Raw genomic sequence first — 57,671 nt, forward strand, 5'->3', positions numbered from 1 at the left:
CCGTCTCGGAAAAACGAGGGATAGACCCGCTCTGATCACTCACCCCAGATGCCAACGGCCGGCCATTGACCTCCAGATCCAGGGCCACGCCGTTGTAGTCAATCGCCGTTTCATTGGGGTTTTGCACCCGCAGCTTCACGGCAAAGCGTACTTCCAGATCCTGGCTTTGCAGCGGTTCGATGCCCACCACGTTGATGTTCACCGGGTCGCGATTGGGGAACAGCGCGCACGCGCTCAGGGTCAGCAGCAGTAGCGATAGAACCATGAGCTTGCGCATATAACAGTGCTCCTATTTCGTGACGTCCGGGTCCTGCATCACCTTGAGGGTAGAGGACTCCGGATCAAATTCATCTTCTTCCAGCTCTATGAACTCTTCCGGCAGGAAAATGTTCAGCAGGATTGCACAGAATGCGCCCACGGTGATCGGCGATTCGAAGATATTGTGCAGCGCCTTGGGCAGCTCGCGCAGCACTTCCGGCACGGCGGCAACGCCCAGGCCCATGCCCAGCGAGATCGCCACGATCAACACATTGCGTCGGTGCAACCCGGCTTCGGCAAGGATCTTGATACCCGCCACCGCCACGGTGCCGAACATGATCAGGGTCGCGCCGCCCAATACCGGCTTGGGCATCAATTGCAGCACCGCGCCGATCATCGGGAACAGCCCCAGCAGCACCAGCAGGCCGGCGATAAAGTACGCCACGTAGCGGCTCGCCACGCCCGTGAGCTGGATCACGCCGTTGTTCTGGGCGAAGGTCACCATCGGCAGGCTGTTGAAGGTGGCCGCCATCGCCGAGTTGAGGCCATCGGCCAACAGGCCAGACTTGATGCGCTTGATATACAACGGGCCCTTGACCGGTTGTTGGGAAATCATCGAATTGGCGGTCAGGTCGCCCGCCGCTTCCAGGGGCGAAATCAGGAAGATCACCGCGACCGGGATAAACGCCACCCAGTCGAACGAGAACCCGTACTTGAAGGGTACCGGCACGCTGATCAACGGCACCTGTGGCAGTGCCGCCAGGTCCACACGGCCCATCAGCCAGGCCACCACGAAGCCCAGGGTCAGGCCGATCACGATGGACCCCAGGCGCAGGAACGGGTTGTTAAAACGGTTGAGCACCACGATGGTCAGCAGTACCAGCGCTGCGAGGCCCATATTGCTGGCGGCGCCGAGGTCGCTGGCGCCAAAGCCGCCGGCCATGTCGGTCACCGCGACTTTGATCAGTGACAACCCCATCAAGGTAATGATGGTGCCGGTGACCACCGGGGTGATCAGCTTGCGCAGCTTGCCGATGAACTGGCTCAGCACCACTTCGATAAATGCCGCGAAAAAGCAGATGCCGAAGATCGTCGAGAGGATCTCATCCGTACCGCCGCCCCGGGCCTTGACCATAAAACCCGCGCTGAGAATCACACTGATAAAGGAAAAACTGGTGCCCTGCAGGCACAATAAACCCGAGCCAATCGGGCCGAATTTGCGTGCCTGCACAAAGGTGCCGAGCCCCGACACAAACAGCGCCATGCTCACCAAGTAGGGCACTTCGCTTTCCAGGCCCAGCACGCCACCGACGATCAACGTGGGCGTAATGATGCCGACAAAGCTGGCCAGCACATGCTGCAACGCGGCAAAAATCGCCGCGGTGAAGTGTGGGCGATCATCCAAGCCGTAGATCAGGTCGGATTTATAGCGCGGGCGGGGGGCTTGAGCGTCAGACAAAATGCGGGCTCGGGTCAGAAAATGGAGGCGCAGGATGCCAGAAACTGACAGTCGTCAGAAGTGTAAAAAAATATTTATAGAGTTACGAAGGTGCGATTACCGGCGTTATTGCCGTTTCGGTCGCTTGCGCATTGCTCACCGTGCGGCTCGCCGCTCACCCGAAGCATCGTCACGCCGCTGCCTTCCGAAGCGTCCGGGCAGTCCAACCAGGCCGCGACCGGTTGATGGATATCGTCGGTGCGATCCAGACCATGGCCCAGGACGTGCAAAATACCGCCGTGATGATCGAAGCCCTGGCGACTCAGTCTGCAGCGGGTGCCAACCAGACCCGCGCGGCCAGCCATGAGCTGTCGCGCCTAGCGGTGGATTTGAATGGGATGGTGGCCAGATTCGTTATCTGATTTGGAATACGGTCAAAACTGTGGGAGCGGCGGTGCGACGATTCGACTTGCTCGCACCGCCGCTTCCACATTGGTTTTTGTGTGCCAGGGGTTACTGCTGCCAGGCAGTGGCATTCACCAGGTTCTTGGGCTTTTCCCCTGCCAGCGCCTGCAACAGATTATCCACCGCACACGTGGCCATCGCCTCCCGTGTCTCATGGGTCGCTGAGCCGATATGCGGCGTGGCCACCACATTGTTCAAGCGCAATAACGGCGAATCGTGATTCAGCGGCTCGTGCTCGAACACATCCAACCCTGCCGCCCGAATCGTGCGCTGTTGCAACGCGTCGATCAGCGCCGCCTCATCCACCACTTTGCCCCGCGAGATATTGATAAAGATCGTCTCCGCGCCCATCAGTGCAAACGCCTCGGCGCCAATCAATTTCTCGGTTTCAGCGGTGAGCGGTAAGGTCAGGCAGACAAAGTCGGCCTGTTGCAGCAAGTCGTTCAAGCTGCGGTACTGCGCGCCGAAGCGTGCGTCCACCGCCGGCTTGGGCGAGTGGCTGTGGTAGATCACCGGCATGCCAAAACCAAAATGCCCACGCTGGGCCAACGCTTCGCCGATGCGGCCCATGCCGATGATGCCCAGGGTCTTGCCATGCACGTCGCTGCCGAAATGCGCCGGGCCAATGTTTTTGTTCCACTGGCCGGCGCGCACCATATCGGCCAGTTCGACCACACGCCGGGCCGTCGCGAGGATCAGTGCAAAACCCGTGTCGGCGGTGGTTTCGGTGAGCACGTCCGGGGTGTTGCTGAGCAGAATGCCGCGCCTCGTCAGGTAATCGATATCGTAGTTGTCGACACCCACCGACACACTGGCGATCGCTTTCAACTGCGGCGCCAGATCGAGCAGTTTTGCATCCAGGCGCAGGCTGGCTCCCAGCAGGCCATGGGCGCCGGGCAGGGCGTCACGCAGCTTGGCCAGGCCAGCGTCATCCAGCGCTTCGATCAGCGTGACGTCGGCCTTTTCATGCAGGCGCGCCATCAGCGGCGCGGACAGTTTCTTGTACAACACGACAGACATTTTCATGAGGTCTTTACCTTCAACTCCAGGGTTGGCGCCGGCGAGCGGTCGCTGGCGCCGGGCTTGAGTAAAATCGTCAGCACCACCGCAAACATGAGCGCGCCGCTCATCAGCAGGTACGAGGCGCCGGGTGAACCGGTGCTGCTATTGAGGTAACCCACCAGGTACGAACCACCGAACGAACCGAGGGCGCCCATGCTGTTGATCAGTGCCATGGCGCCCCCGGCGACGTTGGCCGGCAGGATCTCCGGGACGATGGCGAAAAAAGGACCGTAGGGCGCATACATGCAGGCGCCGGCAATCACCAGCAAGGTGTACGACCACCAGAAGTGTTCGGCGCCCAGTGCGTAGGATGCGTAGAAAGCGATGGAAGCAATCAGCAGCGGCGGCCACACAAAACGCTTACGTTTTTGCAGTTTGTCCGACCCCCACGAGACTACGAGCATGCCGATCACCGCCGCCAGATACGGCAGCGCCGACAGCCAGCCGGCCTCGACCATGTCCATCTGCAAGCCGGCCTTGAGGATCGACGGCAGCCACAGCACAAAACCGTACACGCCGATGCTCCAGCAGAAAAATTGCAGCGCGAGGATGATCACCTTGGGCGAGCGAAAGGCTTCGGCGTAGTTCTTCACCGCCTTGATGCCAACCTGTTCAGCGGCCAGCGCGGTTTCCAGGTCCTGTTTCTCAGTATCGCTGAGCCACTTGGCATTCTTTGGACGCTCATCGGCCAGCTTCCACCAGATAAACGCCCATAGCACCGCCGGCAGACCCTCGATGATAAACATCCAGCGCCAGCTGAAATGCTGTACCAGGTAACCCGATACCACCGACATCCACAGCATGGTCACCGGGTTGCCCAGGATCAGGAAGGTGTTGGCGCGGGAACGTTCGGCACGCGTGAACCAGTGGCAGAGGTACACCAGCATGGCCGGCATCACCGCCGCTTCCACCACGCCCAGCATGAAACGGATCACGATCAGCATGTAGGCGTTGGACACCACGCCGGTCAGTGTAGCCAGGCCTCCCCACAGAATCAGGCTGACGAAAATCAGTTTTTTAACGCTGCGTTTTTGCGCGTAGATCGCGCCCGGCACCTGGAAGAAAAAGTAGCCGAGGAAAAACAGCGCACCCAGCAACGACGACATGCCCGGGGTGATCATCAGGTCTTCGGCCATGCCGGAGGCGGCGGCGAAGCCATAATTGGCGCGGTCCAGGTACGCCAGGCTGTAGGTGATAAACACGATAGGCATGATGTACCACCAACGGCGGGTGGCGAGTTTCACGGTTTCCATGGAGTTGCTCCTGAGCTTGTTGTAGTTGTGGCAACAGGTATTGGGTTACGCGACGGATCGGGTGGGTAACTCTGAACGGGTGGGCAAACCCTCCATGTCGCCACGGCTCTGCACGGCGCGGCTGCCTATCCAGTTACCGCGCCGAACCGCCTCGGGGAAGCTGAGGTTTTCCAGCAGGGCGCTGATCATGCCCACGGCAAAACCGTCACCGGCGCCGACCGTGTCCACGACCTTTTCCACCCGCACGGCGGCGACAAAGCCTTGGTCCATCTGGGTACGGTAGTAGGCGCCGTCCGGGCCGAGCTTGATTGCCACGGCTTCGGCGCCCTGGTCGAGGTAGAACGCGGCGATGTCGGCCGGGTCATCGAAACCGGTGAGCAAGCGGCCTTCACTCAACCCCGGCAGTACCCAGTCAGCAAGACCCGCAAGGGCGTTTATTTCGCGGATCATCGTGTGTTGGTTGGGCCACAGCGAAGGGCGCAGGTTGGGGTCGAACGACACGCTGCGCCCGGCCTTGCGCATTTGTGTCATCAACTCGATGGACAGCTCGCGCGTCGCCTCAGACAACGCCGGCGCAATACCGGTGGTATGCAGATGGCGGGCTTGCAGCAAGGCAGGACTGATGGCCGCGATGGACAGATGGCTGGCCGCTGAACCCTTGCGGAAGTACTCCACCTGCGGATCATCGCCGGCTTCTTCGCGCGACTTGAGCTGAAAACCCGTGGGGTGCAACGTGTCGACCGCCACATGCTGGCAATCGAGGCCTTCTTTCTTCAGGGTGTCGACCACAAAACGCCCGAGGGAATCATTGCCCACACGGCTCAGCCAGGCCACGTTGAAGCCCAGGCGCGACAGGCCAATGGCGACGTTGCTGTCGGCGCCCGCGATGCGTTTATGGAATTGGGCCACGTGTGCCAGGTCGCCGGTTTGCTCGGCGACAAACATCGCCATGGTTTCACCAAACGAGAGGATATCGATCTCAGACATGCGCATTCTCCGCACGAGGTTGGCCCAGCAGGGTGAGGGCGGCGACTTGCTGCGCGGTGATTTCGATCAAGTCATCACCTTTCAGCGGAAATTCCACGGCCCGGGTAATACCTGGAATCATGTGCTTGAGCAGTTGTTCCCACAGATGCAGGTCGGTGGCGCCAGGCGGCAGGGCGACCAACTTGCCATCGGCGCGACGGGCCACAGCCTTGCAGTGCAGATAATCCACATGCCGGCCCAGCAGGCGTGCGGCGGTAAGGGCGGATTGGTCCTGCCATTGCCAGTTGCCGATATCGAAGGTCATTTTCACCAGCAGGCCGAGGCGTTCCACCTCGCTGAAGAAACGCTGCATTGGCTCGATTCGGCCGCCGTGCAGGGTCTGGTCGTTCTCTACCAGCAGCTGGACCGGGTGGCGGGTGAGCAGGGCGTGCAGGCTTTCCAGGTCGTTAGTGTCGGTGAAGTAGCCGAGGGAGACTTTTAGCCAGCTTGAGCCAAAAGCCTGCGCTCGGTCCAGGGTGGCGGGGAGTTCGGCGTTCGGTTGCGCGCGGCCGGCGACCCAGAGTTCCAAGGGCGATGAGAACACTGACTCCAGCCGATGCTGCGCAGCCGCATGGGCCAGTTCGGCGGGCTGTTCGTGGGTTAAAAGCTCTTCACGCCACTCGATGCGCTGGGCGCCTGCGGCCGCCAGTACCTCGACAAAACTCGATTGGCCCTGTTGGCGCACCAGGTCGGCGCCGTAGCTGGAAAGGCTGATAGAGACGGGGTATTTGTGCATTGTTGTTTACCTCTGAAACCGGTTTCATTTTTGTATGCAAATCTTGAAATGAGAGTGGCGTAGCAGCTGTCGAGCCCCGGCGAGGCTGCGTCAGCGGTGTCTCTGATGTACCGCCGACGCAGCCTCGCTCGGGCTCGACAGTTGCTACGGGGTGGTTCCTGGTTGAGGCTGGGTTGAGCCGCGAATGATCAGCTCGGGAACAAAATCCACGGTGCGCGTCGGCTCGGTATCGCCGCGCAGGCGCTTGAGCAAACAGTCGAACGCCGTGGCGCCAATCGCCTCGGTCGGCTGGGCGAGGGCGGTGATGCCAGTGCCCACCAGTGGGTACCAGTCCAGATCATCCAGGGCGATCACGCCAACATCCTCGAACAGGTTGCAGCCCAGGCGCTTGAGCGCACGGGTACAGGTCAACGCGGCGACGCCGTTGGCGCAGAACAACGCTTTGGCGCCGGGTTTGGCCAGAAAGGTTTGCAGATGGGTTTCCAACTCGCTATCGAGCTCCAGCACCGCACCGGTCAACGCCGGACGGCTGGCAATGTGTGCGTTGAAACTCTCCAGGCGCTCCAACCGCGAACTGGTGCCATCGGTGGCTTCGCTCACCAATAGCACATTGCGGTAACCCTGTTGCTCCAGGTGTTCCACCGCCATACGCACCGCCGCCGGGTTGTCCAGCCCGACGAGGTCGCTGTGCAGCGGCTCGACCTTGCGGTCCACCAATACCAGCGGCATTTCCCGTTGCAGTTCCAGCAGTTGGTCGAGGTGATGACCGAGGGTGTTCACGATCAGCCCTTCGATGTTGTACGAACGCAGCGCGGCCAGGTGCTGGCGCTCCTGTTCGTCATCGCGGTCGGTATTGCACACCACCAGGCTGTAGCCGTGCTGGCGGCAAGCGGTTTCGACGCCGTGCATCACGGCAATGGAATAGGGGTTGCGGATATCGGCGACCAGCATGCCGATCAGGCGCGTGCGGCCACGCTTGAGACCACGGGCCATCTGGTTGGGGCGGTAGCCGAGGTGTTCGATGGCTTGCTCGATGCGCAGGGCAATGGCATCGGAGAGCAGGGCGCGGTCGTCGCCGATAAAACGCGACACGCTGGCCTTGGACACACCGGCGCGCTCGGCGACGTCGAGCATGGTAACGCGGCTGCGCTGGGCGGCGGAAAAAGGGGTCACTGTGTCAGGCCTTTCTTATTGGATGAGTGACAGGAGCTGAAACCGGTTTCAGAAAACACCAAGTGAAGGGGGGCGTCAAGCGATGGAGAAAAAATGTTGGGGACGTCGATGGAAGGGAAACGACGAATGGGCCGATGAACCTGTTAATTCTGACAGTAGTCAGGAAAGGACAACGGGCGCTTAATTGTGCTCAACCAATCAGCTTCTTACAGGGAGCGCACACCATGTCTGGAAAGGAAAACCCTGGCAACAATCTATCGAGGCGCAACGGTGTGTTGGCGCTGGATCCCTTTGCCGAGATTGTCGGTGTGCCGGTATCTGATCCGGAAGGCCTGATCGTTATCCCCTATCGCGAGATGCCTTTGGTTTGCTGGATCAAGAAATGGGTGCCAGGCCCCTCGCTGCTAAGGGACAACACGGTGGAGTTGATTTGGCGTGTTAACGGTGTCGAGGCGGTTGCGGATTCACGTGTGTTCAATAAAGCCGATTACTTAGCGGAACCTGACCCATTTTCGTTGTCCGTACCCCGCAATTTCATGCTGTATTTCGACGCTGTCATTGAGCTGCTGTATCGAGTGAAAGAGCCCGGCAGTCCCGATGTGAATTCCCCCTTCAGGACATTGAGGGTAGATCGAAACCCGCCGACCTTTCTGCTTCCTTCCGATGGCCCTAGATTTGTTGACCCAAGCATCGCCGCCACAGGCATAACCGAACAAGTGCTCGCTGACAATCCGTGCATAGAGATTGAGCTCCCCGCCTTTGTGGCCCGAGCCAAAGGTGACCAGATTTCTATTTATCTGTCGAAGGTGACACCGCCGTTCCCATTGATCCATACGGTTATCAAGACCCTCGATTTTACCGATGAACCTTTGATCATCTGTGTCGATCGAGACTATTTCCGAGCCCTGCCTAATGGCACGGTTTACATGACCGGCCGGGCCTATGATCGGTCAGGAAACTTCAGCCCTTTGACGGCCTCCACGAGCTTTCCCGTCAGCTTGATCCCGTCCCCTAGCGGCCTGCTGGCGCCGGTCATTCGACCCCCTGCCTACCTTGACTTATTACTCAAGAGAGACGATGCACGTGCAGGTATTGCCGCTCAGATACCCGCACCTCAATACCCCGGATTCATGGAGGACGATAAGGTAGTGATGGTCTGGAACGGGCAGCGCGTACTGCCACCGCTAGAAATCACCGGTTTTCCGTTTTCTGTAACGATTCCCTGGAGCATTTTGCGCCAACCCGGCCCCTTGGTCCGTGAGCAGGTACCTGTGCAATATGAGATACACCGGCCGGGAAGACCCACTCCATTCCTCTCGCCTATCGACTTTTTCTGGCAAGACTGGACCCTCGCGGGCCAAGACCATGCCGGTGCGCCGGCCAAGCTTAACCCTACGCTTGCAAAAGTTCAGGTCATCGGCAATGGGTCGGGGTTGATCAACGAGCTGGATCAGCGGGACCGGGTGTTGGGTGCCAGTGTCTGGGTGCGTTTGTACGTCGATCCCAAACCGGGTGAAGTACTTGCCCTCTATTATGGGAGCAGAGGGCCGCTCGCGTACTACACCGTGCAAACAGGCGATGCGCTCGATCAACTGGTTCGTTTTGTACCCGACATCTCGGGCACGGATATTGTTGCAGAGGGCAATCACTCCGCATTGCCGGTGTTCTATACCACCACCAATGGCGTGAATGAGCAGCAAGCGCCTGAAACCCCGGTGAATGTGCATGTCGATCCGTTGTTTGATCTTGACGCGCCGGTGATTGCCCATTCGCTGCACGGTGGGGCCCGAAATCTGACATGTGAGTCGCGCCCTGCCATTTGTCATGGCGTCCGCTGGACCGTACCTATCGACGCACGCATGCGGGTTGATGACGAAGTCAGATCGTTTTGGCAGGGCTACAAAACCATTAATTGGGAGCAACCGATCTTAGGTACAGAGTTTGAAGGGCGCGAGCCCATCACGCCTGAGCACTTGATCAATGGAATGTCGATTGTGGTCTTGCCATGGGACACCAAGATCGAGCCGATGCGCAGGTTCGCTTCGGCCACAGCAGAATATTACCTCTACCGGAACGGCGTGCTGATTGGTCATTCATCCATCGGGCGGGTGCGCATAGACCGAGTGTTCCCTAACTCCGAAGAGCCCTGCCAACCCGGTGATCACGGCTTTTGTGATGGCGCAGATGTGCAATGGCTTGAGGCACCGGAGCGCTCGCCTAGCGGACAACTGGGCAAACTCAATGAGTTGATTGATAAGTTGATAAAGCTCTTACAGGACGTTAAGAAGTTTAAGTAGTAGCGACGTGATGTGGTGCTGACGCTTGCTCGCGATCGGGTGTGGTCTGAAGGGCAGTGGTGCGGGTGTTTTAAGTAGTCAGGCATTCGCCGTGTCGTACGCTTTAAATAGGTTCGCCTCGTCACCGGGGCGAGTTATCGATACTCGTGTGTTCAACTATGGTGAGTAATTGACATGAAAAAGAAACTGGGTCCATTCGCGCAAATAAAAAATAAAAATACGATTACTGCTGTGCCTATTACACTTGCAGCAGCGGTGCCTCGAGGTTATGTTGATAACACTCTGTACCCGGGCTTATTGACACGGGAAGCGGTCGACGCTTCTAAGTTACTGCTTGATGTGCCCACATGGTTTCCTCCGTCCTCCGTTACTAATCCTTCTACGCGAGATGATCATATTGATGACATTGGGGATTTTCAAAGCGGGCGTTTTCGGTCGGAAGAACTCATTGCGGCGGGCCCTTATGTAGCGGAAATTCCCCAGAACCGGTTGACCCAGGGAACCCACACCTACAAGTATGCAGTGTTGAGGAATATACCGGGTGGTGGGATAAACAAGTCTGGCTCCGCGACAACAACCTTCATCGTCAATCGAATTGCACCCTTTGATTCAGCAGGTATTAGACCGTTCCCCTTGTTGTTGCCCGCAGGGCATTCCGGTCCTCTGACTAAAGCGTATTTTGATGCCAATGGTGGCGTGGCAAAACTTCGGATTCAAGATTACGACGCTCAGGGTGCGCATATAGGAGACAAGTGGGAGCTGTTGGACGGTCCCAATGGGTCAGTGGTTGCAACCGGTAATGTCTTCCCCGATGAAGTAGTGCTATTGACCGAGGCTCAGGCCGCGCTGTGGGAGGGCGCGAAAGACATTTATTACCAACTGCGGACTATTGAGGGTAATGTCAGTGGCGTCTCCCTCGGGCTGCCCGTGAGCATCGCGATTCGTCCCGCCCCGATTTTGAAATCTCCAGGTGTCAAGTTTGCCGTCAACTTAGTGGGCTCAGGCGACCATCTGCTCGACCTGGATGATACTGAAGCGGGGTCGGGAGCGCTGATCATCATCCCTAATTATGATACGGATCGTGTGCGGGACAATATATACATCAGGCTCACCACCGCCCATGGCACTCGCCAAGTCGGCCCGCTGCCAGTGGGGTCGACCGTATTGCCCGGGGAGTTCCCTGTCGACTATCCGGTACTCGAGTTTTTGTATGGCACCGCCAGTTTTGGGCCCATTGCAATGAGCGTCAGCTATGCGGCAGAACGCGGAGGGGTGTTCTATTGGATCGCTACGGCCGACGAAGTCACTGTTGAACTGGACTTGTCCGATGCGGGTCCCGTGAACCCAGACAGACCTACTCGGCCTAATAGGAATCTCCTACGTCCGATATTGACGGGGGCGGGGTCAGGCTTGACGAATCAACTGGATGGCCGTGACAAGGGACTGGACGCGCCCGTCAAGATTCCTTTGTGGACTGTTGCACCATTGCCTTCCGCCAGGGCGTTCACCATTCATCTGTATTACTCGGGTGAAAGGGTTGCCGTTATCCCGGTCGACAACTTGAACCTTCCGCCTTCCGGTGTCATTGATACGAGGGTGCCGTGGCCGAGCATTGCCAAATATGGCAATTCCCTGGCCGGCAACCCTCTTCCATTGCATTATGAACTTGTTACTACAGGCACCAGCAATAGAAATGTTTCACCCGCTCAAGGCATTGATGTCGCGGCAAACGTAATCTCCTTCGATGCACCGACTGTAGAGGGGGCGGCTGTAGCCGGCGGTGTCACGATCATTGCCTGTAACGCAGTCAAAAATGTAACTCAGACCGGTGGTTATGTGGAGGTTAATGTTCCGCCGAGCTCGAGTTTCGCTTTAGGTATGATTATCCCAGTGTCGTGGCAGGCACACAGCAATGATGCCGGTAACATGCCAATCGCTGCGGCTTCGGGAATTTTCAATCATACGATAACAACGACCAGCGAGATCGCGTTCGGTTTCAAAGTTCGCATCCAAACGGGAGCGATGTATATCAAGCCAATCTACGACTACATGACGGATATGGGGTCGGTACGCATCAAGTATTCGGTACCCATTGTGGGAACCACGCCTGTGGACTCTGCCGAAACGCTTGCGTTGGTAAGGACTTATCTTTCCGGCTCGACACCGACTTATTGCGACGGCTCTCTTTGGCCTTAGTGATGCTTGGCTTGAAGAGGAGCAGAGGTGCTCCTCTTCAAGCCCCATTAATACCCCTCCGTCATTGCGCATTACATCTCAGATAAATCCTACATATTCATTCTTCCTTTCTCTCTAGTCTGCGGCCCCTCAAGGCCTGCTCCTATCTCGCTTGGTGCCGGTCAATTCGTTCCCTATGGGAAGGTTCTTCACGGGTATACACGCAGAATGACTATCAACGCATGTTTCCAAAAACATCCATTGGCCATCGCGGTTCAGGCCCCTGCAATGGGTTTCCTGCTGTTTGGCGCTTCACTCGCCCAAGCAACCACGCACTTGATTGATGGTCATGAATACACGATCGGGTCGGGTCAATACCTCGACAGTTGGGTTATCGAAAATGACTCTCATCTGATCTCCAATGGTTCGACCTTGCGTCAGTCGCAGGTCGTTGGCGCACGGATGACCTTGAATGCAGGCACCCTGGCCCAGGACATTGAGGCCATCAATGGATCGAAAATCACCTTGAATGGCGCGACGGTCGAAGCGCGCAGTTCTTCGCCGTTTGCCCTGCAACTGATTGGCAGTGACGCGGATATCACCACCAGCACGGTCACCAATGCCGACGGGGCGGCTATTGTCGCAGGGCGCGATTTCTTGACGACTGACGGCTCGACCGTGAATGTTTTCGGCAGCACCGTCACGGGTTCGACGACGGGCGCAGTTGCGTCGGCGTACAGTCAATTGAATTTCACCTACTCAGATGTCACAGCAACCCGAGAGGATGGTGTGGGCGTCTACCTGGTGGGCGCGGACGCTACCGCCATTGGCAGCCGTATTGTCGGCGGCCAGAATGGCGTGGTGTTGGAGAAGGAATACTATATCAATAACCCAAGCAGCCTTGTACTGGACGGTACACATGCCGAGGGCCGAAACGGTGCTGCGTTGCTGGTCAAGGGGGATGAGCTGGGCGGTGGTCAAGTTGATATTCAGGTGCGCAATGGCTCGACCCTGACCGGCGGCAACGGCAATATCCTGGAAGTCACCGGCAATTCCGTTGCCAACATGAACGTCGACCACAGCGAGTTGTTCGGCGACATCGTGGTCGAAGAGGGTAGCACCGCTAAAGCGCAGCTCAACAACGGCGCCTGGCTGACCGGCCAGTTGAAAAACGTCGCCGAGCTGAGTGTGAACGACGCCTCCCATTGGGTGCTGGTGGGCGACAGCAATGTCACCGCCTTGAAAATGGGCGGCGGCGCCGTGCATTTCGGTGGGCCGGATGAGTTCTATCGGTTGGACGTGAAAAGCCTGGAAGGCAACGGTACGTTCATCATGAACACCGATTTTCTGACCCATCAGACCGACTTCCTCAACGTGGAAGGCAAGGCCAATGGCAATCATAGCCTGATGTTGGCCGCCAGCGGCTCGAACCTGGCTGACGGCCAGCCGATCAAGGTAGTCCACACCGAAGGCGGTGATGCGCAGTTCAGCCTGGCGAGCGGTACGGTTGACGTGGGTGCCTACGCTTATGGCTTGCAGCAGGACGGCACCGACTGGTTTCTCGACCCGAACCGTAAGGGCACCAGTACCAGTGCCCACTCGGTACTGGCCCTGTTCAACAGTGCGCCAACCGTGCTGTATGGCGAGATGAGCATCCTGCGTACGCGCATGGGCGAATTGCGCTTCAGTGAGGGTGCGGGCAACGGGATGTGGATGCGCAGCTACGGCAACAAATTCGACGTGGCGGCGAACAAGAACGGTGCGGGCTACACGCAAAACCAGAAGGGCTTCACCATTGGTGCCGATGCGCCATTATCGGGTGGCGACGGCCAGTGGATCGCGGGTGTGATGGCCGGTCACAGTGTCTCCGACCTCAGCCTGACCCGCGGCAGCAGCGGCGAAGTGAAGAGTTACTACGTAGGTGGTTACGCCACTTGGTTGGACGCCGAAAGCGGGCTGTACTTCGACGGTGTGGCCAAGCTCAACCGCCTGCACACGGAAAACGACGTGACCATGAGCGACGGCAAGAAAGCCAAGGGCAACTACGCGCAAAATGCCGTGGGTGCCTCGGCGGAGTTGGGCCGTCATATCAAGCTGGACAACGACTTCTATCTGGAACCCTACGGGCAGTTGTCGGCAACCATCACTCAGGCGCAGAGTTACGAGTTGACCAACGGCCTGCAAGCCAAGGGCGATCGTTCCAGCTCGGTGGTGGGCAAGCTTGGCGTGACCGCAGGCAAGAACATCCAGCTGGAAAGCGGCGGTGTGTTGCAGCCTTACTTGCGTACCGCAGTGGCCCATGAGTTCGACCAGAGCAACAAGGTGTTCATCAACGACCAGAGTTTCAACAACGACCTGTCGGGCTCGCGCATCGAGTTGGCGGCCGGTTTGGCGATGTCGGTATCGGAGAACGTCAAGTTGCATGCGGACATCGAAACCAGCCAGGGCAAGAAGATCGATCAGCCGTGGGGTGTCAACTTCGGCGTACGCTACGACTTTTAAGACAATCGCTCAATGAAACGGGGGAAGCTGCGGCTCCCCCTTTTTTTGCGTTCAGATCAGCACGCTTATCCAATGCATGGCAACGTGAACCTCGGGTAACGTCGCCAGCGACTGGCCGAGACCCCCGAGCCCACTATCAGCTCGATCCAATTGCGCGCGGCCATAAAACACCGAGGCGGAGTAGGTGGTTATTACCGCCCAGCGATCAATGGGCGTCTAGACGGTTTGTACAGCGTCACCCAAACAGCCCGGCGGCGATATTGATCGAAAAACCCAGGATCGCCGTGTTGAACACAAAGCCGATCACCGTCAGCCCGGTGAAGCCCAGTGCAGCAGGCGCTCAGAGGTGGCGAGGCCCTTGCGGCCGACCCGTTCGAAAGTGATGGTCGCCAGGCTGGCGATGGCGGCGATGCACACGGTGAACAGGGCCGAGCCGGCGTTTTCATCTTCGATCTCGGCGATGCGCTTGACGTCCTCGGCCTTGGCACGGCGGGTCAGCCACAGCATCAGCACCAGGTATGTCCAGCCCCCGGCGTTCCAGCCGATGAGGATTTTGCTGAGCCACGTATCGGCCGGCGCCAGGATGCCCACGGCAAGCCCGAACACGGCGGCGGCGGAGAGGCGAGGGTGGGTACGGGCGAGGAAGGGCATGGCGCTCACGAATCGGGGGAATTGAGAGCACCATAGGTTGCGCCGCTGCAAGCTTCAAGCTGTAAGCGGCAAGTTAGAAGCAAGTCTGCTCTTACTTGCCGCTTGAAGCTTAAATCTAGTCGCTGCGTTTATGCACCAGCTTCATCACCACCACAAAAAACACCGGCACAAACACCACCGCCAGTGTCGCGGTGATCATCCCGCCGATCACGCCCGTACCAATCGCCTGCTGACTGGCCGAGCTGGCACCTGTTGCAATCGCCAGCGGCACCACGCCGAGGATGAACGCCAGCGACGTCATGATGATCGGGCGCAAGCGCAACCGCGCGGCTTTCAACGTGGCGCTGATCAGGTCTTCACCCTGGTCATACAGGTCCTTGGCGAACTCGATGATCAGAATCGCGTTCTTCGCCGACAGGCCAATGATGGTGATCAAGCCGACCTTGAAGAACACATCGTTGGGCATGCCGCGCAAGCTCACCGCCAACACGGCACCGAGTACGCCCAACGGCACCACTAGCAATACCGAGGTCGGGATCGACCAGCTTTCATACAGCGCCGCCAGGCACAGGAACACAATCAGCAGCGACAGACCCAGCAGTATCGGTGCCTGGGAGCCGGACAGGCGTTCCTGCAACGACAAGCCGGTCCATTCCTGGCCCAGGCCGGCCGGCAGTTGGCTGACCAGGCGCTGGATTTCATCCATCGCCTCACCGGTACTGTGGCCCGGTGCCGCTTCGCCGGAAATCGCAATGGCCGGGTAGCCGTTGTAGCGCGTCAACTGCGCCGGGCCCTGGGTCCACTTGGCTTCGACAAAGGCCGACAGCGGCACCATCTTGCCGGCGTTGTTGCGCACGTGGATCTTCATCAGATCCGCCACCTGGCTGCGCTGGTCGCCTTCGGCCTGCACCACCACCCGTTGCATGCGGCCCTGGTTGGGGAAGTCATTGATATAAGCCGAGCCGATGGCCGAGGACAGCACGTTGCCCACGTCTGCAAAGGCCACGCCGAGTGCGTTGGCTTGCTTGCGGTCGACTGCCAGCTGCACTTGCGGTGCTTCGGCCAGGGCGCTTTCGCGCACGTTGGCCAGGATCGGGCTTTTCTCGGCGGCGGCCAGCAATTGCGTTCTCGCGGCCATCAACGCGGCATGGCCGACACCGCCCCGGTCTTGCAAGCGGAACTCGAAGCCGCTGGATGTGCCGAGGCCATCCACCGGCGGCGGCAGGACCGCATAGGCAATCGCGTCCTTGAGCTCGTTAAAGGCCATGTTGGCGCGGTCGGCAATCGACGCGGCAGAGTCATCGCTGCCGCGCTCCGACCAATCCTTGAGCGTGGTAAACGCCAGCGCGGCGTTCTGCCCGGAACCGGAGAAACTGAAGCCCATGATCATGGTGGTGTCGCCCACCCCAGGCTCCTCGGCGTTGTGCGCTTCGATCTGTTCGGCAACCTGCACCGTGCGGTTCTTGCTCGCGCCCGGTGGCAGTTGGATGTCAGTGATCGTGTAACCCTGGTCTTCCACCGGCAGGAACGAGGAGGGCAGGCGCGTGAACATCCACCCCAGGCCCACTAGCAGCACCAGGTAAATCAGCAGGTAACGGCCGCTGCGCTTGAGGGCATAGGCTACCCAGCCTTCGTAGCGGTCGGTGAGGCTTTCAAAACGCTGGTTGAACCAGCCGAAGAAACCGCCTTTGGCAGTGTGCTCATCCTTGGCGATCGGCTTGAGCAAGGTGGCGCACAAGGCCGGGGTCAAGGTCAGGGCGAGGAACGCCGAGAACAGGATCGATACCGCCATCGACAACGAGAACTGCTGGTAGATCACCCCCACCGAACCCGCCATAAAGGCCATCGGCAGGAACACCGCCACCAGCACCAGGGTGATGCCGATGATGGCGCCGGTGATCTGGCCCATGGCCTTGCGCGTCGCTTCCTTGGGTGACAACCCCTCAGTGGCCATGATCCGCTCGACGTTCTCCACCACCACAATCGCGTCGTCCACCAGGATACCGATGGCCAACACCATGCCGAACATGGTCAGCACGTTGATCGAAAACCCCAGCAACAACATGGTGGCGAAGGTGCCCATCAGCGCAATCGGCACCACCAGCGTCGGGATCAGGGTGTAGCGCACGTTCTGCAGGAACAAAAACATCACCGCGAACACCAGCGCCATCGCTTCGAGCAGGGTGTAGACCACTTTGGTGATCGAGACTTTGACGAACGGCGAGGTGTCGTACGGGATCTTGTACTCAACATTGGCCGGGAAGTAGCGCGACAGTTCGTCCATCTTTGCGCGCACCAGGGTTGCGGTGTTCAGCGCATTGGCGCCAGGTGCCAGCTGCACGCTGACCGCTGTCGACGGTTTGCCATTCAGGCGCGTGGAGAACTGGTATTCCTGGCTGCCGACTTCCACCCGCGCCACATCGCCGATGCGCACGGTGGAACCGTCGGGATTGGCCTTGAGCACAATATCGGCGAACTCGGCCGGCGTGGACAGCTGGCCCTTGACCAGGATCGCGGCAGTGATTTCCTGGGTGTTGGTGCCCGGCAAGTCACCGATGCTGCCCGCGGATACCTGGGCGTTTTGCGCGCTGATCGCGGCGTTCACATCGGCCGGGGTCAGGTTGAAACCGATCAGCTTCTGCGGGTCGATCCAGATCCGCATGGCACGTTCGGCGCCATACAGCTGGGCCTTGCCCACACCGTCGAGGCGCTTGAGTTCGTTCATCACGTTGCGCGCCAGGTAATCGCTGAGCGCTACATCATCGAGCTTGCCGTCGCTGGAGGTGAGGGTCACCAGCAACAGGAAGCCGGCCGAGACTTTCTCCACCTGCAAGCCTTGCTGGGTCACCGCTTGCGGCAGGCGTGGCTCGACCGCTTTCAGGCGGTTCTGCACATCCACCTGGGCCATTTCCGGGTTGGTGCCCGGCTGGAAGGTCGCGGTGATGGTCGCCGAACCCAAGCTGCTCTGGGACTCGAAATACAGCAGGTGATCGGCGCCGTTGAGCTCTTGCTCGATCAGGCTGACCACGCTCTCATCCAGGGTCTGGGCCGAAGCGCCGGGGTATACCGCGTAGATTTCGACTTTCGGCGGCGCGACGTTGGGGTACTGCGCCACCGGCAGTTGCGGGATTGCCAGCAAACCGGCAAGCAGGATAAACAGAGCGACCACCCAGGCGAAGATCGGGCGGTCAATAAAAAACTGCGGCATTGTCAATGATCCTTATTGGCCGGGAGCCTGGGCGAGGGGCGTCGGGCTGTCATCTACTTCGACTTTTTCACCGGGGCGCGCGTGTTGCAGGCCTTCGACGACGATGCGGTCACCGGGCTTGAGGCCACTGCTGACAATCCAGCGATCATTGATCACCGCGCCCAGCTCTACGGGCTGCTGGCTGACGGTCTGCTCGGCGTCCAACAGCAGCACCATCGGGATGCCAGCGCTGTCACGGGTAATGGCGCGTTGCGGCACGCTGATGCCTTGCTTGTCGATGGCTTGCTCCAGGCGCACCCGCACAAAGCTGCCGGGCAGCAGGTCGAGGTCCGGGTTGGGGAATTCACTGCGCAGGATGATCTGGCCGGTGCCAGGGTCGACGCTGATCTCGGCAAACAGCAATTTGCCCGGCAACGGGTAGAGGCTGCCGTCGTCCTCGATCAACGTGGCCTTGGCCTGGTCCTGGCCGACCTGCTTCAAGCTGCCGGCACGGAAGGCGCGGCGCAGGTCATTCAGCTCGCGGTTTGACTGGGTGAGGTCGGCGTGGATCGGGTCCAATTGCTGGATGATCGCCAGCGGTGTGGCCTCATTCTGGCCGACCAGGGCACCCTCGGTGACCAGCGCACGGCCGATACGCCCCGAAATTGGCGCGGTCACGGTGGCGTAGCCCAGGTTCAATTTGGCCCGCTCGACGGCCGCCTTGTTGGCGGCGACGTCGGCGTTCGTCTGGCGCACGGCGGCGCGAGCATTGTCGTAGTCCTGGCCGCTGATGGCGTTGCCTTCCACTAACTGGCTGTAGCGCTGCTCTTGCAAGCGCGCCTGGAAGGCATTCGCCTCGGCTTTGCTCAGGTTGGCCTGGGCGCTGTCGAGGTCGGCCTTGAAGGGCGCCGGGTCAATGCGAAACAGCACATCACCCTGTTTCACGTCACGACCTTCCTTGAACACCCGCTGCGTCACCACACCCGCGACCCGTGCGCGCACTTCAGCGATACGCGGCGCGGCAATGCGCCCGCTCAGTTCGCTGGTGATCGACAGGGGCTTGGCTTCAAGGGTTTCGATGCGCACTTTGGCCAGGGGCATTTGCGGCGCTTCGGTGGCGGAGTTGTCACACGCGCTAAGGGCAAGGGTGAGGGCCAGCAGGCAAAACGGCGCAAACAGATTCTTCGACATGCTCTTATCCCAATATTGACTGGCGCATCCTAAAGTCACCCGCGCCGTGGTGCTGTGAAGCTGTGTAGCGCGTCTGTGAAGAAATGTAAGGTGCGGCGCGTTGTGAGCGTTGGGCGTATATCCTTGCACAGCCCTACATACGCCGAAGATCCAATGTGGGAGCGAGCAAGCCCGCTCCCACATTGGATTTATGTACGACCAATAAATGTATTTTCTGGAAACACCTTCATGCCCAACATCCTCCTGGTGGAAGACGACGCCGCACTCTCCGAGCTGATTGCCAGCTACCTGGAGCGCAATGGCTACCACGTCAGCGTGCTCAGTCGTGGCGACCATGTGCGTGAGCGCGCACGCTTGAATCCGCCGGACCTGGTGATCCTCGATCTGATGCTGCCCGGCCTCGACGGCCTGCAAGTATGCCGCTTGCTGCGCGCCGACTCGGCGGGCTTGCCGATCCTGATGCTCACGGCGCGGGATGACAGCCACGATCAGGTGCTGGGCCTGGAAATGGGCGCCGACGACTACGTGACCAAACCCTGTGAACCGCGCGTGCTACTGGCCCGTGTCCGCACTTTACTGCGGCGCAGCAGCTTGTCCGAACCCCAGGCGGCCAACGACCAGGTCGTCATGGGCAACCTGTGCATCGACCTGTCGGAGCGCACCGTGACCTGGCGCGAGCAGGCGGTGGAGTTGTCCAGCGGCGAATACAACCTGCTGGTGGTGCTGGCCCGGCATGCCGGCGAGGTGCTCAGCCGCGACCAGATCTTGCAACGCCTGCGCGGTATCGAGTTCAACGGCACCGACCGTTCGGTGGACGTGGCCATTTCCAAGCTGCGCCGCAAGTTTGACGACAACGCCGGTGAAGCGCGCAAGATCAAGACGGTGTGGGGCAAAGGCTACCTGTTCAGCCGTTCCGAGTGGGAATGCTGATCGATGGTTCGCGTATTGTTTCGCCTCTATCTGATCACCATCGTCACCTACAGTGCGGCGATTTACCTGGTGCCCACGCTGGTGATCCAGCTGTTCGAGCACCGCTACGTGAATTACAACATCGAGCAGACCCGCGGCCAGCAAAAGCTGATTGTCAAACAATACCTGCGCGCACCTGTGGAGCGCTGGTCACAGGTCACCGACCAACTGGGCCGCGAATTCGCGCCACTCAACGTTCAATTGCTGCTGCGCCAGGACGCCAGCTACACCCCGGCTGAGGAACAGCTATTGGAACAGGGCAAGTCGGTAGTGCGCCTGGGCGAATGGGGCTGGATGGAGCAAATCAGCACTCCGATCAATGAGCAATTTGTGGTCAAGCTGACGATACCGCCTGACCCGATGGACATGAACGTGCTGTATTGGGCGATCAACGTGTTGATTGTTGCGGCGCTGCTGGCCTGCCTATTGGTGTGGCTGCGCCCGCACTGGCGCGACCTGGAACGCCTGAAAAGCACCGCCGGGCAATTGGGCCAGGGCAATATGGCGGAACGCACGCGCATTCCGGCCAGCTCCAGCATCGGCAGCCTGGCTTCGGTGTTCGACACCATGGCCGACGACATCGAACACCTGCTCAATCAGCAACGCGACCTGCTCAACGCCGTCTCCCATGAACTGCGCACGCCGCTCACGCGCCTGGACTTCGGCCTGGCCCTGGCGCTCTCCGAAGACTTGCCCGAGGCCAGCCGCGAACGCTTGCAAAGCCTGGTGGCGCATATCCGCGAGCTGGATGAACTGGTGCTGGAACTGCTGTCCTACAGCCGCCTGCAAAACCCGGCGCAATTGCCGGAGCGGGTGGAGGTGGTGCTCGACGAGTTTATCGACAGCGTGCTGGGCAGTGTCGATGACGAACTGGAAAACCCCGAGATCGTCATCGATGTAGCGCTCGACTGCGCCGTGGAGCGCTTCAGCCTCGACCCGCGCCTCACCGCCCGCGCGCTGCAGAACCTGCTGCGCAATGCCACGCGTTACTGCGACAAACGCATTCAGGTCGGCGTGAAGGTCTGCCCCAAGGGCTGTGAAATCTGGGTGGACGACGACGGCATCGGCATCCCGCCGGACCAGCGCGAACGCATCTTCGAGCCGTTCTACCGCTTGGACCGCAGCCGTGACCGCGCCACCGGTGGTTTTGGCCTGGGCCTGGCCATCAGCCGACGCGCCCTGGAAGCCCAGGGCGGCACCTTGACGGCATTGGCTTCGCCGCTGGGCGGTGCACGCTTTCGCGTGTGGTTGCCCAGCGTCGCCTGATCAGAGCACCTTGACCGCGCGGCCAATCGCCTGGATCGGCCCGGTGGGTTTGCCGGTCGGCGAGCCGCGCGGGTCTTCCAGGGTCAGTTCGAACAGCTGGTTCTGCGTAAGCGGCGGCAGCTTGTCCAGCGGCACCGACAGCGTTTGCCCGGGTTTGACCAGCCCCAGGGATACCGGCCCCTGCCAACCGTCACCCTTGGTCCAGAACTGCAGGGCCTTGTCCGTTGGCACTTCCATCATGCGCAGCGGGATCAACTGAATCTGCTGATTGTCACTGGCCTGGATCACCCAGCCCGGGGCCTGGCTTTGCGGCGCCACCAGCACCACCACAAAAGTCGGCTCGGCGGCGGGCGGGCGGGTCAGCAGCAGTCCGGCGAGGACCAGCGTAGTCAGCAACCCGGCGCCGGCCAGGCCGCGCCACACGGCCAGCAGGTCCCACCAGTGCGTGCGGGCGCTGGCGATGTTGCGTTCGATACGCCGCCACAACTCAGAGGAGGGTGGCACGGGCTCCGCCAAGGCGGTCAGCGGCAACAGACGCTGTTCCCAGGCGTCCACTGCGGCGCGTAATTCGGCGTCGTGCATGAGCCGTTGTTCCACCTCGGCGCGTTGTTCGGCGAGCAGGGTGCCCAGTACGTATTCGCTGGCCAGTTCGTCCAGTGGTTTGCTCATGCCATGCACTCCCGCAGCGCCGCGAGGCTACGTTTGATCCAGGCTTTGACGGTCCCCAGTGGGGTGTCCAGTTTCTGGGCGATTTCGCTGTGGGAATAACCGTCGACGTAGGCATGCAGGATGCAGGTGCGACGGGCCGGGTCGAGCTGCTCCAGGCAGAGGTGAACCTGCCCGGTGCGTGCGCTGAATTCAAAGGTGTCGGTTGCAGCGACTTGCTCGTGTTCTTCGCCCAACGGTACTTCGCGGTACTGGTTACGCACGACGTTGAGCGCCACGTGCCGGGTCACGCTGAACACCCAGCCACGCGCCGAACCGCGACTGGGGTCGAAACTGCCGGCACCGCGCCAGATCTTGATAAACGCGTCATGCACGATGTCTTCAGCAAGGGGCTTGTCCCTGGCGATGCGCAACGCCACGCCGAGCAAACGGCTGCTGTCCTGCTCATAAAGCTGGCGCAAGGCGCGTTGATCGCCACGGGCACAGGATTGCAGACAGGCTTCGTAATCAAACACGTGGTGCTCCCCCCAACGATCGGCATTGGGGGCAGCGTAGCCGACTTTGCTCAGTTGGCCGCCCAGAAAATGTAGTCGGCCTGGTACTTCACCACTTCCTGCTTGCCCTTGTTGGCCGCCGTGCACGCGCTGCTCGGCGCCACGCCGCCTTGGAGGGCAACCCGCTGGATGTAACTCACACCGCTCATCGCGCCCTTGCCTTCAGCCGGGTTGGCCTTGACCAATTGGTACGGCAGGTTGCCCGCACCCGACGGCGCCACGGCCAACTGAGTGCCGGTGATTTTTGAACCGTCCTTGGCTTGCCAGGTGGCAGGCGGGCCGAAATAGGTGCCGACTTGCTTGCCGCTGCGGTCATTCAACACGGCCTTGGGGCCGACGAAGGTCCACTCGGTCTGGCCGGCGGCGTTGGCTTTGTCGCGGCACTCGTAAGTGATTTCGCCGACACCGGTGGTTTCCAGCGCTACCTTGTGGCCGTCCGGTACCTTGATGCTGTCCGGCAAGCCGGTCTGGGCGAAGGCAGCGGGTGCGGCAGCCAGCAGGGCGGTGAGGCAGAACAGTGCTTTAGCGTTCATGGGTGTTTCTCCATTTCAGTAAAACAGCGGGGTGACTGAAAGGACTACCCAGCTTGCGCAGGATTGGATGCACGGATTAGAAAATAAATGTTTGAGGGCGCACACTGTGCCCCCGTTTTACCCCTGAGGAGAGATTGGCAATGACTGGCGTCCACGTGTCTGCTCAACAAGGTTTCTCCACCCAGGCCGTCACTTACGCCCAGGGCCGGCCGAATTACCCCAGGCAACTCACTGGCTGGCTCACTCAAAGCCTGCGCATTGATGCGCAGTCGACAGTGATTGACCTAGGTGCCGGCACCGGCAAATTCACGCGCTTGCTCAGCACCCTGGCGCCAGCGCTGATTGCCGTCGAGCCGCTGGCGGCGATGGGCGCGCAACTGGCTAAGCTGCTACCGGGCGTGCGCCTGGTGAGCGGCACTGCCGAAGCCATCCCCCTGGCGTCCGCCAGCGCCGATGCACTGGTCTGTGCGCAAGCCTTCCATTGGTTCTCCACCGAGGCCGCATTGTCGGAGATCCATCGCGTACTCAAGCCCGGAGGGCGCTTGGGGCTGGTGTGGAATGTGCGCGACGAATCGGTGGGCTGGGTGGCGGCAATCACCGAAATAATCACACCGTACGAAGGCGACACCCCGCGCTTTCATAGCGGGCGTTGGCGTGAAGCTTTCACTGGCAAGTATTTTTCCGATCCTGAAGTCACCTGTTTTTCGTACAGCCACGTCGGCAGCCCTCAGGAAGTGGTCATGGATCGCTTTCTGTCAGTGAGCTTTATCGCGGCGCTCCCAGCCGCAGAAAAGGCCAGCGTTACCGCGCAATTGCGCACCTTGGTCGACACCCATCCCGACTTGCGCGGGCGGGACACCATCGCCTTCCCGTATCAGACCCAGGCCTATGCCTGTCATCGCCTGCCATAAAAGGCATAAAGTCAGATCATATTGATATAAGTCGTTATAAGAAAAATCGCTATCCTGCGGCCAGAAATTTACAAGGCCGCAGGTAGCGTTGATGGAAGTGGGTAATGTTGGTTTTGTGATTGCCGGCCTGATCGTAGGTTTTATCGTGGGCATGACGGGGGTGGGTGGGGGCTCGTTGATGACCCCGATCCTGCTGTGGTTTGGCATCAACCCGGCGACGGCCGTGGGCACCGACTTGTTGTACGCCGCCATCACAAAGTCCGGTGGGGTGCTGGTGCACAGCAAGAACAAGAACATCGACTGGACCATCACCGGTTGGCTGACCCTGGGCAGCGTGCCTGCGGTGTTGCTGACCCTGTGGTTCCTGGCCAGCCTGCACACCGACCCCAGCGCGATGAACGCGGTGATCAAGCAAGCCCTCGGTGTGGTGTTGCTGCTGACGGCCCTGGCGATTCTGTTCAAGAAAAGCCTGTTGGCTTTTGCCCAGCGGCATGCCGGTGATGACTATCACATGAGCCCGCGCAACCTGAACATGCTGACGGTGGTGACCGGCGCTGTTCTGGGCACCATGGTTGCGCTGACGTCCATCGGCGCGGGTGCTCTGGGGACTGTGGCGTTGTTTATTCTGTACCCGTTCCTGGCCACGCGGCGGCTGGTGGGGACCGAGATCGCCCACGCCGTGCCTCTGACCCTGGTGGCGGGGTTGGGGCATGCCAGCATGGGGAACATGGACTGGCATTTGTTGGGGTTTTTGTTGATGGGGTCGTTGCCGGGGATTTACGTGGGTAGCCATATGACGGGCAAGCTGCCGGACGGGGTATTGCGGCCGTGCTTGGCGGTTATGTTGATGGCAATTGGTTACAAGCTCGCGTTCTGATTGGGGGGGGGTATATCCGTTATTTGGGTCACGGCTAACCCGGCGTCCTGCCGGGTTACCCACGGACTCAACCCCGGCCCGGGCCATTCCCAATCTGCCAAACAAACGGCGGCTCAGCCCCATTGATCACCCAGTCCCCCACAACCCGCGCCTTATAGATCACCGGATTATGCGACGACACCGTCCGCGCATTACGCCAATGCCGATCCAGCGCTTTACCCTGACGCACATCCGAAGCCCCCAGTGCGTTGAACAATTCACTGGTAGCCCGCTGGATCAACGCCGATTTCGGTCCAGGCGCAGCCGACGATATCGCCTTCCACAAAGCGCTTGAACCACAGGTCACGGCCAGCACTGGGTGGCGCGTTCAGGCGGTCTTCGGCAAAGGCGAAATGCCCGCGCAGGGCCTGGGGCACGTTGGAGTCGGCTTCTGCCAGCTCGATCAGCAATTCGAACAACTGCGGCAGGCAAGCACCACCACCGCCGTATTCCACCGGCACCCGTACCGCGCCAAAACCGGCCTCTTTGAGCCACTGGATGGGTTCATGGGGCAGGGTGCGCGTGTGTTCGCGCTCTACCGCGCCATCGGCGATGCGCTGGAAGATCGGTCGGAATCGCGCGGCTAACGTGGGGTAGTCGACGCCAATGGACAGTGGGTTGATGACGTGGTGGTCGCTCATGGGCAAGGTTCCTGGGCAGTGATCAGTACCGGGGTGATTGCACACTCCGTGCCGGGTGCCGGCGCTCGTATTTGCTGAAAAAAGCCCTGATGCACTGTTGCCCTGGCAACAGCTGATCGACAAACCTGCGCAATCCGCAACATTGGCCTCTGCCCCCAGCATTGGCGGCAACCCCCTTGGCCTGGGCGTTTCCCCGGCCTGGCACGCTTGGTGCTCAAGCGTTCGGTACATCCTTTTGTGCGAGGTACCGATTGATGAGTCAGCAAGCCGTGAAATTTGCCTATTGGGTGCCCAACGTCAGTGGTGGGTTAGTGGTCAGCAAGATCGAGCAACGTACCGATTGGGGGATCGACTACAACCGCAAACTGGCGCAACTGGCCGAAGCCGCGGGCTTCGAGTATGGCCTGACCCAGATCCGCTTCACCGCCGGCTACGGCGCCGAGAACCAGCACGAATCCGTGGCGTTCAGCCATGCGCTGCTGGCCGCGACCACCACACTCAAAGTGATCGCCGCGATCCTGCCCGGCCCGTGGCAGCCGGCGCTGGCGGCCAAGCAACTGGCGACCATCGACCAGCTCACCAACGGCCGTATCGCGGTGAATATCGTCAGCGGTTGGTTCAAGGGCGAGTTCCAGGCCATCGGCGAGCACTGGCTGGAGCACGATGAGCGCTATCGCCGCTCCGAAGAATTCATTCGCGCCCTCAAAGGCATCTGGACCCAGGACGATTTCACCTTCAAGGGCGACTTTTACCGCTTCAACAATTACACCCTCAAGCCCAAGCCCATCGGTCAGCCGGAGGTGTTCCAGGGCGGCAGTTCACGGGCGGCGCGGGACATGGCCGCGCGGGTCTCGGACTGGTACTTCACCAATGGCAATACCCCAGAAGGCATCAAGGCTCAGGTCGATGACATCCGCGCCAAGGCAGCGGCGAATAACCATTCGGTCAAGGTCGGCGTCAACGCTTTCGTGATCGCCCGTGACACTGAGGAAGAAGCCCGCGCGGTGCTGGCGGAGATCATCGACAAGGCCGACCCGGAAGCGGTGAATGCCTTTGGTGACGCGGCCAAACAGGCCGGCAAGGCTTCACCCGAAGGCGAGGGCAACTGGGCCAAGTCCAGCTTTGAAGACCTTGTGCAGTACAACGACGGCTTCAAGACCGACCTGATCGGCACCCCGCAGCAGATCGCCGAACGCATCGTTGCGCTCAAGGCGGTCGGTGTGGACCTGGTGCTCGCGGGGTTCCTGCACTTCCAGCAAGAAGTCGAGTACTTCGGCAAACGCGTGTTGCCTTTGGTGCGCGAGCTGGAGGCCAAGGCTGCACTCAAACAGGTGGCTTAACGGATCCTTCAGGGTACGCAGGCTTTTGTAATGAGCGGGCTGCCGCGCGCTGGGCCGCAGTGTGGTCTTCGTAATAGTCGTTGGTCAGCGCAAATCGCCGGTAACCCTTGCGTTCATACAGAGCCAGGGCTGGTGACCCGGCGATGATCCAGCGCTTTGAGCTGACCGATGGCAAGCGCCGCCCGTTTGGTTCAGGAGGGGGTTTGCAGGGTCAGGACTTCGAAGCCATCCGCTGTCACCGCCACGGTATGTTCCCACTGCGCCGACAGGCTGTTGTCCTTGGTCACCACGGTCCAGCCATCCTTCAGGCTGCGCACTTTACTGCTGCCCTGGTTGAGCATCGGCTCAATGGTAAACACCATGCCTTCGCGCAGTTCCAACCCGGTGCCGGGGCGGCCGAAGTGCAGGATCTGCGGTTCTTCATGCATCTGCCGACCAATGCCGTGGCCGCAGTACTCGCGGACCACGCTGTAGCCGTTGGCTTGCGCGTGGCTCTGGATGGCATGGCCGATATCGCCCAGGCGGGCGCCGGGCTTGACCTGGCGGATGCCGGCCCACATGGCCTCAAAGGTCATTTCCACCAGGCGCCGCGCTTTGGGGGCGACGGTGCCGATCATGTACATCTTGCTGGAGTCGGCGATAAAACCGCCTTTTTCCAGGGTGATGTCGATGTTGATGATGTCGCCGTCCTTGAGAATCTCCTTGGCGCTGGGCATGCCGTGGCACACCACCTCGTTGATCGACGTGTTGATGGAGAAGGGGTAGTCATACTGGCCAAGGCTGGCAGGGCGGGCCTTGAGCTCATTGCGAATGAAGGCTTCGACGGCGCTGTCCAGCTCCAGGGTAGAGCGGCCGGCGGCGACAAAGCCGTCGAGCATGCTGAAGACCTGTGCCAGCAGGCGTCCGGCTTCACGCATCACGGCCAGTTGCGGGGCAGTCTTGATCATCAAGTGCGCCCCCGTATCAGGTCGGGCTTGTCGAGCAACAATTTGTTGATCAACGCGTTGTAGGGCAGGTTGGGGTTGAGTTCGGCAAGCAGGCCGATCTTGATCCAGAACTCGGCCTGGGCGTTGATGGAGCGGTCCATCGCGGCGCTGGCCAGGCGCAGTTGTTCGTGCAGTTGGTCGGTGATCTTGACGATGCCCATGATGTTCACTGTGCGGTATGAATATACAAATCGTATATGTTTCGTATATCCATCGTAAAGCCCCGGATGCTAAATGGTGCTTCATCATTGACGAAGTCACGGGCCGCCGGTTAGTTTCGCCACATGACCTTTCAAACCGTGTGCAGCCAGCAGAACATTATTATTACCGCCGTTCCTCATTTGGCGGGATAGCGCACGGCTGTACCCATACCCGCCCTAGAGGCGGGTTTTGTTTTTCCGTCTCCCGGGCCCTTTACAAGAAGCCAGGAGATACCTATGAGCACCTGTACCGCGCCTCACACCGCCGACCCGGGCCTGCTTGAACATTATGTGAAGAAGATTCTCGCCGCCCCGGTGTATGACTTGGCGGTGCGCACGCCCTTGCAGGCCGCCCCGGCGTTGTCAGCGTTGTTGGGTAACCAGGTGCTACTCAAGCGTGAAGACCTGCAACCGACCTTTTCCTTCAAAATCCGTGGCGCCTACAACAAGTTGGTGCAGCTCACGCCTGAGCAAAAGGCGCGTGGCGTGATCACGGCCTCCGCGGGCAATCATGCTCAGGGCGTAGCGCTCGCAGCAAAGGCGTTGGGGATCCAGGCGCGGATCGTCATGCCGAGCACCACGCCGGAGTTGAAAGTAGTGGGTGTACGTTCACGGGGCGCCGAAGTGGTGCTGCACGGGGCGAATTTCCCCTTTGCCCTGGCCCACGCGCTGCAGTTGGCCGATTCATCCGGGTGCACCTTCGTTTCGCCTTTCGATGACCCGGAGGTGATCGCCGGCCAGGGCACCGTGGCCATGGAAATCCTGCGCCAGCAGCAAGGCTCGTTGAGCGCGATCTTCGTGCCGGTTGGGGGCGGTGGCTTGATCGCTGGCGTGGCGGCCTACGTCAAATACCTGCGCCCCGAAGTGCGCATCATCGGCGTCGAGCCCGAGGGCTCCAGTTGCTTGTTGGCGGCGCTGCGGGCCGATGAGCGGGTGGTGCTGCCCAGCGTTGACGGGTTCGCCGACGGCACGGCAGTGGCGCAGGTCGGCGCCTATGGGTTTGAAATCTGCCGGGACTGGGTGGATGAGGTCATCACCGTGAGTAATGACGAACTCTGCAGCGCAATTAAGCTGATCTACGACGATACGCGCTCTATCACCGAGCCTTCAGGCGCTTTGGCGGTAGCGGGGATTTGCAAGCACGTTGCTGAACGTGGCGTGCGCGGGCAGACGCTGGTGGCGATTAATTCTGGAGCCAATATCAACGTTGATGGTTTGCGATATGTTGCTGAAAGGGTGATCGCGCACGGCGCTGTCTTCCACAACGTAGCGGGTTAAACGTTTAATCGAAGCCGTTCGATGATTATTTAACAGCCTCTATAAGTTCAAGTTTTAGTTATATGAAATCGACGCCTGCTTATGAGGAATCGTTACAACGAGGTTGGAGTTTGCCGAGTAGGCTTGGGTGCAGTAAGCGTCTTCCAAGGTCGGTAAGGCGCGGCGGGCAGGCGCTCGCCGGATTCACAACAATCTGTTGGCAGTCGCAAGAAAGGAGAGGTTGACCATGCTTTCGGAATTAGAACTTCGCAGCATTATTGAAGGAAGTTTCCTGCCCAAACGGTGTGAATGCACCAAAGCCGAAGATGCTTCGCTGACGATCAAAGTCTATGACGACCGCGACCGTGATCGGGTGGATTTGGAAGTCAAAGGCATAAACGCTGACAAACTCGACAGCAGCCGAGCCATCTGCAACCTGATCACCGGTTTGCGTGAAGACCTCAAGCACACCCAGGCACCCGTCCTGAAACAAGTGGCAGGGCGAAGCTACAACTAACGGGACGCCTGAGGTTGGACGACCGCAGACCTGTGGGCCTGGATAAACGCCAGGCCCAATACGGTTTCCGTTCCCACCGCCAGCAGAATGCCGGGTCCGGCATTGCCGTTTATCCATTCACTGAACCCCAGCGCCGCCAACACCAGGCATCCGGTGATAAAACCGGTGGTCATGGCGCGTCGCGTATGGGAGGGCGGTGCATAGCGAGCGAGATAAAACATCACGCCGATGGCCAGGAACAGCGCCGCGTTACGTCGGGCAACCAGGCCCGTGGGGCTGGCGTACTCCACGCTCCACAGCCACAACATCCATTCGGGGCGCAGGCCCCATATCAAGGCCAGGGCGAAGCAGAGCAAGGCGGTACAGAGGGCGAGCGTGTGAAAGCGCAGTTGCATGGCGAATCCTTTCAGCCGTTTGACGAGCGCGCAAGGATATCCCCTGTTGACGCATTACGCCGCCCTTATCTGCAGCCTGCTCAGTTTTGGAACAGGCAAGCCTCGGACATTTTTTTGTAGCTCACATAGTGCAGTTCACCGGCTTTGTCCAAGAACTTGATCTGGGCTTCGATGAGCTTGCAGTCATTGGTCTGGGGCTCGGTCATGGCAATCACTTTCTGAATGTCCATGGGCATGCCGTAGTGATACGGCACGGGTTTTGTTTCAGCCTGTGCCATTGCCGACAGGGTGGTGAGCGCCAAGGTGCAGCCGAGCAGGAATACGCTGTGCATGTTCATGAGGATTCTCCGTCAGTGGTCCGGTCCATCAACGCGATGAAGCGGTGACCGCCCCTTTAGCCAATAGCCTTGGAAATGCGGTTGGTCTCACTGTTGTCTCTCCACCTTAATCATTGATTAAATGGGAGTTTCTGGGGTATTTCCTACATGTTTACTGGTGGCTTTCCCACGGTATCGCCCAGTTGTCTTAACGTCTCAGTTTTGGACGTCGCAGGCATCGGACATTTTTCGGTAGCTCACGTCTTCGACTTTGCCCGCCTTATCCAAAAACTTGATATCGGCCTTGATGACTTTTCATTCGTCGGTCGGGGTTTCGTTCATCGCCAGGACCTTGTCGATATTCATCGGCATACCGTACTGGTAAGGCACGGGTTTGGCAGTGGCGGGTTGATCGTCGGCCTGGGCCAGGCCTGAGGCTGCGGCCAGCGCCAAAGCGCTGCCGAGCATTAAAGTGCGTAGTGTCATAGGGGTTCTGCGCAAGTGGGTACGACTTGCCTGTCGACTTGCGGGATTAACCATCGATTAATGGTTACTTGGCTGACAAAACCTTCATCAGAGCTGCTCGCGATACGGCAGGTCGGGCCCGGTCTTGGCACAGGTCAGGGCAGCGGCGCGAATGGCGAAACCCAGCATGGCATCAATCTGCGCGCGCGTGAGCTGTTGCAGGCCTTGCACTGAATCCAGCTGATGCTCGGTCAGCCAGGCAATCAAGGCAGCCTGGAAGGTATCGCCGGCGCCCACCGTGTCGGCCATCACAACCTTGACTGCGGGTGCAGACCAGGTGCCATGCTGACGGCTGAATACGCTGGCGCCATCGCCACCGCGTGTCAGGAACACTAACTGACAACGATGTTGCAGCCAGCCCTGCAGCACGCTCTCGGGCGACTGGTCGGGGTAGAGCAGGTGCAGGTCTTCATCGCTGACTTTGATCAGGTCGGCATGCTTGGCCAGCTCGGCGACACGGTCGCGCCACAGTTGGAGGTCCGGTTGCGGGTTGAGCCGCACGTTGGGGTCGAGGCTGATCAGGCGCTTGCCGCTTTCGCGTTTGACCAGGCTCAGCAGGGTGTCGCCAATCGGCTGCACCACCAGCGAGAAGGAGCCGATATGCAGGCCGCGAATGTCATCGCCCAACTCCGGCAGGTGGGCGATTTCCAACAATCGATCGGCACAGCCTTCGCCGCGGAAGTTGTACTGCGGTGAGCCATTGGCGCCGACGGCGACCATCGACAAGGTCGTCGGCGCGGCAAATTCCACCAGGAACTGCTCGCTCACGCCTTCATCCTTGAGCACCTGCAACAAGCGACGCCCCAGGAAGTCGCTGGATAAACCGCCAAACAGCCCGGCTTCGATACCCAGGCGACGCAACCCGACGGCGACGTTGAACGGCGAACCGCCGGCAATCGCCTTGTAATTGACCTTGGAAGCCTGCCCGCTGGCATCTTCTTCGCTGAAAAAATCAAACAGCGCTTCGCCACACACCAGATACATAGTCGTTCGCTCTTAAAGGGTTGCCACAAGCTGCTGATAGCGCTCGTATGCCTGTTGATAGGCGCTGACATTGGCCGCCACCGGGAGGGTCCGGCTGGCCGGGTCGACGCTCACGCATTTGTCGCACAGGCTGGCCAGGGGTTCGCCGGATTGACTCCACGCCGCCTGGATCGCCGCGCCCAGGGCGGCGGCTTCGCTTTGTTCAGTGCAGATCACTTCAGTGTTCATGATATCGGCGACCATCTGCCGCCACACAGGGCTTTTCGAACCGCCGCCGATCAGGCGGATGCTGTGGCTTTGCAGGCCGGTCTGGCGCAGCAGGTCGAGGCCGTAGCGCAGGCCGAAGGTGGTGCCCTCGACCACCGCGCGACACAGGTTGGCGCGGGTCAGGTTGGTCATGGTCAGGCCATGCAGGCTCCCCGTAGCGTGGGGCAGGGCGGGCACGCGTTCGCCGTTGAGGAAGGGCAGCATGCTCACGCCCTCGGCCCCGACAGGGGCGTGTTCGACCAACGCATTGAACGCGGCCAGGTCGAGGTCGAAGAGCTCGCGGATTACCCCGGTGGCATTGGTCAGGTTCATGGTGCAGATCAGTGGCAACCAGCCGCCGCTGGACGAGCAGAACGTGGCGACCGACGCCTGCGGGCTCACGTTAGGCTGGTCGGCGAACGCATACACGGTGCCCGACGAACCCAGGCTCATGGTGATCACGCCTGGGGCAATGTTGCCGGTGCCGATGGCGCCCATCATATTGTCGCCGCCGCCGCTCGAGACAATGGCGTTGGGGTTGATGCCCAGGCGTTCGGCGATAGCGGGCAAGAGAGTGCCGACGGGTCGATCGGCCTTGATCAGTTCCGGCAAGGCGTGTTCCAGGCGACCGCTCGGGTCGATGTGCTTGAGCAGCGCCACATCCCACTCACGGCTGCGCACGTTGAAATACCCCGTACCGGACGCATCGCCGTATTCCGCGACCGCGCGACCGGTCAGCCAGTAGTTGAGGTAGTCGTGGGGCAGCAGGATGTGCGCGATGCGCGCGAAAATGTCCGGATGCTGTTCGCGGGTCCACAGCAGCTTGGACACGGTGTAGCCCGGCGCAACCGCCACGCCGAGGCGTTCCAGCGAACCACTTTCGCCACCGAGGTGGTGCAGCAGGCGGTCGTTCTCCGGCGCCGTTTCGGTGTCGCACCACAACTTGGCCGGGCGCAGCACCTGACCTTTCTCGTCCAGCAGCACCAGGCCATGTTGCTGGCCGGAAACACCGATGCCGAGGATGTCCTGGCCATCCACACCGGCCTGTTGCAGGGCGCGGTGGGTGGCCTCGGTGAAAGCGTCCAGCCATTCCTGGGTGTGCTGTTCGCGACGGCCATTGGCGCCGCTGATCAGCGTGTGCGCCGCTGCGCCGAGTCCCAGCACCCTGCCGCTGGAGGCGTCGAGGACGATGGCTTTGGTGCCCTGGGTGCCGCAGTCGATGCCGAGAAACAGGTTTTGCTGGGTCATGAGGATTTTTGCTCAGCAGTATTATTGTTTGAGTGGTAACCCGGTCAAAATGTGGGAGCCGGTTTCTTGAGTAGGTGTTGCAGTGTTGCGGTGACACCGTTGTCACGCAAGCTGACAAAGCACCGCTCGAAAGCTGCCACAAACGCAGGCGAGTTGGGAATAGCTGTACCAAAAATCTCTTCCACCCCCAACAGGCGTTTGCTGATCAGCGCGTCATCACTCACCAGTCCCTGGCAAAACTCAGCCCGCGGATCCGGGATCTTGTAGCTCTCCCCGTTCTCATCCACACCTTTCAAATACAGCGCCCAGGCCGCCACCACCAACGCGGCGCGCTCGGTCTCGCGGCCATCGGCGATCAACCGGTTAATGGTTGGGACGGTGAACTTGGGAAACTTCGACGAGCCGTCCGAGCACACGCGCTCCAATTGATCGGCAATCGCCTGATTGGAGAAGCGATCCACCAAGGTCTGCTTATAGTCCGTCAGATCAATACCCGGTACCGGCGCCAGGTTCGGCGTGACATCAAGGTCCATATAGGCACGCATGTAAGCGACAAACACCGGATCGTTCATGGTCTCGTGAACAAACCGATAGCCCTTGAGAAAGCCCAGGTAGGTCAGTGCCAAATGACTGCCATTGAGCAGGCCGATCTTCATTTCTTCATAAGGCGTGACGTCATCGGTGAACTGCACGCCGACCTTTTCCCAGGCCGGGCGTCCGTTGACGAATTTGTCCTCCAGCACCCACTGCACGAAGGGTTCGCACACCACGGGCCAGGCATCGTCGATGCCGTGTTCGTCGTGCAGTTGCAGGCGGTGGGCGGTGCTGGTCATGGGCGTGATGCGGTCGACCATGGCATTCGGGAAGCTCACATTGGCCTTGATCCAGTCATGCAACTCGCCATTGTGCAGGGCGGCGAAGGCCAGCAGCGCTTTGCGCGTGACAGCGCCATTGTGCGGCAGGTTATCGCAGGACATCACGGTAAACGCCGGGATGCCGGCGGCGCGGCGTTTGGTCAGGGCGGCGCAGATAAAGCCAAATACGGTTGTCGGTGACGTGGGGTGCGCCAGGTCGTGCTGGATCTGCGGCAAGTGGGCCATGAACTCGCCATTGCTGTCGTCGATGCAGTAGCCGCCTTCGGTGATGGTCAGCGAGACGATGCGAATCTGCGGGCTGGCCAGTTTGTCGATCAGCGCCTGGGCGCCGTCTTCAGCCAGCAGCATGTCGCTGATCGAACCGATCACGCGCACCTCGGTGTCGTCGGTGTCGCCCAGCTCATACAGGGTGAACAGGTAGTCCTGGCCAGCCAGATCGTCACGCGCCTTGCGGTCCTCACTACGCAGGCCGACGCCACAGATGCTCCAGTCCAGGCCTTCGCCCGTGTTCATCAGCGCATCGGTGTAATACGCCTGGTGCGCGCGGTGAAAGCCGCCGACACCGATGTGCGCAATGCCCTGGGACGTGCTGGCAATCGCATAGGTTGGCAGCTTCACTTGCGGTGCCAACTGGGTGAGGTTCTGTTTATTCAGCTTCATGACGGAATACTCGCGAGATCAGGCGGCAGCGCGCAGTGGGCGGGCCACGGCAACACCGTCGGTGTCGAACAGATGGCAGTGCGCCGGGTCCAGGTGCAGGTGCAGCGTCTCGCCGTACTGGCTGGCCATATCGCCACGAATCCGCATGGTCAGCGGCTCGCCGTTGGCGGTAATGACGTGGCAGAAGGTGTCGCTGCCCAGGCGTTCGCCGACATCGGCGGTGACGGTCAGGGTGGTTTGCCCCGGTGCGGCGATTTCCAGGTGCTCAGGGCGGATGCCCAGGGTCACCGCACTGCCGACGCTCAAGCTGGCACCGCTCAACGGCAGGCTGATGGTGGTGCCAGCGTCCAACTGCACATCGCAGCCTTGGCTTTCGATACGGGTGACCGTGCCCTTGAGGAAGCCCATCTTCGGCGTGCCGAGGAAACCCGCGACAAACAGGTTGGCGGGCTGGTGGTACAGCTCCAGTGGCGAACCGACTTGCTCGATACGGCCGCTGTTCAACACCACGACCTTGTCGGCCAGGGTCATGGCTTCAACCTGGTCGTGGGTCACGTAGATCATGGTCGCCTGCAGCTCTTTATGCAGGCGCGCCAGCTCCAGGCGCATCTGCACGCGCAGGGCGGCGTCGAGGTTGGACAGCGGCTCATCGAACAGGAATATCTTCGGGTTACGCACAATCGCGCGGCCGATCGCCACACGCTGACGCTGCCCACCGGACAGCTGCTTGGGCTTACGCTCCAGCAACGGGCCCAGCTCGAGAATGCGCGCCGCTTCGCTGACCTTGCTCTCCACCAGCTTCTTGTCGATACCGGCCAGGTCCAGCGCAAACGACATGTTCTTGCGCACGCTCATGTGCGGGTACAACGCGTAGGTCTGGAACACCATGGCCAGGTCACGCTTGGCCGGGGTGACTTCGGTGATGTCGCGGCCATCCAGCTCGATGGTGCCTTCGCTGACTTCTTCAAGGCCCGCGATCAGGCGCAGCAGCGTGGACTTACCGCAGCCCGAGGGGCCGACGAATACTACGAATTCCTTGTCGTTCACTTCCAGGTCGATGCCCTTGATGATGGAAAAGCCTTCGAAGCCTTTTTGCAGATTCTTGATTTTCAGGTTGGCCATGGGATGGGCCTCCGCTTTGAATTTTTTATTAGGCAGCCGTTACTTCACGGCGCCGAAGGACAAACCGCGCACCAGCTGTTTCTGGCTGATCCAGCCGAAGATCAGGATCGGCGCGCAGGCCAGGGTCGAGACGGCGGACAATTTGGCCCAGAACAAGCCTTCAGGGCTGGAGTAGGAGGCGATCAACGCGGTCAGCGGCGCGGCGCTGGACGAAGTCAGGTTCAGCGACCAGAACGCCTCGTTCCAGCACAGGATCAACGACAGCAACACCGTGGACGCCAGGCCGCCCTTGGCGATCGGCAGCAGTACGCGGACCATTTCCTGCCACAGAGTGGCGCCATCCAGGCGGGCGGCTTCGAGGATGTCCTTGGGAATGTCCTTGAAGTAGGTGTAAACCATCCACACCACGATCGGCAGGTTGATCAGGGTGTAGATGATGATCAGCGCAATGCGCGTATCCAGCAGGCCCATGCTCTTGGCCAGCAGGTAGATCGGCATCAGCACGCCTACCGGCGGCAGCATCTTGGTAGAGAGCATCCACAACAGCGTGCCTTTGGTGCGTTTGGTTTCGTAGAACGCCATGGAGTAGGCGGCCGGCACCGAGATCAGTAGGCATAGGGCCGTGGCGCTGAAGGAAATCAGCACCGAGTTCCACGCATAACTGAAGTAGTTGCTGCGCTCGTTGATGTGCAGGTAGTTCTCCAGCGTTGGCGTGAAGATGAACTGCGGCGGTGTGGCGAACGCGTCGATTTCGGTCTTGAAGCTGGTCAGCACCATCCAGAAGATCGGGAAGAAGATCAGGATCGCGATGGCCCAGGCCAATGTGCCAAGCAGCAGGCTTTGCAGGCGGCGGGATTGTTGAAGCGTCATGGCGCGGCCCTCAAGGCTTGTCAGTCAGGTTTTTGCCGATCATCCGCACCAGGATGATCGCCGCGATATTGGCGATGACCACGGCAATCAAGCCGCCGGCCGAGGCCATGCCCACGTCGAACTGCACCAGCGCCTGGTTGTAGATCAGGTAGGCGAGGTTGGTCGAGGCGTAACCGGGGCCACCGTTGGTGGTGGTGAAAATTTCGGCGAATACCGAGAGCAGAAAGATCGTTTCGATCATCACCACCACGGCGATCGGGCGGGCCAGGTGGGGCAGCGTCAGGTGCCAGAAGATCGCGATGGCGCCGGCACCGTCGAGGCGTGCGGCTTCCTTTTGCTCCTGGTCGAGGGATTGCATGGCAGTCATCAACAGCAGGATCGCGAAGGGCAGCCATTGCCACGACACAATGATGATGATCGACAGCAACGGGTAGTGCGCCAGCCAGTCCACCGGCTCGGCACCGAAAAACTTCCACACGGCGGCGAGAATCCCCGACACGGGGTGGAAAATCAGGTTCTTCCAGATCAGCGCGCCGACGGTGGGCATAATGAAGAAGGGCGAAATCAACAACACCCGCACCAGGCCGCGACCGAAGAACTCACTGGCTTCCAGCAGGGCACTGATCAACACGCCGAACACCACGCTGATCAGCAGCACGCTGCCTACCAGCAACAGAGTATTGGTGGCACCTGGCAGGAAGCCCGAGTCGGTGATGAAGTAGGTGAAGTTCTCCAGCCCCACGAATTGGTTTTCGCCAGGGTAGAGCAGGTTGTAGCGGATCAGCGAAAAGTACAGGGTCATGCTCAGGGGCACGATCATCCACAGCAGCAACAAAGCCACGGAGGGGCTGACGAGGAACCAGCCGGGGTTGGCCAGGCGATTTTTGGGTGTTGTATTCATGGTATTCGAGACCGGTACAGAGCAAGAATCGGAGTGCGGTCAAATGTGGGAGCAGGCTTGCTCCCACATTTACAGTGGAAGGCTCACCTTACTTGGGGTAACCCGCCCGCTTCATTTGACGCTCGGTGTTGGTCTGCGCGGCGGTCAGTGCAGCATCCACCGTCTGCTGACCGGTCAGAGCGGCCGAGAAGAACTTGCCGACCTGGGTGCCAATTGCCTGGAACTCAGGAATGGTGACCAACTGGATACCGATATACGGCACCGGCTTGAGCGTTGGTTTGGTCGGGTCCGCCACTTTCAGCGATTCCAGGGTTACCTTGGCAAACGGCGCGGCCTTCATGTACGCGTCGCTGTAGGTCGACTTGCGCGTGCCAGGGGGTACGTTGGCAACGCCGTCGGTCTTGGCGACCAATGCGCCATATTCCTTGGAGGTGGCCCAGGTAGTAAACACCTTGGCGGCGTCCTTGGCCTTGGAACTGGTAGGGATTGCCAGGCTCCAGGAGTACAGCCACGACGTACCTTTGTCGGTTTTTTCGTGCGGGGCAAAGGTGAAGCCGACATGGTCAGCCACTTTGCTTTGGGTGTCGTCGGTCACAAACGAGCCGGCGACGCTGGCGTCGACCCAGATTGCGCACTTGCCGCTGTTGAACAGCGCCAGGTTTTCGTTGAAACCGTTGCTGGAGGCACCCGGCGGGCCTGATTTCTTCATGTTGTCGACGTAGAAGTTCAGCGCCTCCTTCCATTCAGGGCCGTTGAATTCCGGTTGCCACTTCTCGTCGAACCAGCGCGCCCCGTAACCATTGGCCAGGGTGGTGATCAGTGCCATGTTCTCACCCCAACCGGCTTTGCCGCGCAGGCACAGGCCGTATTGCTCTTTGGTCTTGTCGGTGAGTTTGCTGGCGAATTCGCCGATCTGGGTCCAGGTCGGGTGCTCGGGCATGCTCAGCCCGGCGTCTTTGAACAGGTCGGTGCGGTAATAAGTGATCGAACTTTCGGCGTAGAACGGCAGGGCATACAGCGAGCCTTTGACAGACAGACCGTCACGCACCGAAGGGAATACGTCATCGAGGTCGTAGGACGCCGGCAAGTCCTTCATCGGCTCCAGCCAACCCTTGGCACCCCAAAGTGCTGCTTCGTACATGCCGATGGTCAACACATCGAACTGTCCGCCCTGGGTGGCAATGTCAGTGGTCAGGCGTTGGCGCAGTACGTTTTCTTCGAGCACCACCCAGTTCAACTTGATTTCCGGATGCTCGGCCTCGAAGGTTTTCGATAGCTTTTGCATGCGGATCATGTCGCTGTTGTTGACGGTCGCAATCGTCAGGGTTTGCGCGCCAAGGCTGACGGCGCTGAGGGTCATGCAAGAAAAGGCAATTAGAGCTTTTGCTGTGAACTTCATCGCGCACTCCATTTCTGCGCCCAGGGGCTACAGAAGGACAGTTATTGTTGTTGTGTCTTCCACGACAGCAGGAAGAGTGTGCGTTGATTACAGCCCTCAAATGGCGCTGTGACAAATCCTTGGGAGCACTGGGACTGATACTTTTTTGCACTCGGTCTGCAAAAGGTTCAACGGCACCTACAGTGGCGCCGACCTGTTAGTTCTGACAGTAGACGCTTATGAGCACTGGAGGGTTAATGGTTCGGCACAACCCAACCAGGAGATGTTTATGAACGGTTCTCGCGCAATCCTCAAAAACAACGCACTTTATAAAATCGCAGTGGGCTTGGTCATTGCTGTTTCGATCAGCGCCTGTAATACGCAGCTAACGGAACCTGCGGAAACACTTGAGCTTCCTTGCAGGGTAGCGGGCTATTTTAAAAGTCAAGACAGGGTGGGCGGGTTCTACCGATGTGTTTGGAACGCCAACATTAATCGGTGGCTTCAATATCCCTACACTTGCCCCACCGGACTGGAGTTCAGCGAACCGTTACAAGCGTGTGTAAAGCCCTGACATGTTTGCCTGGGTCTATTTATTAGCAGGATAAACAAGAAAGTGCACAGGGATCAGTACATGTACTGATCCCTGTTTGCATCTACCTCATATCGGATAGGGGGTCTGGATGATGCAAATATCATCCAGGTCATAGATCCCGCCGGTGGTTGGGTTTCTGAAGGCTATCGAGGCGACAAACGGGTTGCCGGGTAAGTAGCCGAGCGGAATGTCGACATTCAGCCAGGTATTGATGGCGGGGACCTGAGGCGTGCTGTTGAGTGTGCCCAGCCGGATTTCAATGAACGTTGGCGCGCCAATGGCGGCGAACTTGTTGATCCGATACCTGAAACTGATCCGGTAATAGCCTGCGGTGGCAGGCGTCAAGGTTTTGTACAGTCGGACCCCGTTGGCAGTCATGGGGCCTGCCTGCCAAAAGAAGTTGCCATTGGGTTCGCGTCGGATGCCCACATCAGGCCACTCACTGAGCCAGTAATTCACGTAATTGTTGGTGAATGTCGTGCAGTCGTGAACCATCACGTTTTTTACTGTGTAACGCGTTGGCGGAAACTCAATCGCTTGCCCCTCATCCCTGACGCCGTTGAACGCCACCTTTAACTGCAGGGTCAGCAGGCTGTTGCTTCCTAGGTCGTGCAGGTAACTGCTCAACACCGTCTCCAGGTGATAACCCTGGCTGATCCAGGCAGCGTCAACCTCGCCATAGACCGTACCGTCCAGCAGGGTCAAGTTGTGCGCCTTACCGTCGCGGTCGGTACCGAACAATTTGAACCATACGGGTTGGTGCCGTGCAATAAATGGCCAGGTCGTCGCCCTGGCGGTGGCATTACCGATCAATGTGTCCAAATCGATCACGCCGGCAGGTGTGGCTTCATCGATCTTGATCACGGTTTTTTTCAACTCGGATTGAGGCAACGGTTCAAGATTCACCGTGAGCAAGACAGAGGGCCGGGTATCCGTACCTTTGGTAACCGTGTACCTGATTGTGAATTGGCTCGTGGTGCTGCGGATATTGGCGGCAATCAATGGGGCGTCCAGGGGAACAATGACGGTGCCATCGGTTTCCCCGTAGATCGGCCCGATGGTAGCCGAGCCGGCGCCGGCACTGCCTAGAACTTCCACATAGATCTTGTCGGTGGTGCTCATCGGACCATAGCTCACCCGCAGATTCGCACCGTATTGTGCATTCAGCGGCGCCAATGTCACCAACGTGCCGGACCCGCTTGCCTCTTCCAAGATGGGCACCGGGTACTGCGCAGGCAAGGCCCTGACGGTGTAGTCGCGTTGCAAAAACCTTACAGCATTGGACAGGTCCGGGCTCTGGTCGAAAGTGACTGCGCAGCGCATGGTCAATTGCGTGCCGTCCAAGAGCTTGCGTATTTGCGCAATGGGTGCAAGTGGATGAAGACCGTTCTGCTCGCCGTCCAGTCCCACCAGGTCCCCATAGTAGAAGGCATGGTAAAACTGATTGCCGTCTGCATAGGTACCGAGCATTTCGAACCACGCCCGCTGAAAGTGATGGATGAAGAACCAGCGATCGACAAAGGCGCGTTCGGTGCCCTTCAGTGTGCTGATGTCCAGCACCGCATCCAACGCATGGCCCTCCAGATAGGGTTTGGGGAATGGCGGTGGTAACAACTCCAGGTTCAACACGGGCGAAGGCGTTCTGTGCAGGCCCCGGATTACGAAGTACTGCACTGTGATAAAGCGCCCTTGCTCCTGGATGTTGGCACCCACTACATCTGGGGCGATGTCGATATGCAGGACTTTCGATGTATTGCCATCCTGGGTTTCGCAATAGGTACCAATTTCTGGGATTCCTCTCCAGCAGGTCTCGATCTGGTCAGTGGGTCGCATTTGCGCAATATCGACCACGACCGTCGCTCCCTGCGTAGCGGCAACTGCCGCCAGTTGGTCGGGATAGCGGGTTGCTTCTGCGACTTCCGGTCGTGTCAGTTCGAGTGCTTTTCCCACTGTGATGAGCAGAACATCCGAAAAGCGTTTCGCGCTGCCATCCGCCGGTTGGAGTGTGTAGCTGAGACGAATTTCTCCATCGTTATTGGCAATGGCGTATTTCGCCTCTACTGGGATCACGATCTGCCTGCCCGCTGTCGATGAGTTGAGTGTCACGTCATCACTGACGGAGCCGTTGCTGGCAGAACCTCTCCAAAACCACTCGAGAATGTCGCCAGGGAACGTACGCGTTTCGGTCAAGGTCAAGTTGAGCGTGGTGCCGATAATGCTATCAATGTCCAAGTTCTTGAACAGGTCTGCGTATTGCAGTTTTGGTTCGGGCATTGAGCGTACTGCTGCGCCGAAAGTTACTTCCAGAACCTCGGATTTGCGCACCGCGTGAATGCCTTGCCCCATGATCCGCATTTGGCCGTCGTTGACGAGGTAGAACACGCGGACCAGTCCCAGCCCGATGAAACGCGAAAACTGCTCCTGGAGCACTGTGCGAGGGGGCGGGGGTGGCTCTTTTGCGCCAGCCAGCAATTCTTCTTCGTACTCGACCAGCCGGCCTGTCGAGTCCAGGGCCTCCATGCGGAAGATGACGCTCCAGTCAGCGTTATAGGGGGAGAATTTCGGGAAGAAAGCCTGGAAATGTTCGATCGATGGATCGATAAAGCCACCTTCGCTTTTATCGATGGTCATTGCCGGCATCGACTTTTTCGTGCCTGAAACCGGGACGTTCAAGCGTCGCGAGGTGCCGAGGAGCGTGCCAGTGGCGGTGGTCAGTGTGTAGAACAATTGGGCGCGGCCGTTAACCGCCAGTTGAATATATTTGGGGTCAATGTCGGTGGTGGCCGACAGGCCGATTCGAGCGGGAAATGGGGGTAATGGGGTGACGGTATTTTCGCCATTATCATCGAACACGACGAGCGTCAGGTGGATCAACGTGCCGACAGGCGTGGTCGTGCCATCGGGTAGCTTTCTGGGAACGAAGACCTCCCCTTCATAGGGGCCATCACCAACAAGGTCTACATTGACCTCAGTCACTGAATCCCCGTTGACCACCAAGTGTGGCCGTTCGAGCGCATATAGGTCCAGATCGGCTTCCACCTTCTCAGGCTTCGACCACTGCGGCACTTCCCCCGAGTAGTTGAACACGATGTCGAAGATCCGGAAGTAAATCACCACCACGCCGCTGCCTCCGGCGATGATGATTGCTTCCGGTACATGCACGACAATCGGCTTGATACCGTCGAGGTGGTCTTGATCAATCTCTAGGAACACTGGGTGACCGTTCCACCACACCTCGACAGTGTCTCCCAACGCCATGTTCGGGTAAGGATCAACCGTCAAGTCAACGCCTTGCTCAGCCCGCTCGGGGTCGAGTACACCCCCCACCAGATCAGGCGGTAGATGGATGACCAGGCGCGAGTGATAGTAGGGATTGGTGCTGACGCCGCCGGGACGGTCGGTTTTGACAAGCCAGGTTTCATAAGGGGAGGTGCTCGGGGTGTCGCTGCCCACTCTCTTCACTTGGCCAAAACACGGATAAACAAAGCCCCTCGGAACCAACCCCTCAGGGATCACCAGCGTTAAAAAATTCTTATCCGGATCCAAGTCCTCGTGCCTGACCTCATCGGCAGCAATGGCGTAGGTGAAACTGCCCATGAATAACCTGAACGTGTCGCCCTCGTTGAAGTTGAACCACTTGCTGAAACGCACCGTAAGCCAGGGCTCCACCAGTCGAATATTCAAGCCGCTATCAGCGCCTGGAGTCGGTCGTACTGCGTCGCTGACGAAGGGTGGGTCCAGCGGGTCGACAATGACAGGGGGCTTTGGCCCATGGCGATGGGGTTTGCAGACAGGGCAAGGCAAGTTGGAGGACGTGAATTTTTTCATAGCGAGCGCTCCTTATGCAGCGTAAAGCTGGGTAAGGAAATCACACACCCCTGGGTGTGGCGCGTATAGCTGTCAAAGTTGACAGTAGCGACGGGCGGTCAAGCCAGGTTCTGCTCTGTCAAGCGCTGCACCGCCAACCGACGGTAGTGCGACGGCGTCATGCCCTTGAGCTGCTGGAAGCGCCGATTGAAGTTGGAAATATTATTGAAGCCCGATTCAAAGCACACATCGGTCACCGGTTTGTCGCCGTCGGCGAGCAGTTCACAGGATTTGCTGATACGCAGCCGATTGACGAACTCGATGAAGGTGCGTCCGGTGGCTTGCTTGAACACCCGGGAGAAATACGTGGGCTTCATCCCGAGGTAGGCCGCGACTTCTTCCAGCGGCAACTCGCGTGCGTAGTGAGCAAATATGTAATCCACTGCACGGTTGGTGCGGTCGATGCTGTGCTCGTCCGCCAGTTGCGGGGTGGTTGCACCGGACAATAGTTGGTAGTCCTCACAGGCACTCAGCACCTCCAGCAAAATAAAGAAGTGTCCCAGGCGCGCCATGCCCTGGGCATCCTCGATGCGTTGCATCAAGGTCATCGCCTGGGCAATCGTGCGTTTGCAGCGAAATTCGATGCCGTACTGCGCCCGTTCCAGTAGCGGTGCCAGCGTCTTGAGTTCGGTGAAAATGTGGCTGCCGTTCTCCAGCAACTCATCGGTAAAGTTCACCAGCATGTCGCGCTTGGGCACCACCTCGTCTTCCTCGATCTGGCTGATCCAGTTGTGGGGCAGGTTGGGGCCGGTGAGAAACAGGCTTTCCGGGTAGAAGTTGCCGATATAGTCGCCGATAAACACCTTGCCGGAACTCGCGACGATCAGGTGCAGCTCGAATTCCTTGTGAAAGTGCCAGCGCACCAGCGGGCAGGGGAAGCCGTGCTGGCGATAGATGATGGACAGACCGTTGTGATCGTCCATCAACTCGTAGGAAGGGTCGGTGATTCGCGTTGCTCGGGTCATGCTGCCGTCGCTTTATTGTGGTTGCCGCGTAGGATAATGCCCCCTCGCACGTGACCTCGCCAGCGCTGGTGTTTATACGCTGCGGTTTTTTGCCTCGATCCACTGGGACATGTATTGGGTACTTTTATGGGCATGATGGCGCAGCATGCTGCCGGTGAAGTTGTCCCTGCGATGCGCAGCGAGATGGCTACGGCAGTGTTGCAAGCATGCCACCAGCGCGGGGCCATGAATGTTCTGGTCGTAGCGGCGCGCCACCAACTGGCGACCGTTTTCCTGGGCCTGGGTCCAGCGTTCGCGGTCCTGGTAGAGCGCCACGGCGGCGGCGGCCAGTGCAGGTGCGCTTTGTTCAATCACCCCGGGCCACGGTTGCTCATCACCCATCGCCTCGGCGCCGATGGGCGTGGTGATATTCGGCGTGCCACAGAGCATCGCGTCCGCCAGCTTGCCCTTGATGCCGGCGCCGAAACGCAAGGGCGCCAGGCAGATGCGTGCAGCGGTCATGACGTGTAGCGCATCTTCGGCCCAGTCCATCACATGAAAGCCCTGGGCCGGGTTGTGCAGCGCCGTGGCCTTGGGCGGGGTGTAGGCACCATAGATATGCAGCTGCGCCCCCGGCAATTGCTGGCGTATCAGCGGCCACAGGCTGTTTTTCATCCAGAGCACCGCATCCCAGTTGGGCGCGTGGCGGAAGTTGCCGATGCTGAGGAAGTGCGCGCGGTCTTCAAACGGCGCAAAAAGCTCGGTTGGCGATTCCAGCATCAACGGGCACCAGTGGAGCAGGGCGGCTGGCACGTTGAAGTGCTCCGTGAGCAGACGGATTTCCACGTCGGAAATCATCAGGCTGATATCGCAGCGGTAGATCGCCGCGATTTCGCGCTTGGCCAGGTCAGTGTCGGCCATCAGCTGGAATTCTTCATGCAATGCCGGGGAAAACAGCGCGCTGAAGTCGTCGCTGTCGGGGTGGGCCTTGAGGTGATCCTTGAGGCGCTGATGTCGCGCATCGCGCAGGCTTTGCAGGTCGGACGTTTCCAGTACGCGCAGAGCGTTGGGGCAGCATTTCTCGACGCGCCAGCCGAATTGCTCTTCCATCATGAAACGGTCAAACAGCACGATATCCGGCGCGAGTTCGCGTATAAAATCGTCGAAACTGCTGTTGTTCAATTCGATTGCGCATTCGGCTATGCCCAGGGCAGGCAGATCGGCCTTGTGCTCGCCAATGGTCGCAGGGCTGCTGAAGGTAATGTCCCAACCTTGCGTAAGAAAACTCTCAAGAAGCTGCATCATATGCCCGCCTGCGGCTGAAGAACGGGGCTCCGGCCAGACATAACCAATGACCAGGACTTTGGTGGCGCGGTGGTTCATTAACTCGAATCCTTGCACGTGTTCCGGCTGCATGGCCGGCAAAAATCAGCATTAAAACATGGAGTGACGACACCTACGCGTTTCCTGAACGTCAGAGATTGACTGCTCGATGATCGCGAAATGAACTAACTGACTGTCAATTATCACAGTTATGCAGCGTAGGCGGGGCAGGCAGTCTGATGAGGCGTCTCCCGGGCCTCTGGCGTGGGGGAATTCACCATCATCCGAGGAGCACATCTAAAATGGACAAAAAAACTTCGGCCCCCGCAAGTTGGGTAGGCGATACATTTTCAGGAAGTGCCAGCGGCTACACCGGCAATCTCGAAATGCGCTGGAATCGAGTGGGCAGCAGTCTGACAGTACAAACGCTCAGGTACATGTTCACCGCCAATGGTAATCGCCACAGTGCAAACATCAATTTCGAGGTAAAAGCCGAGAATGATGCAAAGTGGAAGGTCGATTCCCCTGATAACAGGCGGCAGGACGGTCAATGGCATGTCTGGGATACCACCCATACGATGGCCGTGGGAGGCTCCATCTGGATTGAGATCTTCGTGACGTTCATTTTTGACATGGGTGGCCCTGATGACCGCAGGACAGTCAGTCAGCGCTTTAATATTTAACAGTCGAGTGGGCGTCTGGCATCGCAGATGCCGGCGCCCGTATTTCTATAAATAATGTGTTTGCCATAGGTCCTCTGAGCAGTTTGTGGTTAACTTCGGCCTCTCGAATTCGTTAAACCCAACACAGCATAAGGATTCCGTTCATGGCTCAAGTCACCCTTCGTGGTAACCCTGTCCAGGTTGAAGGCGAATTGCCGAAAACCGGTACCCAAGCCCCTGATTTCACCCTGACTGCCGGCGATCTGTCGGACGCAACCCTGGCGACCTTTGCCGGCAAGCGCAAAGTGCTGAATATCTTCCCAAGCGTCGACACCCCGACCTGCGCCACGTCGGTGCGTAAATTCAACGCCCAGGCCAACGAGCTGACCAACGCTGTTGTGCTGTGCATCTCCACCGACCTGCCCTTCGCCCAGGCGCGTTTTTGCGGCTCCGAAGGCCTGGAAAACGTGAAGAACCTGTCCGACTTCCGTGATTCGGATTTCGCGGTGGACTACGGTGTTTCGATTGCCGATGGCCCGCTCAAAGGCCTGACCGCGCGCGCCGTTGTCGTGCTGGACGAACATGACAATGTGCTGCACAGCGAGCTGGTCAGCGAAATCGGCCAGGAGCCAAACTACGAGGCAGCCCTGGCTGTTTTGAAGTAACTGTTTCGGTACGTTACTGTCGTTTGGCAGTAACACGTATGATGCATGCTTGCGGCCTGGCCTAGTCCAGGCCGTTTTTATTTGTCGCTCAGGTGCTTAGCGAAATGGCGAACGGACTAAGCGCAGATGTTTACAGTTTTAAGCCCAAGGTAAATAGCCGGTAAAGGCGCTTTTCTTAACGCGCTCCAGTGCTTATCTTTCAGCCTCCCAAAGAAGAAGCTCTCGCGCCCAATGGTTGATCACTCCATGCAATCCCCCCCCCGCAACTCCCGCCGCTGGTTGTTCGGCCTGCTTGTGCTGCTGGCTATCGCCGGCCTGTGCTGGAAATTCTGGCCCAGCGGTGCCGCCCATAAAGACGCGCCGGGCGGCCATGCGAGCAAGACCGGCATGGCGCGCCCTGGGTTTGGTGGTTCCACTGGCCCGGTGCCGGTACGCGTGGCGCCTGCGGTGCTTGGCGAGTTCCCGGTGTACTACAAGGCCTTGGGCACGGTTACCGCACTGAACACGATCAATGTGCGCAGCCGGGTGGGCGGCGAGTTGGTGAAGATCGCGTTTGAAGAAGGGCAGAGGGTCAAGGCCGGCGACCTGCTGGCCGAGATCGACCCGCGCAGCTACCAGAACGCCTTGCTCCAGGCCCAGGGCACGCTGATGCAGAACCAGGCCCAACTGAAAAACGCCCAGGTCGACGTGCAGCGTTATCGCGACCTGTTCGCCCAGGACAGTATCGCCAAGCAGACCCTGGACACCGCCGAAGCGCTGGTCCTGCAATACCAGGGCACGGTCAAGACCAACCAGGGCGCGGTGGATGACGCCAAGCTCAACCTCGACTTCACCAAGATCCGCGCGCCGATCGGCGGCCGCGTAGGCCTGCGCCAGGTGGACGTTGGCAACTTGGTGGCGGCCAACGACACCACCGCCCTGGCCGTGATCACTCAGACCCAACCGATCAGCGTCGTCTTCACCCTGCCGGAAAATACCCTGGAAACCGTGCTTGCTCGCTACCACGCCGGCAACAAACTTCCTGTGGAAGCCTGGGACCGCGGCGATGTGAAAGTACAAGCCACCGGCGTACTGCAAAGCCTGGACAACCAGATCGACGTCACCACCGGCACCCTGAAATTCAAGGCGCGCTTTGATAACAAGGACCAGGCGCTGTTCCCCAATCAGTTCGTCAATGTGCACTTGTTGGCTGACACCCTGCATAACGTAGTGCTGGCGCCGTCGGCGGCGATCCAGTTCGGCAACACCGGCACCTTCGTCTACGTGCTCGACGGCGACAAGAAGGTCAAGGTGCAGCCGCTGGTGGTCGGCGATACCGATGGCGATAACACGGTGATCAAGCAAGGTCTCAAGGCCGGCGACCGCGTGGTGCTGGAAGGCACTGACCGTCTCAAGGACGGCAGCGAAGTCGAAGTGGTGAATGAGAGCAGCGAAGTGCCGACTACGCCGACCGAACACCTGCAAGGCAAGCCCGCCGCGAAAGGGGAGACCGGCGCTGCTGCCGGCAAGGCGCAAAAGGTCGGTTCATGAACCTGTCGCGACTGTTTATCCTTCGCCCGGTCGCCACCACGCTGAGCATGCTGGCCATTGTCTTGGCCGGCATCATTTCGTACCGCTTGTTGCCGGTATCGGCTTTGCCCCAAGTGGACTACCCGACCATTCGGGTGATGACCCTGTACCCCGGCGCCAGCCCGGATGTGATGACCAGTGCGGTCACCGCGCCGTTGGAGCGCCAGTTCGGGCAAATGCCCGGCCTCACGCAAATGGCGTCCACCAGTTCCGGCGGCGCGTCGGTGCTGACCCTGCGTTTCAACCTCGACATCAATATGGATGTCGCCGAGCAACAGGTGCAGGCCGCGATCAACGCCGCGACCAACCTGTTGCCAAAGGATTTGCCGGCGCCGCCGGTGTACAACAAGGTCAACCCGGCGGACACCCCGGTGCTGACCCTGGCCATCACGTCAAAAACCATGTTGCTGCCCAAGCTCAATGACCTGGTCGACACGCGCATGGCGCAGAAAATCGCGCAGATCAGCGGCGTCGGCATGGTCAGCATCGCCGGTGGCCAGCGCCAGGCCGTGCGCATCAAGGTCAACCCCGAGGCCCTGGCGGCCAACGGCTTGAACCTGTCGGACGTGCGCACCTTGATCGCTGCGTCCAACGTCAACCAGCCCAAGGGTAACTTCGACGGCCCCACCCGCGTGTCGATGCTCGATGCCAATGATCAGTTGGTCTCGCCTGCGCAATACGCCGAGTTGATCCTGGCCTACAACAACGGCGCGCCTTTGCGTCTAAAAGACGTGGCACAGATCGTCGACGGCGCCGAAAACGAGCGCCTCGCCGCCTGGGCCAATGAAAACCAGGCCGTGCTGCTGAATATCCAGCGCCAGCCGGGGGCCAACGTGATCGAGGTGGTGGACCGCATCAAGGCGCTGCTGCCAAGCATCACCGACAACCTGCCGGCCGGCCTCGACGTGACGGTGCTCACAGACCGCACCCAAACCATCCGGGCGTCGGTGAAAGACGTGCAACATGAACTGCTCATCGCCATCGCCCTGGTGGTGATGGTGACGTTCCTGTTCCTGCGCAGGGTCAGCGCCACGCTCATTCCGTCCATCGCCGTGCCGCTGTCGCTGGTGGGTACCTTTGGTGTGATGTACCTGGCGGGTTTCTCCATCAACAACCTCACGCTGATGGCCTTGACCATCGCCACCGGTTTCGTGGTGGACGATGCCATCGTGATGCTGGAGAACATCTCGCGCTATATCGAGGAGGGCGAAACGCCGCTTGCCGCCGCGCTCAAGGGCGCCAAGCAAATCGGTTTTACCCTGATTTCCCTGACCCTGTCGCTGATCGCGGTATTGATTCCGCTGCTGTTCATGGCCGACGTCGTGGGGCGCCTGTTCCGTGAGTTCGCCATCACCCTGGCAGTGGCGATCCTGATTTCCCTGGTGGTGTCCCTGACCCTCACGCCGATGATGTGCGCGCGGCTGCTCAAGCGTGAACCCAAGGAAGAGGAGCAAAGCCGATTCTACAAAGCCAGTGGTGCGTGGATCGATTGGTTGATCGCGCGTTATGGAAGCATGTTGCAGTGGGTGCTCCGGCACCAACCGCTGACCCTGCTGGTCGCCATCGCGACCCTGGGCCTGACCGTGGTGCTGTACCTGGTGGTGCCCAAAGGCTTCTTCCCGGTGCAGGATACGGGCGTGATCCAGGCTGTTTCCGAAGCGCCGCAGTCGATTTCCTTCGCCGCCATGAGCCAGCGCCAGCAGGCGCTGGCGAAGATCATCCTGGCCGATCCAGCGGTGGAAAGCCTGTCGTCCTACATTGGTGTGGACGGTGACAACGCTACCCTCAACAGTGGGCGCTTGCTGATCAACCTCAAGGCTCACGGCCTGCGCGACTTGAGCGCAGCCCAAGTGATCACCCGCCTGCAGCCGCAAATCGACAAGCTGGTGGGCATCCGCCTGTTCATGCAGCCGGTGCAAGACTTGACCATCGAAGACCGCGTCAGCCGCACCCAGTACCAATTCAGCATGTCATCGCCGGACGCCGAACTGCTGGCGTTGTGGAGCGAAAAACTAGTCCACGCGTTGAGCCAGATGCCCGAACTCACCGACGTTGCCAGCGACCTGCAGGACAAGGGCCTGCAGGTGTACCTGATGATCGACCGCGATGCGGCGTCACGCCTGGGTGTCAGCGTATCGAGCATCACCGATGCGCTCTACGATGCCTTCGGCCAACGGCAGATTTCTACCATTTATACCCAGGCCAGCCAGTACCGCGTGGTATTGCAGGCCCAGTCCGGCGAAACCCTGGGCCCGGATGCGCTGAACCAGATCCATGTGAAAACCACCGATGGCGGCCAGGTGCGCTTGTCCAGCCTGGCCCATGTGGAACAGCGCCAGGCACAACTGGCGATTGCGCACATCGGCCAGTTCCCGGCGGTGATGATGTCGTTCAACCTGGCGCCTGGTGTCGCGTTGGGCAAAGGCGTGGAGCTGATCAACCAGACCCAGAAAGACATCGGCATGCCGGTGGGCGTACAGACCCAATTCCAGGGCGCGGCCCAGGCGTTCGAAGCCTCGCTGTCGAGCACCTTGCTGCTGATCCTGGCGGCGGTGGTCACCATGTACATCGTGCTGGGTGTGCTCTATGAGAGTTATATCCACCCGATCACCATCCTCTCGACCTTGCCGTCGGCGGCCGTCGGCGCCTTGCTGGCGTTGCTGCTCAGTGGCAATGACCTGGGCATGATTGCGATCATCGGCATCATTTTGCTGATCGGTATCGTCAAGAAGAACGCGATCATGATGATCGACTTCGCACTCGATGCCGAACGCAACCAGGGCCTCGACCCACAGACCGCGATCTACCAGGCGGCGCTGCTGCGCTTCCGGCCGATCCTGATGACCACCCTGGCGGCGCTGTTTGGCGCGGTGCCGTTGATGCTCGCCACGGGTTCCGGCGCTGAATTGCGTCAACCTTTGGGTCTGGTGATGGTCGGCGGTCTGCTGGTGAGCCAGGTGTTGACGCTGTTCACCACGCCGGTGATTTACCTGTACTTCGATCGCCTGGGCCGTCGCTGGCGCAAAGAGCCACAAAGCCTGGAGCCGGTTGAGTCATGAACCTGTCCGGACCTTTCATTCGCAGGCCGGTAGCGACCATGCTGCTGAGCCTGGCGATCATGTTGCTGGGCGGTGTCAGCTTCAACCTGCTGCCGGTATCGCCGCTGCCGCAGATCGATTTTCCGGTGATCGTGGTGTCGGCCAGCTTGCCTGGCGCGAGCCCCGAGGTGATGGCGTCTACCGTGGCCACACCGCTGGAGCGCTCGTTTGGCTCGATTGCCGGCATTACCACCATGAGCAGCTCGTCGAGCCAGGGCTCCACCCGGGTGATCCTCGCGTTTGACTCCGACCGTGATATCAACGGCGCTGCGCGGGAAGTGCAGGCGGCAATCAATGCCTCGCGCAACCTGCTGCCCAGCGGCATGCGCAGCATGCCCACCTACAAAAAGATCAACCCGTCCCAGGCGCCGATCATGGTGCTGTCGCTGACCTCGGACGTGCTGCAGAAGGGCGAGCTGTACGACCTGGCCTCGACCATTCTTTCGCAAAGCCTGTCCCAGGTGCCGGGCGTAGGCGAAGTGCAGATCGGCGGCAGCTCCCTGCCGGCGGTGCGCATCGAGCTGGAGCCCAAGGCGCTCGACCAGTACGGCGTGGCCCTCGACGATGTGCGCAACACCATCGCCAATGCTAACCAGCGCCGGCCCAAAGGGTCCCTGGAAGACAGCCAGCGCAACTGGCAGATCCAGGCCAACGACCAGCTGGAAAAGGCCAAGGACTACGAGCCGCTGTTGATCCGTTACCAGAACGGTGCCGCCTTGCGCTTGAGTGATGTGGCGAAGATCAGCGACGGCGTGGAAGACCGCTACAACAGCGGCTTCTTCAACAACGAACCGGCGGTGCTGCTGGTGATCAACCGCCAGTCCGGTGCCAACATCATCGAGACGGTCAGGCAGATCAAGGCGCAGTTGCCGGCGTTGCAAGCGGTGCTGCCGTCCAGCGTCAAGCTGAGCCTGGCGATGGACCGCTCGCCGGTGATCACGGCCACCTTGCACGAAGCCGAGATGACCCTGCTGATCGCCGTGGGCCTGGTGATTCTGGTGGTGTACCTGTTCCTCGGTAACTTCCGCGCCTCGCTGATCCCGACCCTGGCGGTGCCGGTTTCGCTGGTGGGCACCTTCGCGGTGATGTACCTGTACGGTTTTTCGTTGAACAATTTTTCCTTGATGGCGTTGATCCTGGCCACCGGCCTGGTGGTGGACGATGCCATTGTGGTGCTGGAGAACATTTCCCGGCATATCGACGAAGGCGTGCCGCCGATGAAGGCGGCGTACCTGGGCGCGCAGGAAGTCGGGTTTACCTTGCTGTCGATGAACGTGTCGCTGGTGGCGGTGTTCCTGTCCATCCTGTTCATGGGGGGGATTGTCACCAGCCTGTTCCGCGAGTTTTCCATCACCTTGTCGGCGGCGATCATTGTGTCGCTGATTGTCTCGCTGACCCTCACGCCGATGCTTTGCGCGCGCTGGCTCAAGCCCCATGTCAAAGGCGAAATGACCGGTTTGCAGCGCTGGAGCCAAAAGGTCAACGACCGCATGGTCGCCGGCTATGCCACCAGCCTGGACTGGGTGCTGCGCCATCGTCGCCTGACCCTGCTCAGCCTGTTGCTGACCATTGGTTTGAACGTGGTGCTGTACGTGGTGGTACCGAAAACCTTCATGCCGCAGCAGGACACCGGCCAGTTGATCGGTTTTGTGCGAGGCGATGACGGCCTGTCGTTCAGCGTGATGCAACCGAAGATGGAAACCTTCCGCAAAGCCGTGCTCAAGGACCCTGCAGTGCTCAGCGTGGCCGGCTTTATCGGCGGCAACAGTGGCACCAACAACGCGGTGATGCTGGTACGCCTCAAACCAATCAGCGAACGCAAGATTTCCGCCCAGGCGGTGATCGAGCGCCTGCGCAAGGACCTGCCGTTGGTGCCGGGCGGGCGGCTGTTCCTGATGGCCGACCAGGACCTGCAATTCGGCGGCAGCCGCGACCAGACCAGTGCGCAGTATTCCTACATCCTGCAAAGTGGCGACCTGGCGGCACTGCGCCTGTGGTATCCGAAGGTCGTCGCGGCCCTGCGTGAGCTGCCGGAACTCACCGCCATCGACGCCCGAGAAGGCCGGGGTGCGGCGCAGGTCACGCTGATTGTCGACCGCGACCAGGCCAAACGCCTGGGTATCGACATGAATATGGTCACGGCGGTGCTCAACAACGCCTACAGCCAGCGGCAGATTTCCACCATCTACGACAGCCTCAACCAGTATCAGGTGGTGATGGAGGTCAATCCCAAATACGCGCAGGACCCGATCACCCTGAACCAGATGCAGGTGATCACCGCTGACGGCGCGCGGGTACCGTTATCGACCATTGCCCATTACGAGAACAGCCTGGCGGACGACCGCGTCAGCCACGAAGGCCAGTTCGCTTCGGAAAACATTGCCTTCGACATGGCGCCCGGAGTGACAGTCGAGCAGGGCACGGCCGCTATCGAGCGGGCGATTGCCAAGGTCGGCTTGCCAGAAGATGTCATCGCCAAGATGGCCGGCACCGCCGATGCCTTCGCGGCCACACAGAAGGGCCAGCCGTTCATGATCCTCGGCGCGTTGGTGGCGGTGTACCTGGTGCTGGGCATTCTGTATGAAAGCTACATCCACCCCTTGACGATCCTCTCGACCCTGCCGTCGGCCGGTGTTGGCGCGATGCTCGCTATTTACCTGACGGGGGGCGAGTTCAGCCTGATCTCCTTGCTGGGCCTGTTCCTGCTGATTGGTGTGGTGAAGAAGAACGCGATCTTGATGATCGACCTGGCCCTGCAGTTGGAGCGTAACGACCGCATGGGCCCGATGGAGTCGATTCGCAGCGCCTGCCTGCTGCGTTTGCGGCCGATCCTGATGACGACCCTGGCGGCCATCCTCGGTGCGTTGCCTTTGCTGTTGGGCAGTGGTGATGGCGCGGAAATGCGTCGCCCCCTGGGCCTGACCATCATCGGCGGCCTGGTGTTCAGCCAGGTCCTGACCCTTTACACCACCCCGGTGGTTTACCTCTATCTGGACCGCGCGCGCCATCGCTTCAACAAATGGCGCGGCGTGCGTACCGATGCTGCCCTGGACACTGCGCTATGACCGATTCAACCTTTGCCCGCTTGGCCATGTTCCGCGGTTGCCGCGTGGCGAGCCTGGTGCTGTGTGGCGTGTTGCTCAGCGCCTGCGCCGTTGGTCCCGACTACAAGCGTCCGGAAGTCGTCGAGCCCGCCCAGTTCAAAGAAGCCCAGGGCTGGCGCCAGGCAACCCCAAGCGACGACCTGGCCCGTGGCGCCTGGTGGGAACTGTACGGCGACCGCCAGCTCAATGACCTGGTGCTGCGCCTCAACCACTCAAACCAAACCGTCGCCCAGGCCGAAGCGCGCTTTCGCCAGGCCCAGGCGCTGGTGCGCAGTTCCCGTGGTGCGTTTTACCCCGCTGTTGACCTCAGCGTCGGTAAAACCCGCGCCAGCCAAGGCACCGGCAGCAGCAGCGCCAGCCTGAGCAGTTCCAGCAGCGGTATCCGTGACACCCTGAACGCACAGTTGGGCGTGAGCTGGGAGGCGGATATCTGGGGCAAATTGCGCCGTGGCCTGGAAGCCAACGAGGCCAGCGCCGAAGCCAGCTCGGCGGACCTGGCAGCGATGCGCCTGAGCCAACAGTCGGAACTGGTGCAAAGCTACCTGCAACTGCGCGTGATGGATGAACAGACGCGTTTGCTGCAAGCCACGCTGGAGGCCTATCAACGCTCCCTGCAAATGACCCAGAACCAATACCGTGCCGGGGTCTCCGGCAAAGACGCGGTAGCCCAGGCGCAAACCCAGCTCAAGACCACCCAGGCCAGCCTGATCGACCTCATCTGGCAGCGTGCCCAGCTGGAGAACGCAATTGCCGTGCTGATCGGCGAGGCGCCGGCCAACTTCAACCTGGCAGTGAGCAAAGATATTCCGGCACTGCCGCAGATTCCGCTGAGCCTGCCGTCGCAACTGCTTGAGCGTCGCCCGGATATCGCCTCGGCGGAACGCTCGGTGATCGCCGCCAACGCCAATATCGGCGTGGCCGAGGCCGCCTACTACCCGGACCTGAGCCTGAGCCTCGCCGGGGGTTATTCGAGCAGCACCTATTCCGATTGGATCAGCCTGCCCAACCGCTTCTGGTCGGTAGGCCCCAAGCTCGCCATGACCCTGTTCGACGGCGGCCAGCGTTCGGCGGAAGTTGACCGCAGCGTGGCCAGCTACGATGAGACCGTCGCCAAGTACCGCCAGACCGTGTTGGATGGTTTGCGCGAAGTGGAAAACTACATGGTGCAGCTCAAGGTGCTGGAAGACGAGGCGGTGGTGAGCAATGAAGCGCTTGAGGCCGCGCGTGAATCGCTACGGCTGACCCAGAACCAGTACAAGGCCGGGCTGATTGCCTATCTCGACGTGGTCACCGTGCAAGCGACGGCCCTGAGCAACGAACGCACCGTATTGACCTTGCTGCAGACGCGCCTGGTGGCCAGTGTGCAACTGATCGCCGCGCTGGGCGGTGGTTGGGATGGGCAAACACCCATTGCCGAGAAAGAGTGAGTGTGAACTCAGTCCAATGTGGGCGCGGGCTTGCTCGCGAAGGCAGTGTGTCAGTCACCGGATTAGTGGGTTGATTCACCGCCTTCGCGAGCAAGCCCGCTCCGACATTTGGACTCAACCTAAACAAAAGAATTAAGGGGTTTTCGAGCCGGCCGATTGACGTCAAAATGCCAGTAATGGCTATGCGATAATTAATCAACTGTACAAGAATTATTCTCGCTACAATCGCCCGCTTTGCCAATTTGCACGGGCCTCTCAGGCCTGCTGCGAACGAGAAGTCCCATGCTCATCGGTAGTTATTCACCCTCCCTGGTCGCGATCTCACTGTTTGTCGCGATCCTTGCTTCCTACACCGCGTTGGACCTATCCGGCCGCCTTGCCACCGCCAAAGGTCGCGCGGTTTATCTATGGATAGCCGGCGGCGCGATGGCGATGGGGGTCGGGGTGTGGTCGATGCATTTCATCGGCATGCTCGCGCTGCGTTTACCGTTTGCGCTCGGCTTCGATAGCGGCATCACCGGGTTGTCGTTGTTGATCGCGGTGCTCTCCAGCGGCTTTGCATTGTGGTTGGTCAGCCAGCCGCGTTTACCCGCGTGGCAACTGGCATTTGGTGCGCTGATCATGGGCACGGGCATCGCCTGCATGCACTACACCGGCATGGCCGCGATGCGCATGACGCCGGGTATCGACTACGACCCGGCCTTGTTTGGCGCTTCTTTGTTGATT

The 57,671-nt window shown here is 59.9% G+C and carries 43 protein-coding genes and 4 pseudogenes (2 of these 47 cut by a window edge); 18 read left to right on the forward strand and 29 right to left on the reverse strand.

From position 1 onward, the window contains the following. Both AACY52_RS14970 and AACY52_RS14975 read right to left on the reverse strand, forming a co-directional pair. Nucleotides 1–277, reverse strand: the 5' portion of a protein-coding gene (locus AACY52_RS14970; protein ID WP_025857294.1) for an LEA type 2 family protein. Its footprint begins 185 nt before the window's first position; only the first 277 of its 462 coding nucleotides appear in the window; its start codon is at nucleotides 275–277; the stop codon falls past the left edge of the window. A 12-nt stretch (nucleotides 278–289) separates the two neighbouring features. Then, entirely contained in the window at nucleotides 290–1,717 is a 1,428-nt protein-coding gene (locus AACY52_RS14975; RefSeq protein ID WP_339418401.1) for a nucleobase:cation symporter-2 family protein, read from the reverse strand. A 215-nt stretch (nucleotides 1,718–1,932) separates the two neighbouring features. Between AACY52_RS14975 and AACY52_RS14980 the strand changes: the two are divergent. Next, nucleotides 1,933–2,118: pseudogene (locus tag AACY52_RS14980) on the forward strand (methyl-accepting chemotaxis protein); the annotation flags it as partial. A gap of 91 nt (nucleotides 2,119–2,209) precedes the next feature. Here the strand turns inward: AACY52_RS14980 and AACY52_RS14985 are convergent. From AACY52_RS14985 to AACY52_RS15005, 5 genes are all read right to left on the reverse strand, one after another. Beyond that, entirely contained in the window at nucleotides 2,210–3,187 is a 978-nt protein-coding gene (locus tag AACY52_RS14985; RefSeq protein WP_339418402.1) for a D-glycerate dehydrogenase, read from the reverse strand. Next, the gene (locus AACY52_RS14990; protein WP_339560581.1) at nucleotides 3,184–4,476 is read right to left on the reverse strand and encodes an MFS transporter; all 1,293 of its coding nucleotides are present in this window, start codon (nucleotides 4,474–4,476) and stop codon (nucleotides 3,184–3,186) included. The genes AACY52_RS14985 and AACY52_RS14990 overlap by 4 nt, the downstream gene beginning before the upstream one ends. A 45-nt stretch (nucleotides 4,477–4,521) precedes the next feature. Continuing rightward, on the reverse strand, nucleotides 4,522–5,463 hold the full coding sequence (locus AACY52_RS14995; protein WP_339418405.1) for a sugar kinase: 942 nt from the start codon (nucleotides 5,461–5,463) through the stop codon (nucleotides 4,522–4,524). Continuing rightward, a complete protein-coding gene (locus AACY52_RS15000) occupies nucleotides 5,456–6,238 on the reverse strand; it encodes an AP endonuclease (RefSeq protein WP_339560582.1) in 783 nt (260 codons plus the stop codon). Before AACY52_RS15000 ends, AACY52_RS14995 begins: the two co-directional genes overlap by 8 nt. A 144-nt stretch (nucleotides 6,239–6,382) precedes the next feature. Next, nucleotides 6,383–7,411, reverse strand: coding sequence for a LacI family DNA-binding transcriptional regulator (locus AACY52_RS15005; RefSeq protein WP_339436720.1), 1,029 nt, complete (start codon nucleotides 7,409–7,411; stop codon nucleotides 6,383–6,385). 224 nt (nucleotides 7,412–7,635) lie between these two features. Between AACY52_RS15005 and AACY52_RS15010 the strand changes: the two genes are divergently transcribed. From AACY52_RS15010 to AACY52_RS15020, 3 genes are all read left to right on the forward strand, one after another. Beyond that, nucleotides 7,636–9,708, forward strand: a complete 2,073-nt coding sequence (locus AACY52_RS15010; protein ID WP_339560583.1) for a hypothetical protein — start codon at nucleotides 7,636–7,638, stop codon at nucleotides 9,706–9,708. A 174-nt stretch (nucleotides 9,709–9,882) separates the two neighbouring features. Then, a complete protein-coding gene (locus AACY52_RS15015; protein ID WP_339418411.1) occupies nucleotides 9,883–11,904 on the forward strand; it encodes a hypothetical protein in 2,022 nt (673 codons plus the stop codon). 207 nt (nucleotides 11,905–12,111) lie between these two features. Then, the gene (locus AACY52_RS15020) at nucleotides 12,112–14,385 is read left to right on the forward strand and encodes an autotransporter outer membrane beta-barrel domain-containing protein (protein ID WP_339560584.1); all 2,274 of its coding nucleotides are present in this window, start codon (nucleotides 12,112–12,114) and stop codon (nucleotides 14,383–14,385) included. A 235-nt stretch (nucleotides 14,386–14,620) separates the two neighbouring features. Here AACY52_RS15020 and AACY52_RS15025 read toward each other — a convergent pair. From AACY52_RS15025 to AACY52_RS15035, 3 genes and pseudogenes are all read right to left on the reverse strand, one after another. Further along, a pseudogene (locus AACY52_RS15025) lies at nucleotides 14,621–15,036 on the reverse strand (DUF1345 domain-containing protein). Between the two features lie 115 nt (nucleotides 15,037–15,151). Continuing rightward, nucleotides 15,152–18,244, reverse strand: coding sequence for an efflux RND transporter permease subunit (locus AACY52_RS15030; RefSeq protein WP_339560585.1), 3,093 nt, complete (start codon nucleotides 18,242–18,244; stop codon nucleotides 15,152–15,154). Nucleotides 18,245–18,256: 12 nt separating this feature from the next. After that, nucleotides 18,257–19,414 carry an efflux RND transporter periplasmic adaptor subunit gene (locus AACY52_RS15035; RefSeq protein WP_339436716.1) on the reverse strand — a complete coding sequence of 386 codons (1,158 nt, stop codon included), beginning with the start codon at nucleotides 19,412–19,414 and terminating at the stop codon, nucleotides 18,257–18,259. A gap of 228 nt (nucleotides 19,415–19,642) precedes the next feature. Between AACY52_RS15035 and AACY52_RS15040 the strand changes: the two genes are divergently transcribed. Continuing rightward, nucleotides 19,643–20,344: a response regulator transcription factor gene (locus tag AACY52_RS15040; protein ID WP_339418415.1), complete on the forward strand. Its 702-nt coding sequence runs from the start codon at nucleotides 19,643–19,645 to the stop codon at nucleotides 20,342–20,344. 3 nt (nucleotides 20,345–20,347) lie between these two features. Next, complete coding sequence (locus tag AACY52_RS15045) at nucleotides 20,348–21,649, forward strand: ATP-binding protein (protein WP_339418416.1); 1,302 nt, start codon at nucleotides 20,348–20,350, stop codon at nucleotides 21,647–21,649. Here the strand turns inward: AACY52_RS15045 and AACY52_RS15050 are convergent, their stop codons facing one another. The 3 genes from AACY52_RS15050 to AACY52_RS15060 are packed head-to-tail and all read right to left on the reverse strand — an operon-like array spanning nucleotide 21,650 to nucleotide 23,402. Continuing rightward, nucleotides 21,650–22,318 (reverse strand): anti-sigma factor domain-containing protein, encoded by a 669-nt coding sequence (locus tag AACY52_RS15050; RefSeq protein ID WP_339560586.1) that lies wholly within the window; start codon nucleotides 22,316–22,318, stop codon nucleotides 21,650–21,652. It lies immediately after the preceding gene. Then, nucleotides 22,315–22,830, reverse strand: a complete 516-nt coding sequence (locus AACY52_RS15055) for a sigma-70 family RNA polymerase sigma factor (RefSeq protein ID WP_339418418.1) — start codon at nucleotides 22,828–22,830, stop codon at nucleotides 22,315–22,317. Before AACY52_RS15055 ends, AACY52_RS15050 begins: the two co-directional genes overlap by 4 nt. 50 nt (nucleotides 22,831–22,880) lie before the next feature. Beyond that, nucleotides 22,881–23,402: a DUF3455 domain-containing protein gene (locus AACY52_RS15060; RefSeq protein WP_339418420.1), complete on the reverse strand. Its 522-nt coding sequence runs from the start codon at nucleotides 23,400–23,402 to the stop codon at nucleotides 22,881–22,883. A gap of 140 nt (nucleotides 23,403–23,542) precedes the next feature. Here AACY52_RS15060 and AACY52_RS15065 point away from each other — a divergent pair, with 140 nt between their 5' ends. Further along, nucleotides 23,543–24,313: a class I SAM-dependent methyltransferase gene (locus AACY52_RS15065; protein WP_339418422.1), complete on the forward strand. Its 771-nt coding sequence runs from the start codon at nucleotides 23,543–23,545 to the stop codon at nucleotides 24,311–24,313. Nucleotides 24,314–24,404: 91 nt separating this feature from the next. Beyond that, on the forward strand, nucleotides 24,405–25,190 hold the full coding sequence (locus tag AACY52_RS15070; protein WP_339418424.1) for a sulfite exporter TauE/SafE family protein: 786 nt from the start codon (nucleotides 24,405–24,407) through the stop codon (nucleotides 25,188–25,190). 67 nt (nucleotides 25,191–25,257) lie between these two features. Here the strand turns inward: AACY52_RS15070 and AACY52_RS15080 are convergent. Next, nucleotides 25,258–25,870, reverse strand: a pseudogene (locus AACY52_RS15080) (acyl-CoA dehydrogenase family protein). A 254-nt stretch (nucleotides 25,871–26,124) separates the two neighbouring features. On the opposite strand from AACY52_RS15080, the gene sfnG reads away from it, so the two are divergent. Then, a complete protein-coding gene (gene sfnG, locus AACY52_RS15085; protein ID WP_339436713.1) occupies nucleotides 26,125–27,210 on the forward strand; it encodes a dimethylsulfone monooxygenase SfnG in 1,086 nt (361 codons plus the stop codon). A gap of 191 nt (nucleotides 27,211–27,401) precedes the next feature. Here the strand turns inward: sfnG and map are convergent, their stop codons facing one another. Together map and AACY52_RS15100 are read right to left on the reverse strand one after the other, a co-directional pair. Beyond that, nucleotides 27,402–28,157 carry a type I methionyl aminopeptidase gene (map, locus tag AACY52_RS15095; protein ID WP_339436712.1) on the reverse strand — a complete coding sequence of 252 codons (756 nt, stop codon included), beginning with the start codon at nucleotides 28,155–28,157 and terminating at the stop codon, nucleotides 27,402–27,404. Beyond that, the gene (locus AACY52_RS15100) at nucleotides 28,157–28,357 is read right to left on the reverse strand and encodes a ParD-like family protein (protein ID WP_314570019.1); all 201 of its coding nucleotides are present in this window, start codon (nucleotides 28,355–28,357) and stop codon (nucleotides 28,157–28,159) included. The genes map and AACY52_RS15100 overlap by 1 nt, the downstream gene beginning before the upstream one ends. 276 nt (nucleotides 28,358–28,633) lie before the next feature. Here AACY52_RS15100 and ilvA point away from each other — a divergent pair, with 276 nt between their 5' ends. Continuing rightward, complete coding sequence (gene ilvA / locus AACY52_RS15105) at nucleotides 28,634–29,674, forward strand: threonine ammonia-lyase, biosynthetic (RefSeq protein ID WP_339560587.1); 1,041 nt, start codon at nucleotides 28,634–28,636, stop codon at nucleotides 29,672–29,674. A gap of 226 nt (nucleotides 29,675–29,900) precedes the next feature. Beyond that, on the forward strand, nucleotides 29,901–30,170 hold the full coding sequence (locus AACY52_RS15110) for a DUF1652 domain-containing protein (RefSeq protein WP_339418435.1): 270 nt from the start codon (nucleotides 29,901–29,903) through the stop codon (nucleotides 30,168–30,170). Here the strand turns inward: AACY52_RS15110 and AACY52_RS15115 are convergent. The 13 genes and pseudogenes from AACY52_RS15115 to AACY52_RS15175 all read right to left on the reverse strand — a co-directional run bounded on the left by AACY52_RS15115 (nucleotide 30,167) and on the right by AACY52_RS15175 (nucleotide 46,480). After that, nucleotides 30,167–30,565, reverse strand: a complete 399-nt coding sequence (locus tag AACY52_RS15115; RefSeq protein ID WP_339436710.1) for a hypothetical protein — start codon at nucleotides 30,563–30,565, stop codon at nucleotides 30,167–30,169. The genes AACY52_RS15110 and AACY52_RS15115 overlap by 4 nt on opposite strands. A gap of 80 nt (nucleotides 30,566–30,645) precedes the next feature. Beyond that, entirely contained in the window at nucleotides 30,646–30,903 is a 258-nt protein-coding gene (locus AACY52_RS15120) for a DUF2790 domain-containing protein (RefSeq protein ID WP_339418437.1), read from the reverse strand. 195 nt (nucleotides 30,904–31,098) lie between these two features. Next, nucleotides 31,099–31,368 (reverse strand): annotated as a pseudogene (locus AACY52_RS15125) (DUF2790 domain-containing protein). An 87-nt stretch (nucleotides 31,369–31,455) separates the two neighbouring features. Continuing rightward, on the reverse strand, nucleotides 31,456–32,391 hold the full coding sequence (locus tag AACY52_RS15130) for a carbohydrate kinase (protein ID WP_339456552.1): 936 nt from the start codon (nucleotides 32,389–32,391) through the stop codon (nucleotides 31,456–31,458). Between the two features lie 12 nt (nucleotides 32,392–32,403). Continuing rightward, nucleotides 32,404–33,885: a xylulokinase gene (gene xylB / locus AACY52_RS15135; protein ID WP_339418439.1), complete on the reverse strand. Its 1,482-nt coding sequence runs from the start codon at nucleotides 33,883–33,885 to the stop codon at nucleotides 32,404–32,406. Nucleotides 33,886–33,929: 44 nt separating this feature from the next. Then, on the reverse strand, nucleotides 33,930–35,420 hold the full coding sequence (locus AACY52_RS15140) for a mannitol dehydrogenase family protein (RefSeq protein ID WP_339418440.1): 1,491 nt from the start codon (nucleotides 35,418–35,420) through the stop codon (nucleotides 33,930–33,932). Between the two features lie 18 nt (nucleotides 35,421–35,438). Beyond that, the gene (locus AACY52_RS15145; RefSeq protein WP_339418441.1) at nucleotides 35,439–36,542 is read right to left on the reverse strand and encodes a sn-glycerol-3-phosphate ABC transporter ATP-binding protein UgpC; all 1,104 of its coding nucleotides are present in this window, start codon (nucleotides 36,540–36,542) and stop codon (nucleotides 35,439–35,441) included. Between the two features lie 39 nt (nucleotides 36,543–36,581). After that, complete coding sequence (locus AACY52_RS15150; protein WP_339418442.1) at nucleotides 36,582–37,412, reverse strand: carbohydrate ABC transporter permease; 831 nt, start codon at nucleotides 37,410–37,412, stop codon at nucleotides 36,582–36,584. Between the two features lie 10 nt (nucleotides 37,413–37,422). Further along, nucleotides 37,423–38,313, reverse strand: a complete 891-nt coding sequence (locus AACY52_RS15155; protein WP_339418443.1) for a sugar ABC transporter permease — start codon at nucleotides 38,311–38,313, stop codon at nucleotides 37,423–37,425. Nucleotides 38,314–38,401: 88 nt separating this feature from the next. Continuing rightward, entirely contained in the window at nucleotides 38,402–39,673 is a 1,272-nt protein-coding gene (locus AACY52_RS15160; RefSeq protein ID WP_370467894.1) for a sugar ABC transporter substrate-binding protein, read from the reverse strand. 679 nt (nucleotides 39,674–40,352) lie between these two features. Further along, the gene (locus AACY52_RS15165) at nucleotides 40,353–44,114 is read right to left on the reverse strand and encodes a hypothetical protein (RefSeq protein ID WP_339560588.1); all 3,762 of its coding nucleotides are present in this window, start codon (nucleotides 44,112–44,114) and stop codon (nucleotides 40,353–40,355) included. Nucleotides 44,115–44,212: 98 nt separating this feature from the next. Then, nucleotides 44,213–45,118: an AraC family transcriptional regulator gene (locus tag AACY52_RS15170; protein WP_339418448.1), complete on the reverse strand. Its 906-nt coding sequence runs from the start codon at nucleotides 45,116–45,118 to the stop codon at nucleotides 44,213–44,215. A 72-nt stretch (nucleotides 45,119–45,190) separates the two neighbouring features. Next, nucleotides 45,191–46,480 (reverse strand): glycosyltransferase, encoded by a 1,290-nt coding sequence (locus AACY52_RS15175; protein ID WP_339418450.1) that lies wholly within the window; start codon nucleotides 46,478–46,480, stop codon nucleotides 45,191–45,193. A gap of 242 nt (nucleotides 46,481–46,722) precedes the next feature. Here AACY52_RS15175 and AACY52_RS15180 point away from each other — a divergent pair, with 242 nt between their 5' ends. The 7 genes from AACY52_RS15180 to AACY52_RS15210 form a co-directional block, all read left to right on the forward strand. Continuing rightward, nucleotides 46,723–47,103, forward strand: coding sequence for a hypothetical protein (locus AACY52_RS15180; RefSeq protein ID WP_339428002.1), 381 nt, complete (start codon nucleotides 46,723–46,725; stop codon nucleotides 47,101–47,103). A 143-nt stretch (nucleotides 47,104–47,246) separates the two neighbouring features. After that, nucleotides 47,247–47,747, forward strand: coding sequence for a thiol peroxidase (tpx, locus tag AACY52_RS15185; protein WP_339418454.1), 501 nt, complete (start codon nucleotides 47,247–47,249; stop codon nucleotides 47,745–47,747). A 231-nt stretch (nucleotides 47,748–47,978) separates the two neighbouring features. Continuing rightward, the gene (locus AACY52_RS15190; protein WP_339418455.1) at nucleotides 47,979–49,277 is read left to right on the forward strand and encodes an MdtA/MuxA family multidrug efflux RND transporter periplasmic adaptor subunit; all 1,299 of its coding nucleotides are present in this window, start codon (nucleotides 47,979–47,981) and stop codon (nucleotides 49,275–49,277) included. Further along, on the forward strand, nucleotides 49,274–52,375 hold the full coding sequence (locus AACY52_RS15195) for an MdtB/MuxB family multidrug efflux RND transporter permease subunit (protein ID WP_339560589.1): 3,102 nt from the start codon (nucleotides 49,274–49,276) through the stop codon (nucleotides 52,373–52,375). The genes AACY52_RS15190 and AACY52_RS15195 overlap by 4 nt, the downstream gene beginning before the upstream one ends. Beyond that, a complete protein-coding gene (locus AACY52_RS15200) occupies nucleotides 52,372–55,479 on the forward strand; it encodes an efflux RND transporter permease subunit (RefSeq protein WP_339493909.1) in 3,108 nt (1,035 codons plus the stop codon). The genes AACY52_RS15195 and AACY52_RS15200 overlap by 4 nt, the downstream gene beginning before the upstream one ends. Further along, complete coding sequence (locus AACY52_RS15205) at nucleotides 55,476–56,945, forward strand: efflux transporter outer membrane subunit (RefSeq protein WP_339418460.1); 1,470 nt, start codon at nucleotides 55,476–55,478, stop codon at nucleotides 56,943–56,945. Before AACY52_RS15200 ends, AACY52_RS15205 begins: the two co-directional genes overlap by 4 nt. A gap of 282 nt (nucleotides 56,946–57,227) precedes the next feature. Then, nucleotides 57,228–57,671, forward strand: partial view of an EAL domain-containing protein gene (locus tag AACY52_RS15210; protein ID WP_339493913.1) — the 5' end (the start) only. The gene runs 1,653 nt beyond the window's last position; only the first 444 of its 2,097 coding nucleotides appear in the window; the start codon lies at nucleotides 57,228–57,230; its stop codon lies off the right edge, out of view.

The organism is Pseudomonas sp. EA_65y_Pfl1_P113, from assembly GCF_963970525.1.
GTDB classification, from domain to species: Bacteria; Pseudomonadota; Gammaproteobacteria; order Pseudomonadales; family Pseudomonadaceae; genus Aquipseudomonas; species Aquipseudomonas tritici.

What these genes read in the sequence shown, in the direction of transcription:
- AACY52_RS15115 (WP_339436710.1), bottom strand. Translation starts at nt 30,565, where the DNA reads ATGCAACTGCGCTTTCACACGCTCGCCCTCTGTACCGCCTTGCTCTGC.
- AACY52_RS15110 (WP_339418435.1), top strand. Translation starts at nt 29,901, where the DNA reads ATGCTTTCGGAATTAGAACTTCGCAGCATTATTGAAGGAAGTTTCCTG.
- AACY52_RS15010 (WP_339560583.1), top strand. Translation starts at nt 7,636, where the DNA reads ATGTCTGGAAAGGAAAACCCTGGCAACAATCTATCGAGGCGCAACGGT.
- AACY52_RS15035 (WP_339436716.1), bottom strand. Translation starts at nt 19,414, where the DNA reads ATGTCGAAGAATCTGTTTGCGCCGTTTTGCCTGCTGGCCCTCACCCTT.
- map (WP_339436712.1), bottom strand. Translation starts at nt 28,157, where the DNA reads ATGATCAAGACTGCCCCGCAACTGGCCGTGATGCGTGAAGCCGGACGC.
- AACY52_RS15150 (WP_339418442.1), bottom strand. Translation starts at nt 37,412, where the DNA reads ATGACGCTTCAACAATCCCGCCGCCTGCAAAGCCTGCTGCTTGGCACA.
- AACY52_RS15130 (WP_339456552.1), bottom strand. Translation starts at nt 32,391, where the DNA reads ATGTATCTGGTGTGTGGCGAAGCGCTGTTTGATTTTTTCAGCGAAGAA.
- ilvA (WP_339560587.1), top strand. Translation starts at nt 28,634, where the DNA reads ATGAGCACCTGTACCGCGCCTCACACCGCCGACCCGGGCCTGCTTGAA.
- AACY52_RS15020 (WP_339560584.1), top strand. Translation starts at nt 12,112, where the DNA reads ATGACTATCAACGCATGTTTCCAAAAACATCCATTGGCCATCGCGGTT.
- AACY52_RS15140 (WP_339418440.1), bottom strand. Translation starts at nt 35,420, where the DNA reads ATGAAGCTGAATAAACAGAACCTCACCCAGTTGGCACCGCAAGTGAAG.
- AACY52_RS15165 (WP_339560588.1), bottom strand. Translation starts at nt 44,114, where the DNA reads ATGAAAAAATTCACGTCCTCCAACTTGCCTTGCCCTGTCTGCAAACCC.
- AACY52_RS15100 (WP_314570019.1), bottom strand. Translation starts at nt 28,357, where the DNA reads ATGGGCATCGTCAAGATCACCGACCAACTGCACGAACAACTGCGCCTG.
- AACY52_RS15065 (WP_339418422.1), top strand. Translation starts at nt 23,543, where the DNA reads ATGACTGGCGTCCACGTGTCTGCTCAACAAGGTTTCTCCACCCAGGCC.
- AACY52_RS15070 (WP_339418424.1), top strand. Translation starts at nt 24,405, where the DNA reads ATGGAAGTGGGTAATGTTGGTTTTGTGATTGCCGGCCTGATCGTAGGT.
- AACY52_RS15200 (WP_339493909.1), top strand. Translation starts at nt 52,372, where the DNA reads ATGAACCTGTCCGGACCTTTCATTCGCAGGCCGGTAGCGACCATGCTG.
- AACY52_RS15160 (WP_370467894.1), bottom strand. Translation starts at nt 39,673, where the DNA reads ATGACCCTCAGCGCCGTCAGCCTTGGCGCGCAAACCCTGACGATTGCG.
- AACY52_RS15015 (WP_339418411.1), top strand. Translation starts at nt 9,883, where the DNA reads ATGAAAAAGAAACTGGGTCCATTCGCGCAAATAAAAAATAAAAATACG.
- AACY52_RS15120 (WP_339418437.1), bottom strand. Translation starts at nt 30,903, where the DNA reads ATGAACATGCACAGCGTATTCCTGCTCGGCTGCACCTTGGCGCTCACC.
- AACY52_RS14985 (WP_339418402.1), bottom strand. Translation starts at nt 3,187, where the DNA reads ATGAAAATGTCTGTCGTGTTGTACAAGAAACTGTCCGCGCCGCTGATG.
- AACY52_RS15155 (WP_339418443.1), bottom strand. Translation starts at nt 38,313, where the DNA reads ATGAATACAACACCCAAAAATCGCCTGGCCAACCCCGGCTGGTTCCTC.
- AACY52_RS15195 (WP_339560589.1), top strand. Translation starts at nt 49,274, where the DNA reads ATGAACCTGTCGCGACTGTTTATCCTTCGCCCGGTCGCCACCACGCTG.
- tpx (WP_339418454.1), top strand. Translation starts at nt 47,247, where the DNA reads ATGGCTCAAGTCACCCTTCGTGGTAACCCTGTCCAGGTTGAAGGCGAA.
- AACY52_RS15030 (WP_339560585.1), bottom strand. Translation starts at nt 18,244, where the DNA reads ATGCCGCAGTTTTTTATTGACCGCCCGATCTTCGCCTGGGTGGTCGCT.
- AACY52_RS15190 (WP_339418455.1), top strand. Translation starts at nt 47,979, where the DNA reads ATGGTTGATCACTCCATGCAATCCCCCCCCCGCAACTCCCGCCGCTGG.
- AACY52_RS15145 (WP_339418441.1), bottom strand. Translation starts at nt 36,542, where the DNA reads ATGGCCAACCTGAAAATCAAGAATCTGCAAAAAGGCTTCGAAGGCTTT.
- AACY52_RS15000 (WP_339560582.1), bottom strand. Translation starts at nt 6,238, where the DNA reads ATGCACAAATACCCCGTCTCTATCAGCCTTTCCAGCTACGGCGCCGAC.
- AACY52_RS14990 (WP_339560581.1), bottom strand. Translation starts at nt 4,476, where the DNA reads ATGGAAACCGTGAAACTCGCCACCCGCCGTTGGTGGTACATCATGCCT.
- AACY52_RS15040 (WP_339418415.1), top strand. Translation starts at nt 19,643, where the DNA reads ATGCCCAACATCCTCCTGGTGGAAGACGACGCCGCACTCTCCGAGCTG.
- AACY52_RS15050 (WP_339560586.1), bottom strand. Translation starts at nt 22,318, where the DNA reads ATGAGCAAACCACTGGACGAACTGGCCAGCGAATACGTACTGGGCACC.
- sfnG (WP_339436713.1), top strand. Translation starts at nt 26,125, where the DNA reads ATGAGTCAGCAAGCCGTGAAATTTGCCTATTGGGTGCCCAACGTCAGT.
- AACY52_RS15180 (WP_339428002.1), top strand. Translation starts at nt 46,723, where the DNA reads ATGGACAAAAAAACTTCGGCCCCCGCAAGTTGGGTAGGCGATACATTT.
- xylB (WP_339418439.1), bottom strand. Translation starts at nt 33,885, where the DNA reads ATGACCCAGCAAAACCTGTTTCTCGGCATCGACTGCGGCACCCAGGGC.
- AACY52_RS14995 (WP_339418405.1), bottom strand. Translation starts at nt 5,463, where the DNA reads ATGTCTGAGATCGATATCCTCTCGTTTGGTGAAACCATGGCGATGTTT.
- AACY52_RS15060 (WP_339418420.1), bottom strand. Translation starts at nt 23,402, where the DNA reads ATGAACGCTAAAGCACTGTTCTGCCTCACCGCCCTGCTGGCTGCCGCA.
- AACY52_RS15045 (WP_339418416.1), top strand. Translation starts at nt 20,348, where the DNA reads ATGGTTCGCGTATTGTTTCGCCTCTATCTGATCACCATCGTCACCTAC.
- AACY52_RS15170 (WP_339418448.1), bottom strand. Translation starts at nt 45,118, where the DNA reads ATGACCCGAGCAACGCGAATCACCGACCCTTCCTACGAGTTGATGGAC.
- AACY52_RS15205 (WP_339418460.1), top strand. Translation starts at nt 55,476, where the DNA reads ATGACCGATTCAACCTTTGCCCGCTTGGCCATGTTCCGCGGTTGCCGC.
- AACY52_RS15175 (WP_339418450.1), bottom strand. Translation starts at nt 46,480, where the DNA reads ATGAACCACCGCGCCACCAAAGTCCTGGTCATTGGTTATGTCTGGCCG.